The sequence below is a fragment of the Laceyella sediminis genome (assembly GCF_003003125.1).
Taxonomy (GTDB): domain Bacteria; phylum Bacillota; class Bacilli; order Thermoactinomycetales; family Thermoactinomycetaceae; genus Laceyella; species Laceyella tengchongensis.
In genome coordinates this window covers 1-57,452 of the sequence record NZ_PVTZ01000007.1, presented here as the reverse complement: position 1 = coordinate 57,452, position 57,452 = coordinate 1, and the positions used below count along the sequence as shown (strand labels likewise).

Genomic DNA, 57,452 nt, shown 5'->3' with positions numbered 1-57,452 from the left:
ATCATTAAGCTTTTAACCCAGCAACCAACCCCTCACCTTACACAACATTCCCATCTAACATCTTCTGACATGGCTTCACTACCTGATTTTATGCAAGTGGACACTGTGATCCTTATCTTATTTCTGGCTTAGAGAGGTTGGCCAAGGATTTGGCGGACTATTTCATTCACATCCAAGCAGATCGCTCGTCGAAGGAAGCGATTGGCAAGCTGACTTTAGGAACTTATAACATACATGACCATCATCAATCATGTTGATCCAACCGGCATCTCATTAGAGGTTCGGTTGGTTTGTTTATTGGGGATTGGTAACCAGGCCAAAGAAGATCAGAACCGATGCTTATTCTGCCTGATATAGGGTTATGAGCCTATTTATCTTCCTAACAGGAACGATGTGTTCCGTTTAGACATAAGATCAATCAGCAGAAGCACCATATAAAAGGAGGAGCCTTCTTGGCAACATTATTTTGGGGCACCAATTTGGGTAATGAAGGTGTTCTATATGGAGACTTTAACCGGTTGCAACAACAAAAACAAGAGATTTCAAGAGAATTGACGAGACGAGGATTTAATAATGTACGTGTGACCAATTGGGAAATTTCAGGTCATAAAGACGGATGTTATATTTCCATTGCTCATCTTTCCCATCCAACACCTAATAGATGGTGGGAAATAATCATGGTTAGTTGCGACGGCAATAATGTTCCATTGGTCCAGACCATACTTAATCAGGCCCGAAACGCGATTCGTTTTACGTGGTGACCATAAAAGCAAAATTAAGCCCACTACCCTAAGGTTGGTGGGCTGAAAGCCTCATACGTAAAGAAAGACCAAAATGAATGAGTGGTTAACATGGTTTACATAGGATTGTTGTCAACAAGGCCTCGTATCAAACAGATAAGCAAGCTTGGGCCACATCTGGATCAAGCGGGCTGTGCATATAGCTCGTTATTTTTTGATTCCGCAACATTTTTTTGTTATTTTCGTCGTATTCAATGGAGGTGGAAGGTAGTTAATGCGTAATTTGATCATCATTTTCTGTTCTATTTTCGTTTTGGCAGGGTGTACGATGCATGAAGAATCAAAGAAAATCAATATAGTAAAAGTCGATGATCGAGCCTTTTTCATTTCGGATCAGTAGTTTCCTGAAAGAGTTTCGTTCTTTCGAAAAGCTTTCAGAGTAACGAAAATCACTACTTGTACGTTGGATCGTAAAAATGAAGGAGCTAGAAACAAAGAAGCGTTAAAGAATCATCCACCAAAGGATGGATTTGATCGCGTGCAGTGGCCGCTTGCCATTTGCAAAGAAGGCGGGGCTGGTGCTTATGTTGAGTATATTGAGGGTGAAAAGAATGAACAGGCTGAGAAATGGTTACAAAAAGAGTTAAGTAAGTATCCTGATGGGACACCTCTTTTCTTTCATATAGGAGAACGTCCGAAGATGAATATCATTACAGATAAAAAGGAACGAAAATAAACAATCGTGGCTATTATATTTCGTTTGGCTTGAAAACTTTTGATTACCCAACCACACCATAGGCGCAACAAAGCCCCCCATGTGGAGGGGGCTGTTAGTTATTTGGCCGGCATCAAGCGTACGGTGATTGGCGCCTTTGTCTTGGTGGTGTCGACGGAGATGCGTTGCCCTAAGTATCCGTTGCACTGGAAGGTGAAATCGTAGGTACCGGGTGGCACCGGCCAAGTAAATTTGCCATTGGCGTCGGTATAACGCACGATGCGCGGCAAGGCGACAGGGTGCGATCCGGTGGGAATGGGGGTGACGATGACACCGGGGAGAGGGTTGCCCAACTGGTCCAAGACTTGCCCGGATACGTTAGTCAGTGTCTTCGGGTGTGAGGCTTGCTCTGGTATGGCAGATGGGTGCGGGTTTGTCGTTCCCGCCGTTCCCCCGCAAGCGCTGAGCAGGTAGCAGAGGAGCAGGATGAGCGGCGTGATTGTGCGCATCATTGTTTTTATCTCCTTTCAAGATGAAGTGGTTTGGAATCATGGATGGAAAAGGCCTAACGGAGAGGAGCAATATGTTCAACGTTATCTGAGTTTCCTTAAGATGTAAACACGATACATCCTACTTTTGCTCACGATAAAAGCAGTTCCCCGTTTTCTGGTTCTAGAAAACGGGGAATTTTTGCGGATCAATTCGGTTTGAGTTGCACCCGCAGGTGGGGCGCTTGTTTGCCAGGTATGGCTTGTACCCGCTCCTTGTGAAGGGCGTATCCTGGCTTGCGAAAGACAAAGTCATACGTGCCAGGAGGAACCGTCCAGGAGAAACGGCCTTCCGCGTCAGTGTAGACGGCGATTTCGGGAATGGGTCCGCTTTTGTCGTCGGCGGGTTCAGGCATGACAAGGACTTGGGCGATCGGATGTCCGTCTGTGTCCACGACAGTGCCCGTGACAGTGATGCGTTGTCCCGGCTGGGGATTGGGCGCGTCTCCGCTGAGATTGTTGCATCCAGCGCTGACCAGCATGCTGATTGAAAGCAGGGAGAGGAAGAAGCTGGAGAAGCGTGTAAGGTTCATGATCATGATCCTCCTTTAACAAAAAAAGATAGAGGGGAAACTCCCACCCTATCTTATAGACGTCATTGCGCTTTCCAGGTGTTCAAATTTTCGAAAACTTCTTTTGTGATTCTCGTGCCGCGGTTATAGCTGGAGCCGCCGTACACACCGTTGGTATGGATCGCGATGGAGCAGACGCCGCAATAGGCATAGCTGTTTTGGTAAACAGGAGAGCCGCTTTGGCCGCCATAGGTGTCGTTGGCGTATAACAGCTTGTGTTTGTGTGTTTCGCGAATACGATCGGCGTGTTGCCATTGGGTTCCGTATGGTTTGTCGCCGGGATAGCCGCTGATGTTTTCAGCCGTTCCGTTCATGGAGCTGGATTGGTATCGGTATCCGAACCAACCGGTGGAGTCGCCGATGCGTTTGTCCAGCTTGATCGCACCATAATCATAGTTGGTGTTGCCGTCATGTACCCAGCCGATCACGGAGAAGAATTCCACGCCATCGGCGGAGCCATAGGGAAGGTGGTCGCCGTCTCTTCCCGGATAGACGGTAGCAAAGGAGGCCCATTTGTCTTCGTTGGGATCATACAAGCAATGGCCAGCAGTGGCCACGGTGTCCGGACCGATCATCCAACCAGTACATCCACCGATGTCGCTGACGATATGTACAATGGCGCTATAGGGGTAGACGGCTGTGTTGGTGACTCGGGTGCGGTTGTCTGCGCCGATGATCGATTCTGTACCAGCGCCGCCGTCTGGTTTGGTTTCAGATGGGGAGGCTGTGAGATCGCGCCGTTCTTGGGTGCCCTTGTGCCCTTTGGTGTAAGCCCCGAAGCGTTGTTTGACTGTGTCTTTGCCGTATGGGACGGGCTGAATGGTGGCGCCTTTGTTGGAAACGGGGGTGTGGGGGGATGGGGCTTCTGTAACCGTCGCATAAACGGCAGAGCCGCTGGATGAAAAGACGATGGCGCAAACGAATGACAAGGAGGCAGCTAACGCAAACAGCTGTTTCTTGTGCAACATGAATGAATCACTCCTTTAAGGGAATTGGGTCATGGGGGCGGAGACGGTGAGTAGGGAATGAATTAACGATATGAATATTATAGGGAATATGGTAAATATATACAATCCGAATGTTCTGCTAATTGTTTACGTTTTTGTGACCTATGGAGTGAGAATGGAAACGGGTTTGTCAAAGCGGCAATCTAGGGTGTGTCTGGCAAATCAAGTGGGTGGGGAAGAAGCGGCGGAAAAACCTTTTTTCGAGGAGCGCCGATGCGCAAGTGAAGCGAATGAGAAAATGGTTTTGGAGCCGCTGGCCTATTCATCAGACACGCCCTAGTTTAGCTCCAACCAAAGTCAAAATCCCCGGCAAGAGCGGGGATTTTGGACGGATTGGATCAGATTGTGGCTTTGCTTGTTTTGGTGTCGAATTGGTGCGGCTTAAACATGACTAGGCGACCTGTGCGATGGAAGACGCGATGTGGTTTTGTCTCGTAACCTTTTTCTTGCAAGAGTCGGTGTGCTTCCTGTTTGGCAGCGGCATCTGTCGCGGCTTCCACGGCTTGGTCAATCAATACTTCCCCGTTTTCACTATACACGGTCATATGATACATAAACCCCTCTCCTTTCCGCAACACAATTGGTAATAGTCTTATTATAGCCAATATCCGCAGAAAAGAGGAGACGTTTGCCGATACATGCCTTTTGCGTGCGGCCTAGGTTGCGCTGACTTTAGCGAATTCACTTTGGTCCAGCGCCATCTTCAGTTCTTTGCGCATTTCCCGCTCCACGCGCGCCTGTTCTCCGTTTTCCGTGCGGGCGTAGACGCGAATCACGGTTTCGGTTGTGTTGATATTTTCCACTCCTAACACGGTGGGCCCCTCAACAATTGCCGGGATGTGGTGTTTCATTTTGCGGCACGTCTCTTCTAAGTATGCGATCATTTTTTCCACATCGATGTCAGCGGGCAAGGGGAGATCGACGGTGGCTTGCATCACGCCACGGGAGTGGTTGGTGAGCGATTTGATGTCGCGGTTGAGCAGGAAATGGAGGTCACCGTTGGCTGAACGAAGTTTGAGCGTCCGCAGGCCCACATGCTCCACGGTGCCGCTAAAACCGTTTACCGTAATTTCTTCCCCCACATGCACTTGGTCTTCCATCAACATGAAGAAACCGGTGACGATGTCGCTGACCAAGTCTTTGGCTCCGAACCCGATGGCCAGTCCCAAAACGCCAGCACTGGCGAGCAGAGCGGATATATTGATGCCGAATTCAGGCAAGATGGAAACCAAAGCGATGAAGAAAATCACATAGGAAGCGATGTTTACCAAGAGGCTTTGGATAGTTTGAATGCGTTGCTGGGTGCCTTTGTTCAAGCGTTTGCTAGACACGGTTGCGCGAATGATCACTTGTTTAAGGACGGCGTAGGCGATGCCGGCCAAGACCAGGATGATCATCGCTTTGATGATTGAACCAAAGACGCCGCTGAATAGGCCATTGGCTGAAAAAGTTGTAAACAATGGGGTTCCTCCTGTCTAATTTTATTTCGTATTGCTAATTTTCCTGTCAAGCACTATAATCCTTTGCGGAGATGATGAAAAGGTGGCTGATGTTGATATGAGTCAAACATGGTCAATGAAACGGTTTTACATATTGGTTTTTGTCGTATGTATTACCGGGTCGACACAAGGCTTGCTGATTCCTTTGCTGACGACGTTCTTGGAGGAGCGGGGCGTCAGCGCGGATGTTAACGGACTGAGCGCAGCCGCGCTGTACGTGGGCATCATGATTGCCTCACCGCTGTGCGCGTGGATGGTTGGGCGTTACGGCTACAAAAAGATGATCTTGTTGGGCCTTAGCATCACCACCGTGGCGGTTGGATTGATCCCCTTATTCACCAATATCTGGGTGTGGAGCGCTTTGCGGTTCACGGTGGGGATTGGAGACAGTTTTCTACATTATGCTACCCAATTGTGGATTACCTCAACCGCACTGCCGAATGAACGAGGAAAGCGTATTTCCCAATACGGGTTCTTCTACGGGTTGGGGTTTGGGATCGGCCCGTTGGGTCTGAATTTGCTGTCGCTAGGCGAAAATGTCCCTGTGTGGACGATGTTTGCGCTTTTGGTCGTTACGATTGGCTTGGCGATGCAATTGAAAGAAGACCAAGAGAAGGTCACCAGCGAAAAAAGGGAAGAGAAGGCGGCCAAACATCATGTCGCCGTGGTGTACCGGATCGGCTTGGTCGCTTTGTGTCCAGCAATGTTGTACGGTTTTTTGGAAGCGTCGCTGGCGGGCAACTTCCCAGTGATCGGACTGCGCGAGGGCATTTCCAAAGGATGGATTTCCGTGTTGATTTCCGCCTTTGTGTGGGGAAGTTTGGTCTTCCAGATTCCGCTTGGCATCTTGGGCGATAAAATCGGCCGCAAACGGTTGCTCATGGCCGTGTGTGCCTTGGGGGCCGTAGGCATGTTCCTCATCCCTCATCTGATGCCCAACGCCTGGGCTTTGTTTGTTGCTTTCTCCCTCATCGGTGGATTGATCGGTTCCATTTTTTCCTTGGGGCTGGCTTATGTGACAGATCTGTTGCCTTCCCGTTACCTCCCTACAGCGAATATGATCGCCTCCGTTCATTTCAGCTTAGGGAGCATGCTAGGGCCCTATACGGGTGGACTGCTCATCAAAGGGTGGGGAGGACATGCCCTGTTTTACCTGATTTCCGCTTCTCTGGCCGCCTTTGTGCTATTGGCACTCGTATACCGGCACGCGGAGGCCTCCGAATCCTCCTCCCTACCTGTACAGGAAAAGCAGATTGGCTAACTGGAGTGGCCCCTTCTTGCGGTCGCAGAAGGGGCTTTGTTTAATGTTCTCTTCGTTGCCATTCCATTCCTGTCATTTGCAAAGGGCGTATCTCGCCGTTTTCTAGCTTGACAGTGGGTTGGTCGACATACCACCCCCGCCCGTTGATCGAGACATCCGTCTGATAGCGGAAGCGGAGGTAGCGGGCGTTGGTAGGCAGGGGCAAGCTGACCCGCTTCCAGCCTGCACTCCTTCCAGTGACCGAATGCAAGGGTTGCCAAGTCTTACCGTCCGCAGATGTTTCGACAATGCCAAAATCGGCATTGGTTTCGAGATGATGCCAAGTGGCGAAGGATAATGTTTTTTTGGCGGCCGAGGCTGGCAGATGGGCTGTCAGCGTGCGGTTCAACCCATCGCCGTAGCCTGCGAACCAAGCCGGCCTCCGCATGGCGACTGGAATGGCGTCAGCGGCCAACCGAGCCGCTTCCCTCCGAACCGGGTTAAGTGAAGGCGTTTGTCGGGTGGGATGTACCCGATTGGTCAACAGAATGGCGATGGTGGCTTGCTCCCGGTTGACGACGAGGGAAGTACCAGTAAAACCAGTATGGCCAACGGTATGGGGACTAGCGAGGGCGTCCATGTACCATCCTTGATTCAGCTCCCAACCAAGGCCGTGGTCATCACCGGGAAAGTCGGTGTTGAAGTTGTGTTCCATTAAGGCCACGGTCTGTTCATCCAAGATGCGGGTGGTGCCGTATCGGCCGCGTAATAGGAAGAGATGGGCCAACTTGGCCAAGTCGGTGGCTGTAGAGAATACACCGGCATGGCCCGCCACGCCATCCAAGGAAGCGGCGTTTTCGTCATGTACTTGACCCCAAACCAGCCCGCGGTCGGGATTGGACTGGTATTCGGTAGCGGCGATGCGGTGCTTGAGAGATGCGGGTGGATTGTACATTGTATCAACCATTCCCAAGGGCCCTGTGATCGTTTCTTTCACATATTGATCCAGTCGCTTGCCAGTGAGGCGTTCTACCAGAGCGCCCAACGTGATCATGTTGAGGTCGCTGTATACATAGGTGCTTCCGGGAGCATGGTCGAGCGGGCAACGGAACACTTCTTGCAGGCGGTCATCCCGGTTGCGGCCCATCTGATATAAGGGAAGGCCGGGGCGGAATCCAGATGTGTGCGTCAGTAATTGCTTGATGGTGACGGTCGCTTTGCCGTTTGCCGCGAATTCGGGAATGTAGCGGCTTACGGGATCATCGAGTGCGAACTTGCCTTGTTCATAGAGTTTCATCACGGCGATGGCGGTGAAGATTTTACTGATGGAAGCCACGTCAAACAGGGTATGTTTGGTCATGGGAACGGGTTGGGCGAGAGGGGTTCGTGAGGAATCACGGTACTTGGCGGCATAGCCGTACGCTTGGTGCTTGACGATGACACCGCGGCGGGCGATCAACATCACCGCACCGGGCATATGGTTTTGTTCGATGGCCCGGTTCAGGGCGGTGTCCAACGCTCGTAGCGGTTCGTTTCGCACTCCTGCTGCTGATGGCGGGCCCGCACGTAAGATCGGGCTAGTGGGAAGGGGGAAATCCCAGCTCGCCGGGAGGGCGTCATTCACTCGCTTGGCGGACGGGAGTGGCTTGCTTTCTTTCTCTGATAAAGGAGCGTAAGCGGCGAGAACGGGAACCGGCATCAAGCAGGCCAGAAGCAGGCTAAACAAAGATACCCCGAAGGGATGGCGGCGCATGGGGCATTCTCCTCCTTTGTGTGATGGATGCCTTATTGATATATTTTACCAAAACGTTTGCGGTTAAGACAAAAGCCGCTCCTGTAAAAAAACAGGCGCCTCATCGATAGGCGCCTGTCTTCGCCGGGTATATAATGAATGGCCTGGCAACGAAACGCTCATAATTGATACCGGAACCCGTCATGCGCGATCTGTACGGCAGTGAAGACTGTTTGCGCTTCTTTCAACAATTGCGCATGATCCTCTTCCATGAATCGTGAACTGATGTGGGTTAGTATCAGCGCTTTGGCGTTGGCATTTTTGGCCACAGTGGCCGCTTGGACACATGTGGAGTGATGGTGGGCGGTGGCCAATTCTTCCTGACCGGCCCCGTAGGTGGACTCATGAACCAACACATCAGCGTGTTGCGCCAAGGCTTCCGCGGAAGGAGTTGGCCGGGTGTCTCCGAGGATGGCCAAGATGCGCCCCGGTTTGGGGGGGTGGATGTAATCTTGTCCATTGATGACGCGCCCGTCGGGGAGAGTCACCGTTTTACCCTGTTTAATCTCTTGATAGTGGGGGCCAGGCGGGATGCTTTCTGCTTTCAGTTTCTCAATATCCAAAGCACCGGGTTGCTCATCTTCTTGCAATCGGTAGCCGAAGCAGGGAATGCCGTGGTCCAATTTTCCCACCGTCACCATAAAGGGGCCTTCCTTAAATGTGTCCCCTGCTTCCACTTCATGAATGGTGAGGGGATAACGCAAGTAGGTGCAACTTGTTTGCATCGCCACTTCAATAAAGGAACGCAAACCTTTGGGGCCATAAACAGTCAATGGCATTTCGGCTCCTTGAAAGCTCCGGCTTCCCAATACGCCGGGAAGCCCATAGATATGATCCCCATGGAGGTGGGTGATAAAAATCCGGCTTACTTTTCCTAAGCGGACGGGATGTTCAAGTATTTGATGCTGGGTGGCTTCACCGCAATCAAACAGCCAGGTGTCTCCTTTGTACTCCGGCATGATGAGAGCGAGGGATGAAACATTTCGCTGTTTGGATGGGATGCCAGCGCCAGTGCCCAAAAACAGAAGTTCCATCGTACAATCCCTCCTTTCAACAGGAATGTTTAGACCGATGAGGCAAGAAGGGGGTCATTTCGCTGAGATTTGGTTGTTGTACGCCAATACCCAGCGGGCTGCTTCCGCTACAGAGGCTACGGTATGGGTTGCTTCCTGTTTCACTGCGGCATCGGCGACCGCCATCGCAAAGCTGTGCTTCGTCAGTCGGAGCATGGAGATGTCATTGTAGGAATCACCGATGCAGGCCACTTCTTCTTCTTTAATGCCTAAGTGATCGATCAGCCGTTTGAGACCAACCCCTTTGGAGACGCCAGGAGGCATGAAATCGATGCAATGCCGGTCGGAAATGAAGGAGTCAACCCTGTCGGCGAAATGTTCTTTCACTGTGGCTTCCAACTTTTTGATTTCGTCCATGTCGCCGATGTAGCATAGCTTGCTGGCGAAAATGGAGGTACCTAGGCAGTCGAGCACATCGGACCGTTCTTCGATCGGCATGCGCATCTGTGTTTCGATCTGTTGAACCAACTCACTTTTGCGCGGTACAAACATGCCATCTTCCTGGCTAATGAAGCCAACAAGCTGATATGGTTCGGCGATGCGGAACAACTCGCGGGCCGTGTCCCCGTCGAAGTGGGCGGAATACAGGCGTTGATTATTCGTGTCATAGATGAACGCGCCATTTTGGCTGATGCGGTGGAACTCTCCTTGCAGTTCGTTCATCACGCTAACCAATTCTTTATCCATGCGCCCAGAGGCGAGGCAGACTTGCACCCCAGCGTCGACAAGTGCCATTAAGGCTTCTTTGTCCTCCGGATTCACAGTTTTTTTGTCATTGAATAAGGTGTTGTCTAAGTCACTCACAAATAAACGGATCATAATGGATGACACTCTTTCTGTTGTGATAATAGATGCATCTCTGTTTAGGTTAACATAAATAAGTGGATAAACACATCATCCAAGAGACTTGCCTTATTTATATGAATGTTTCATTTTATATGCATAATGGGTTAATCGAAATGGGTTATGGTAAAAAAAAATATAAAAAGCAGGGGATGGGAACATGAGCCTTTTTCTGTGGTTTATGCTCATAGCGGCATTGGTTGCGGTGCTGTCGGTTCGCCGGGCCAAGCGGCAGACGCGGTTGGTGAAGCCAGACCGGTCGCTCAAGCCGGCCGAGTGGTCTGCGGAAGAAGTGACGGTTGGTTGGATTGGGCACTCGACCGTACTGATGAATATATACGGGGTGAAAGTGATCACAGATCCGGTGCTAGGAAGACGTGTTGGGCAGCAGCTGGGGATCGGCGATTGGCAGATCGGTCCTCGCCGTCATGTTGAACCAGCGGTCACTTACGATGACTTGGGACGAGTAGATGTGATCCTGTTATCCCACGCCCATTTTGACCATTTTGATATCCCCACGTTAAAGCAGCTGGCACACCCTGATGTGCTGATGGTCGTGCCCAAAAACACGTCCAAGCTGTTAAAAGGTTTGCCATGCCGGCGAATTGTGGAATTGAGTGGGGAAGAGGAAGTTAAGCTCAGCGAATGCAGCCTGACCATTAAAGCGGTGCCGGTGAAGCATTGGGGAAATCGTTATCCATGGAATGTGGATTATGGGTATACCGGGTATTTAATTGAAAAGCGGGACACGCGGATCTTCTTTCCGGGAGACACCGCCTACACCCCGGATTTTTACCGTCTACGCGAACGGGGGGAGATCGATCTGTGTTTCATGCCTATCGGTGCATACAGTCCGGACAAATACCAATGGGCACATTGCACCCCCGAACAGGCGTGGCAGATGTTTCTCGATACGGGAGCCAATGTGTTGGTGCCGATTCATTGGGATACGATCAAGTTGTCGCAGGAGCCTTTGCACGAGCCATTGGAGAGGTTGCTCGCTGCCAGCGGAGAGCAACGGAATCGGATCGTCATCACGAAACATGGGGAGGTTTATGTGCTGGTCAAGGATAAAGTCAGCATGTCATAACGCTTGCTTTGGTGTATTTAAGGCGTGTTCCGTGGAAGCGGTGGAAATACCGTTTCCCTGGAACACGCCTTCGTGTTGGGTGCAATGGGACGGATCACTGCGTTTGCAGTTCGGCCAGCTCTTTTTTTAAGATGGCTGCTTTGATAGCCATGTAGTCTACCTCGTCTGGCAACGCGTCTTTGAGCGGACGGAGTTTGTGTGCACCTAACTCGTCGATTTTGCGCATGATCAGTGCTTCCCAGCGGGCAGGGATGAAGGCGTCCCAATCCAGCGGATGGCCGTCTAGGCCGGCGCGGATGAGATGGTCTTCAATCGTTCCCCGCGTCAATTGCCGCAGTTTGGCGATCTCATCGATCGTTTTCCCTTCTTGGAATAAACGGTAGGTGAGCAGGTGGCTCTGTTCTTTTTCTGACTGTTCGGGAGCAGAAGCTGTTCGTCTGCGCCCATGCTTGTCCACGTATTTTTGAATCAAGGCCAGAAAAGCATGGCCGTGTTTGGCGTATTTCAGCTCGCCCACACCGGGGATGGCTCGCATCTCCTGTTCGGTGATCGGCAAGCGGCGGCACATCTCTTTGAGCGTGCTGTCTTGGAAAATGATGTATGGCGGCAATTGTTCCCGCTCGGAAATCGATTTCCTGAGTGCTTTCAGTTCTTCGAACAGCAGGGAACCTCGGCTGGGCTCAACCGTCGGTGTGCGTGTTTCTTCACGGTGGAGCAATACGCGCCGGGAACCTTTTAAGACGTCGATCGCCAGTGGTGTCAGCTTGGCAACGGGCACGCTGGGATGCGACAGATCCAGGGTGAGGTAATGGTTGCTCACCAGCTGGTGGCAAAGCTGGATGATTTCTTTTTCGGTTTGGTCTTTCATGATGCCGTAGGTGGAGAGGCGATCCAACCCCCAGCTGAGAATGCGCTTGTTTTTGGACCCGCGTAACACCTTGGACACCACGGTGAAGCCGAAGTGTTCATTCATGCGTTTGATGCAGGAGAAGATTTTTTGCGCATCAATGGTGCGGTCTTCCGCTTCGCCCAGCTTTTTGCGGCAATTGCCACAGGTGCCGCAAGTGTAGGGATGATCACTGCCAAAATACCGGATAAATGCTTGCTGGTAACACTCATCGGTAAAGCAATAATCCACCATACACCGTAATTTGCTAAGTTCCAGCGTTTTGCGCTCTGGAGTCATCTCGGAATGGTCGATCAGGTATTTTTGCGTTTGGATGTCCGTCGGCGAGAACAGCAGGATGCACTCGCTCCGGTCGCCATCCCTGCCAGCCCGTCCCGCTTCCTGATAGTAACATTCCAGGTTGCGGGGCAGATTATAATGGATCACGAAGCGGACATTGGATTTGTCGATCCCCATGCCAAACGCGTTGGTAGCGATGATGGTTTGAATCCGGTCATAGGAAAACGCTTCTTGGGCCCGATTGCGCTCCAGATCGCTCATGCCTGCATGATATTTGGCGACAGGAAAGCCTTCCTCTTTCAAATAGCGATGCAACTGATCTACTTCTTTGCGGGTGGAGCAATATAGGATGCCAGTCTGCCCTGGGTGATCGCGTAAATATTGCGTGATGAATTCACGTTTTTGCCCGTCGCGGTGGACATAAAACGAAAGATTGTCCCGTTCCAGCTTAGTCGAGAAAATATGCTTTGGCGAGATTTGCAACAAATTGGCGATATCGTCGCGCACATCTACCGTGGCCGTCGCGGTTAAGGCGGCGATCAACGGCCTGCGCGGCAATGTCAGCAAGCGTTCAGCCATGGAGCGATAGCTAGGGCGAAAGTCATGTCCCCACGTCGAGATACAGTGCGCTTCGTCGATGGTAACCAAATAGATCGGCAATGTCTCGAAAATGGTTTGGAAGCGCTCTGATTCTAAGCGCTCAGGAGCGATGTAGAGCAATTTGACTTCGCCGGATCGGAGCGCTTCAATGCGCTGGTCGATCTCATGGGGTTGTAGCGTGCTGTTGATGTATGTGGCGGAAATGCCTAGTTGCTTTAAGCCGTCCACTTGATCCTTCATCAAGGAAATCAAAGGGGAAATTACGATGGTAATCCCAGGAAACATCAGCGCCGGAATTTGGTAGCAGATGGATTTGCCGCCGCCAGTCGGCATGATGCCCATCGTGTTATGCCCAGCCAAGATGCTCTGGATGATTTTGCGTTGTCCCGGACGGAATGTAGCATAACCATAAAATTTTTGCAGGAGTAGTTCCGCTTGTTCGATTGACACTCGATTCACCCACTTACAAAGCATAGCTCGACATGATATGCAATCATTTTACATGATTTTTCTGGTGTTGGCATGAAGGAATTCCCTAGGAAGCACGCTATCATCCCGGCTCCCTTGTAAGCGGAGGGCGTCCAGGGTTATCCTATACAATGAACGCAACAAGAGTGGAGGAACGAAATATGTTATTCATCGACAATCGGAACATCACCGATCCGCGGATCAACTTGGCGATAGAAGAGTATGCACTCAAGCATTTAGATATTGAGGAGACGTATCTCCTGTTTTATATCAATGAACCTTCCATCATTATCGGCAAACATCAAAACACAGTGGAAGAAATCAATGTCGATTATGTACGGGAGAAAGGCATTCACGTGGTGCGCCGGCTGTCCGGAGGCGGGGCGGTGTACCATGATCTGGGCAATCTCAACTTCAGCTTCATCACCAAAGACGATGGCAAGAGCTTCGCCAATTTCCGCAAGTTTACAGAGCCGGTCATCTCCGCACTGGAGAGTTTGAACATCAAAGCCGAATTGAGCGGGCGGAATGATATTTTGGTCGATGGGAAGAAAGTGTCCGGCAACGCCCAATTTTCAACGAGGGGACGTATGTTCAGCCATGGCACGCTGATGTTTAACGTCAATATCGAAGAAGTGGTTAAAGCACTGCAAGTGAAGAAGGAAAAAATCGAATCCAAAGGGATCAAATCGGTGCGGAGCCGGGTTGCTAATCTGGTGGATTACTTGGCGGAACCGATGTCCATCCAGGACTTTCGGCAGGTGCTATTGACGCACATCTTCGCTGGAAAGCAACCGGTCCCGCAGGTTGAACTAACCGCCGCAGATTGGGCCGAGATTGAAAAAATAGCCGACCAGCGTTACCGGAATTGGGATTGGAATTTCGGCGAGTCGCCAGAATTCAACGTCCAACACAGCAAGCGGTTCCCGATCGGATCGATTGACATCCGCCTCGATGTCGGGGAAAAAGGCGTCATCCGCCAGTGCAAAATCTATGGGGACTTCTTTGGTGTGGGTGATGTGGCCGATATTGAACAGCGCTTGGCAGGGGTTCGGTATGACCGGGATGCCATCGAGAAAGCGTTGGCAGATGTGGATGTGAAGCATTATTTTGGTGACATCACCAAAGAGGAATTCATCGACTTGGTGTATTGATGACCAAACACGCCGTCCTTGGCACCACACCCGGAAAGAAGATAGTTGCTATTGACACTGGAAAAAGCGATGTCGTCAGCGGGACATCGCTTTTATTTATACAATGTGTTTCAATTCCCCTTCTGCTAATCGTTTGTTGAACGCCGTCAAAAATGCTTCCTGCTTATGAAAGAGCACATGTTCTAAAACGAATTCCTGATAGCCTTGTTCAAGGAGGAAATATAATACGCTGCGGAATAGTTTGGGGCCATGGGGGTTGGTGGGGTCGATGAGTTGGAAGCTGGAATTGTAATCTTTGATCGTTTCCAGTAGAAAGAGGGTGCTCAAGCGCCCATTGGGCAAGGTGAACGCATATTCTTCCAGCACATAGCGATTGCGGTTGCCGCTGAATTGTACGCGTTCTTTGGGGATCAATGGCGGATGTTGTTGTTGTAAGACATGGGGCGCGATCGTCAAATCGAGCCGGTCGTGTTGGGTTGAGATGAAGCGGCGAACCGCTTTGTAGTTGTTGAGGGCGGGAACAAGGGAAACGCGGCCGAGGAATGTTTGGATGATCAATTTATGATCGATGATTTTATAACCAAACAAAATGTCTTGGTCGATGAAGCCCCAGCCTTTTGGTGACAAGGTAATGCGGCCCAAATGCAGGAGCTGTTGTAATCTGATTCGCAGCAGGGAGAGACTTGGGCAAGGACTGATCCGCTCTGTCCAACGTTCATACGCGTGGCTGTCCATGTGAACGATCAATTCCATGGATGCGGTGGAAATGCGTGTGCGCGGCGTGTGGCGGCGTTGCTGTTTCACCACGCGCATCAGTTCATGTTTGCTGAGATAATGGTCGTGATGAAGAAAGCATGTCCAATCGGCAAGTTTAATTTTTTTATTAATAAACGTCTTACTATTTAAGACCTGATAACTTAAAGGATTTCGCTTTAACTCATTAAGCCAATTTTTGGAAGGGAGTGGTGTGTCAAATGGCCTGTGGCTATGCATGAAAGCCACTCCTTTCTGTATTTGGTCAAGTTGGAAGCCTGCCAATCTTGTTTGCATCCGTGTCGATAGGTGAAAAACCGATCTTGGGAGGGCGGTGAGCCCAGGTGCAAAGGGGTTACTCGTTGCACCCCACCATCCATATCTCTCCATCCAAAAGATGGGTTAAATCGTTGAAAAAAATGGGGTTGTATATTCATATTACCATAAATAACCCAATTTATGCGAATATTTTTATACATTAATAAGAGTAGTTTTTCACGTCATTCCGTTGTGGGGTGCACCCTTTTTGATTGAAATTCGGCCTAGAGAGTTGGTTAGAATAGATGGGAAAATCATTCATTAAAACGCATGTAAGTCACAACTTGTCTAGGCCGATGGTATCGGTTAAGCCTGCGGTGGATGGAAGGGATCGGCTGGCGTATGTTAATGCTGTAATAGATTAATACCCGTTTTGTAGGGAAGTTATGATCAAATTCTCATAAAACCTTGACAAAACTCTGAATATTCTATTACGATAAAAACAAACAAGCGCTTGTTTTAAAGAAAGGATTTAGCTATGCCAAAAAAAGGGAGAAGAGAAGAAATCCTAGCCATCGCTTGTCGCTTGTTCAGCCAAAAAGGATACCATGGCACCACGATTCGTGATATTTCCGAAGCTTGTGGAATTTTGGCGGGCAGCTTGTATGCTCATATCAATACCAAGGAAGATTTGTTGTTTGAGATCACCAATCGGGGGGCGGATGCTTTCTTGCAATCGTTGGCCCCGATCGTGGAGAGCCGGGTCACGGCCAAGCAGAAGCTGAAGCAAGCCGTTCGCGCGCACATCCAAGTGGTGGAAGCCAATCTTGAAGCGGCCACGGTGTTTTTCCATGAATGGAAGGCATTGACGGGTGAGCGGTTTGAGCAGATTCAGGAAAAGCGGGACCAATATGAAGGCATGTGGTCGGCCATTTTGGCGGAGGGTGTGCAAGAAGGGATCTTCCAATTGCAAGATGAGAAATTCGCCCGTCTGTTGATTTTATCGGTGGGCAACTGGATTTACCAATGGTACCGCCCAGATGGCGGGTTGAGTGCCGAAGAAATCGCAGATCGGTTTGTAGCGTTGATGCTGCACGGATTTGTGAGATAGGGATGGGAGGGAGAGGCTTGCAAGAACAAGATTACTGTTCGTTCATGGAGCGAATCGAACGCGGAGAGAAGATCGAGGCGACTGAATGGATGCCGGATGAATACCGCAAACTTCTAGTCAAATTGATCCACATGCATGCAGTAAGTGAGATCATGGGTGCATATCCGGAGAAAGAGTGGGTTCCCAAGGCTCCCAGCTTGCGGCGCAAACTGGCGATCATGGCCAAGGTGCAAGATGAGATGGGCCATGGGCAGTTGCTGTTGCGCGTCGCCGAGGATTTGTGCGCCCCGTGGGGCAAAACGCGTGAAGAGCTTATTTCCGACATTTACAGGCAACGGGTGAAATTTCACAATGTCTTTCACATGGAAGCTCGTACTTGGGCAGATGCGGGTGTGATCGGTTGGTTGGTCGACGGGGCAGCCATCATTAACCAAGCAGCGCTCCTAGAAACCTCCTACGCTCCTTACGCCCGGGTGTTGAAGCGGATCTGTGCCGAAGAGAGCTTTCACATGCAACATGGAGAGAACATCATTTTGGCGCTGGCCATGGGAACAGAAGCGCAACGGGAGATGTTGCAAGAGGCCGTTAATTACTGGTGGGAATCGTTGCTGTTCTTTTTCGGCCCCAAAGAGGTCACCCCGGCGGCTGAGCGTATGCTTCATTACCGCATACGCATTAAGACGAATGAGGAGTTGCGGCAAAAGTTTTTGGACAAGTATGTCCCGCGCATCTGGTCGCTGGGCTTGACGGTGCCCGATCCGCAGTTGCGTTATGACGAGACAGAGAAGTGCTGGCGCTATTCGGAGCCCGATTGGGAGAAATTTGGCCGGATTGTGCGCGACTGTATGGGTCCCAAATCGCAGGAGCGGATGGCGTTGCGCCGTCGCGCCCACGAAGGTCAACTCTGGGTGCGTGAAGCGATGATTCGCTCCCGGGCTTTGATGCATGCGGTGTGAGGTGGGATCAAATGACTGAAAAAATGGAATATGGCGTCTTCGAGGTATTTGTGCAGCGGACGCATCTAGATCATCATGTCCATGTGGGCAACTTGCTGGCCCCTTCCGCCGATGTGGCAGCGCAGATGGCGCGGGAAAACTTCTTGCGGCGGGAGAAAGTGGTCAGCCTGTGGGTGGTTCCCCGGGACCAGATCACCGCTGTTTCTGAACATGGAGAGTGGTTGGGACGCGAATTGGATCGGAGTTATCGTGAAGTGTCCGGGTACACCGAAAACGGACGGCTGTGGCGCATGTTTAAAGAGAAAGCGCTAACATTGGAGGAAATCGTGGCTTATGTGGAGCGGCGGAGCGAAGGAGGGAGAAGGAATGGACATCAAAGACGCCCATCAGGCTCGTGAGCATCCAACTTATCACCAGGCATTGGTCCGGTGGATCACTCAGTTGGCCGACGATGAATTGACATTGGGCCATCGGGACTCGGAGTGGCTGGGACTGTGCCCTGACATTGAAGGAGATGTCGCATTTAGTTCGATTGCGCAAGATGAAGTGGGACATGCCGCCTTCTACTTTGAGCTCTTGCATGAATTGGGTGAACCTGATCCCGATAGGCTGGCCTTTGCCCGAAAGAGCCACGAACGGCGCAACGCCAAGCTGGTGGAACAGGAAAATGGCGATTGGGCATACTCCATTCTCCGCCACACCCTCTACGACATTTTTGATGGGATCCGACTGGAAGCGATGCGCCAATCCAGTTACCTGCCGCTCAGGCACGGGGTGGCGAAGATCCAGCGGGAAGAGGCGTATCATTTGTTGCATATGAAGACATGGGTGGTCCGCATGGGCAAAGCGGGCGGTGAAGCGAGACAATACCTAGAGGAAGCGGCAGTGCGCCTATGGCCGCAATTGGATGACCTCTTTTCCTTTGGGGATGCGGATGAGGAAACGCTGTTGCGGTTTGGGATCATCGCATTTGGCTCCGCCGAATGCCAGAAGCGCTGGGAAGAACAGGTGAAAGTCGTTTTTGGCCAAGCGGGCCTTCTCTGGCCGGGGGAGATTCCACTTAGCGGGCGCGATGGCCGGCTGGGGCAGCATGACCCCGCATTGGCCCAGTTGCTGAAGACGATGACGGAAGTGTACCGCCTTGACCCTGTAGCGAGGTGGTGAAGGAAATGGTGACGGAAGCGGAATGTTGGAAGCGGTTGCAAGAAGTGAAAGACCCGGAGATTCCCACAGTGAGTGTGGTAGAGATGGGGATGGTCAAGCGGGTGAAGGTGATGCCGGGGCGGGTGCATGTCGAGATGATGCCAACCTTTGTGGGATGCCCAGCGCTGGACTTGATCCGCAAGCAAGTGGTTCGCCAATTGTCTGAGCCGGACGCTTCCGTTGAAGTAGAAGTTGACTTTGTCTTCGACCCCCCATGGACGAGTGAACGCATCACTGCGGAGGGCGCGCGGAAGCTGAAGGAGTTTGGGATCGCACCACCTGGTTCGCAGCTGGATGAGCTGCCATCTTGCCCATATTGTGGGGAGGAAAAGGGGCAGGTGGAGAATTTGTTCGGTCCGACGGCCTGCCGCGCAATCTATTATTGCACGCGTTGTCGGCAACCGTTTGAAGGCATGAAAAAAGTGTGATCAAAGGAGTTGGCGCCATGTACCAACCCGCAGTGGAGGCGATGGAGAGGCGAGAGTTGGCTCAGTTGCAGGAACGGCGCTTGTTGGAAACGGTGCGTCGCGTGTATGCACATGTGCCATTTTATCGGTCGAAGCTGCAACAAGCCGGCATTGACCCCGAGTCATTTCGCGGTTTGGCCGAGCTCACGCGGTTGCCGTTTACCCGCAAATCGGATTTGCGTGACCAATATCCGTTTGGATTGTTCGCCACGCCGCTCGCCGACGTGCGCCGCCTTCACGCTTCATCGGGAACGAAAGGGAAGCCGACGGTAGTCGGTTATACTGAACGCGATTTGCGCTTGTGGAGTGAAGTGTGTGCGCGGGCGCTGGTGACGGCTGGAGGCCAGCCAGGAGATGTATTTCACAATGCTTATGGGTATGGCTTGTTTACGGGAGGATTAGGGATGCATGCCGGCGCCGAACGGTTAGGCATGGTCACGGTGCCGGTTTCTGGCGGCGGGCGCATGCGACAGTGGACGTTGATTGAAGATTTTAGCCCCCGCGTGATCGCGGGAACGCCCTCATTTATTTTGAGCCTGGGCGAAGCGATGATACAAGCGGGCAAACATCCCCGCAACAGCTCAGTCAAAGTGGGGATTTTCGGTGCCGAACCGTGGTCGGAAGAGATGCGGCAGGAATTGGAGGCGTTGTGGGGCATTCATGCGGTGGACATTTATGGCTTGTCAGAAGTGGTCGGACCGGGAGTGGCCATTGAGTGCTGGCAGGCAAAAGAGGGCTTGCACATCGCCGAAGACCATTTCTTGGTGGAAGTGATTGATCCGCACACCGAAGAAGTTCTGCCGGAGGGCGAGGTGGGTGAGCTGGTGTTCACCACATTGACCAAAGAAGCGCTTCCTGTCCTCCGTTACCGGACGGGGGATTTGGCTAGTGTCACGAGCGAACCCTGCCGTTGCGGGCGGACACACCGCCGGATGTCCCGCGTCAAAGGGCGGATCGACGACATGTTGATCATCCGGGGAGTAAATGTGTTTCCGATGGAGATTGAGCCCATCGTGATGGCCCAGCCCGAATTAAGCCCTCATTATCAGCTTGTTGTAGAAAAAGAAGGATCGATGGATCGGTTGACGGTTGAAGTGGAAGTGTTGGAATCTTCTTTTAATCTCGTCGATTTTTCAGCGTTGACCAAACGGTTGGAGGGGGCGCTGAAAGAAAATTTAGGTGTCTCTGTCCGTGTGCGCGTGACGATGCCAGGATCATTGCCACGTAGTGAAGGAAAGGCCGTCCGCATTCTGGATCGGAGGTAAAGGTTCGTACGGCGAGTTTATTAAACTATCCAGTTTGGGAGGATGATCAGCATGGTAAAATTGGTCGCTCTGTACAAACAACCGGAAGACAAGCAGGCGTTTGATAAGCATTATTTTGAGGTTCACCTGCCATTGACCGAAAAAATGCCAGGATTGATCAAAACAAAAGTAACTAAGTTTTCAAGCACCCCGATGGGAACCGAGTCGCCGTTTTATTTGCAGGCCGACATGTACTTTGAGTCGGAGGAGGCTCTCCAGGCGGCAATGAAATCCCCTGAGGGTAAGGCGGCTGCCAAAGATGTGATGTCCTTTGCCGGAAAGCTGATCACCATGATCATCGGGGAAGAGGCGGAAGCTGAGTGAGCGGGTCGTGGCTGACAACGCCAGCAGTGGTTGGCGCCGGTACGATGGGGATGGGGATTGCGGAGGTGCTGGCGACGGCCGGTTATCCGGTGTTGATATGGGACATGTTGCCTGCGGTGATGGATCGTGCCCGCAAACAATTGAAGGAGCGTTTGGCGGCGCGGGTAGCCAAAGGACGCTTGTCCGCCGAAGAAGCGGAGGGAATGCTTGAGCGCATCCAACCGGTGGAGAGCCTTGATGAGCTGGCGAAATGCGAGCTGGTGATTGAAGCGATCGTGGAGCGCTTGGAAGCCAAGCAATCCCTGTTCGCGCAGTTGGATGAGCTTGTGTCCCCCACAGCAGTCCTTGCTTCCAACACCTCTTCGCTGTCGATCACTGCGATCGCTGGCGCCACCAAGCGACCTGATCGGGTGTTGGGCATGCATTTTTTCAATCCAGCGCCTCGCATGCCCTTGGTCGAGGTCGTACATGGTGCGCAGACGGCGCCCCACGTGCTTAAACAAGTCTATGGGTGGTTGTCCGGCCTGGGCAAAGTGCCGGTGCGGGTGGCAGACGCTCCCGGCTTTCTGGTGAACCGGGTAGCCCGTTCGTACCATACCGAGGCGGTCAAGCTGGTTGCCCAGCAGTCAGCTCGCAAAGAGCAGGTGGATCGCATTTTGGAGGGGGCTGGCTTTCCGATGGGGCCCTTTGCCTTGCAAGACCTGATCGGGATTGATGTTAATTTGGCGGCGTCTGTTTCCGTATATGAAGCGACTTTTCATGAAGCGCGGTTCCGTCCGCATTATCACCAACAGCGAATGGTGGAACAAAAGGCGCTAGGACGCAAGACGGGAAAGGGGCATTACGAGTATGGCGGATAAGGTGGTGATTTTGGGGGATGGCCCTTTCCGGGAGCCGCTGGCAACATTTCTCGCGTCACAGCGAGTAGCTTGCATTTCGCCGGAGCAGGCGGACGGCCGTGACGTGTTGGCAGTGATTGATGTGCAAACCGGGTGTGATGGGGGCAAACGCGATTGGCTGGTCTCTGCGGAGCGCGTGGTCTCCGAGCGGACGCCCATTTTCACCTCTGTCTTGCACCGGACGGCGACCGAGATCGCCTCTTGGTTGGCCCATCCCGAGCGCGTGGTGGGGTTTTCACCCGTGCATTTCGCGGACATGCCATTGGTGGAAGTGTGCCGCCCCCTACAAGCGGAAGAGGATGCCAGCTGGACAGAACATTTGCAAGTGCTTGCTGGCTTGGGGAAAGAGGTAGAAGAAGTGGGAGACGAGCCGGGGTTGGTGTTTCCGCGTACCTTGGCGCTATTGGTGAATGAGGCGGCTTTTGCACTGGCGGAAAAAATCGCTGACAAAGAAGACATCGACTTGGCGATGCGTAAAGGAACCAATTGGCCGTACGGTCCGCTGGAATGGGCAGACCGCATCGGCATCGACCAGATTGTCGCCATATTGACCGGATTGGAGAGGGAGCTGGGAGAAGAGCGTTACCGCCCGGCGCCGCTGTTGCGCAAGATGGTTTACGCCGGGTATCTGGGCCGGGCGAGCGGCCGCGGCTTCTACTGTTATGATGAGCAGTCGGTGCGGAAGGGAGCAGAGGGATGAGGCGTCGCGAAGTGGTGATAGTGGATGCCGTGCGCACCCCGATCGGCCGATATCGGGGGGGCTTGAGTCGGGTGCGCCCCGATGATCTGGCGGCTCATGTCATCCGGGCTTTGGTTGAGCGCAATTCGCAACTGGATGAAGTAGAGATCGAAGATGTCGTGTTTGGATGCGCCAACCAAGCGGGGGAAGACAACCGCAATGTGGCTCGGATGGCGCTATTGTTGGCCGGATTGTCAGAAGAAATCGGTGGAGTCACGGTAAACCGCTTGTGCGGTTCGGGATTAGAAGCGATCAATCAAGCTGCGGCGGCAATCCAGATCGGTAGCGGCGATGTGATGATTGCTGGGGGAGTGGAGAGTATGACCAGGGCGCCGCTGGTCATGTTGAAGCCGGAGCAAGGATGGGCCCGTGGTGATCAGGCGTTGGTGGATACCACCTTGGGTTGGCGGTTCATTAATCCCCGGTTGGCTGTGCGCTATGAACCGATCAGCATGGGAGAAACCGCGGAAAATGTGGCTGAAAAATGTGGCATCACCCGCGAGGAGCAAGATGCATTTGCCTATCAAAGCCAACAACGGGCCGAACAAGCTCGCGTGCGAGGCGCGTTTCGGGCAGAGCTGGTGCCTGTGCCGGTGGCTGAGGAAAAGGGGGAAACCGTTTGGGTGTCTGCGGATGAACATCCCCGGCCTCAGACGACTCTTGCCAAGCTGAGCCATCTTCCACCAGTGTTTCGGCCAAACGGCACGGTGACAGCTGGCAATTCGGCGGGTATCAATGACGGAGCGTCGGCACTATTGTTGATGGAACGTGAAACGGCCATTCGCTTAGGTTGCCGTCCGTTGGCCCGCGTGGTGGCATTTGCCGTGGCTGGAACCAACCCGCTGACCATGGGTCTGGGACCGGTGCCCGCCGTGCGCAAAGTGTTAGCGCGGGCGGGGCTTACGGTGGACGATCTGGATTTGATCGAACTGAATGAAGCATTTGCCGCTCAAGCCCTCGCTTGCATGCAAGCATTGGCGTTGGACCCGGACAAAGTGAATGTCAATGGCGGCGCGATTGCGCTCGGACATCCACTTGGGGCCAGCGGAGCACGAATCATGACGACATTGGTGCACGAGTTGGTACGCCGAGAAGGGCGATACGGTTTAGCGACCATGTGTATTGGTGTGGGCCAGGGGATCGCTACGGTGATTGAACGCATTTGAAGCATCTTATCAACCAAAGGAGCGTGTGACATGCATATGGAGAAAGTGGCTTTTTTAAAAGAAAAATACGATTTGCTGATCAATGGGGAAGCTGTGCCAGGTAGCTCCGGAGAGACGTTCACCGTCTACAATCCGGCCACTGGAGAAGCGATTACGGAAGTGGCGAAAGCGACCCGTGCGGATGTGGACCATGCCGTGGAAGCGGCTCGTGCGGCTTTGACGCAAGGGAAATGGGCGCGCTGGCCCGCTTCGCGCAGAGGGCAAATCTTGAACAAGATTGCTTTCATCATGCGGAGCCGTTTTAAAGAGTTGGTGGAGTTAGAAGTGTTGAATACGGGGAAAGCGCTTTCCGCGGCCAAAGGGCAAGTGATGCAGGCGATTGAAGACTTTGAGCTTTACGCGGGGGCAGTCTCCACCATCCAAGGTCACACCAAGCCGGTGCCAAACGGGTTTTTCCATTATTCGGTCAAAGAGCCGGTCGGCGTGTGCGCGCAAATTATCCCTTGGAACTATCCATTGATGATGGCAGCATGGAAAGTGGCTCCCGCTCTGGCCGCAGGATGCACGATCGTCTTAAAGCCGGCGAGTTTGACGCCTTTGACCGCGCTCGCTTTGGCCGACATTTGCCATGAAGCAGGGGTGCCCAATGGGGTGATCAACGTCATCACGGGCAGCGGCTCGGACGTGGGATCGTACCTGGTGGAACATCCTGGGGTGGACAAAGTGGCGTTTACCGGGGAGACGACGACTGGTAAAGACATCATGGCTAAAGCATCCGAAACATTGAAGCGGGTCACGCTGGAGTTGGGAGGAAAATCACCGAACATCATCTTTGCTGACGCTGATTTGGAAGCGGCGGTCAACGGCGCTGTCTTCGGAATCTATTACAACACCGGGCAATCCTGTGAGGCGCGGTCCCGCCTGTTGATCCACGAGGATATTTATGACGCGTTTATCGAACGGTTCATTGAGAAAACAAAACAATTGCGACTAGGTGATCCGTTCAGCGAAGAGACCCATGTGGGAGCGGTGATTTCGCAAGCGCAATGGGATACTATTCATAGCTATGTGCAAGCGGCGGAAGCGGAAGGAGCGCGGGTTCTTTGCGGCGGTAAGCGGCCCGAAGGGAAAGAGTTTGAGCGGGGGCATTGGTATCTGCCTACTTTGATTGGCGATGTGACCAATGACATGCGGGTTGCGCAAGAAGAAATCTTTGGGCCGGTGGTCGTGGCAATCAAATTCAAGGATGAGCAAGAAGCGATTCGTTTGGCCAACGACACCGTGTACGGATTGGCGGCGGCCGTTTGGACGCGCGACCACGCGTTGGCCCACCGGGTGACCGGACAATTGAAGGCGGGTGTCATCATGGTGAACAATCCATTTTCCACTTTCCCAGGCTTGCCGTTTGGCGGTTATAAGCAATCCGGGTTTGGCCGGGAGCTAGCGCTGGAATCGCTGGACTTGTACATGGAAACCAAAAGCGTGCTTTCTTATGTCGGGCCAAAACCGCTCAACCCCTTTGGCCTATAGGAGGAAGAGCATGAAGCAGGGACTGGAACCAGGACATCAAGAAACCATCTCCATTGTCGTAACCGAGGAGATGGCCGCCTCTTTCGCAGGTCAAATGGTGCATCCGGTCTTGTCCACGGTGCATATGGTGTACTACATGGAGTGGGCTGGACGCAAAGTGATTCTGCCGTTTTTGGAAGAAGGAGAGGAAGGGGTCGGGGCTACCATTCACATCCGTCACATCGCCCCCGCCCCCATCGGCAAGCGGGTGGATTTCACCGCGACGGTCATTGAGCGGACCGACAACAAAGTGGTGTGCCAAGTCAAAGCCGAACACGACCGGGCCGTGGTGGGAGAAGGAGAATTTGTGCAGGTCATTCTGCCACTAGCCAAAATCGAGGCCAACATCAATCGGATGAAATAAGAGCTAACCGCCGCATCACGTTGCGGCGGTTGCTGATTTTATGGAAAAAATAATGTGGGCAAAAAAAATTGAAAGTACCTGTTGACATTATCTTAGACACATGATAAATTTATAAATGTCGCTACGACATAATGAAATTTCATAAACGAGCCGAAGTGGCGGAATTGGCAGACGCGCACGACTCAAAATCGTGTTCCCGCAAGGAGTGTGGGTTCGAGTCCCACCTTCGGCACCACATTTTAAACTAGAGAAGATTCTCTGGTTTTTTTACTTTTTGCTAGATTTGCTTGATTGCGCGCCAAGTGAAAGAGCAATGAAAAAAATGCATGTTAGGTTGTTGACTTTATCTATGATGCGTGTTAAATTATATCTTGTCGCTTAAACCATGACTGTGAATAAGTTTGTCGGGATGTGGCTCAGCTTGGTAGAGCACCTGGTTTGGGACCAGGGGGTCGCAGGTTCGAATCCTGTCATCCCGACCATTTTCTCTTTGTTTAACGCCGTAGCGCGATGAAACATATATTTATCGGGATGTGGCTCAGCTTGGTAGAGCACCTGGTTTGGGACCAGGGGGTCGCAGGTTCGAATCCTGTCATCCCGACCACACAAAAAAGGAGGCCATCTAGGGGTCTCCTTTTTATTTTGCCGTTTTTTCAGATGTGGTTGGCAATAAGTGGTGTTCGATGAGATGGGAGACGGCATGTTCATCATGGCGCGCCACGATCACATCTGCCTGCTTTAAGACTTCGGGATGTGCATTGCCGACTGCGGCCCCCAGACCGGCCAACTTCAACATGTCCAAGTCGTTGCAATGGTCGCCGATTGCTGCCAGTTGTTTCGGCTCCATCCCTAGTCGCTTCATAAGCTTAGCGGCGGCCGATCCCTTGGACATGCCGCGCGGCAATATTTCAAAATAATTATCGTAAGACAGAGTGGCGTCGATTGGGAAGGCGGTCAGCGTGTCCGACCATGTGATCACTTGGTGCATTTCCTGCGGATCAGCGATGACCACCAGTTTGAGATACGGGACATCTGGGAGATCATTAAACGAAGGCAGAGATACCACTTTCAGGTCTTCCGTTTTTTCAGCGGCTAAGGCGGCTTCCGTAGAGGGGCGTAGCTGGGTGATGTAGATGGCGTCGATGCCATAGATGATCAAGTCCATCGGACAGGATAAGCGTTCTAAGGCGTTGGCCGCCAACTGCCGGATCATGTCGGCTGGCAATGTGGCCACAGGCGACAAGTGTCCGCTTGCCGGATCAAACAGCAGCGCTCCGTTGCAGAGAATGACCGGAACATCTAGGCTTAATTCGTCAATGAAGCGTTTTGCTTCCATATAGGTGCGACCGGTGGCCAGAGTGAAGATGCCTCCGTGCTCCTGAAACCGTGCGATGCTGCGTTTGTTTTCCGATGAAATCCGGTTGCCGGCGCCGAGCAAAGTGCCGTCGACATCAGATACCAACAAGGGGTAAGGCAACATGCTCATCACAATCCACTCCTTTATCTCTTTCAGTGTACGGGTGCAAGGTCAAGCGGAGATTGAGAAATGATTCATTTTTGATGAAGCTCGCCAACCAAGTATACCATGCCGAACGCTCTCATCGCCTCCCTTTCCATCGGCGGCCGCACATCGTACAATGAAAAGGTCTTGACATCACCTTCCGCCGCCAGTGAATAAACATGGGACAAATAGAGAGGAGATAGAGAGGATGCAGATGGGATTGGATGAATTATTTCATCGGGTGCAGCATTGCACGATGTGCAGATTGCATGAGCGGCGCACACAAGTGGTTCTAGGAGAAGGCAATCCCCATTCCCCGTTGATGTTTGTGGGCGAAGGGCCGGGAGCGGACGAGGATATCCAAGGGCGCCCCTTCGTAGGGAAAGCCGGGCAGTTGTTGAACAAAATGTTAGCGGCGGCGGAAATACCGCGGGAACAGATTTACATAACCAATATTGTGAAATGCCGTCCGCCAGGCAACCGGACTCCGACCGATGATGAAATGAACACATGCATCGCCATTTTGCGGCGGCAGTTTCTCGTGATCCGTCCCAAAATCATTGTGACATTGGGCTCGGCTCCCACCCGGGCATTGATCGATCCGCAGGCGAGAATCACCCGTGTCCGCGGTCAATGGGTGGAGAAGAAAGGTGTGCGGTTTATGCCGACGTTTCATCCGGCCTACCTGTTGCGTAATCCGGAAGCCAAACGGGAGGCCTGGGCGGATTTTCAGCAGATTCGTGACGCATACAAAGAAGTGTTGGCCGGTATGAACAGTTGATTAAGACGTGTCTGGTGCATAGGTGATCAGGATCACACGTGACGGAGGCGCTCAATGAGAAAAGGTTATTCCACTGCACCACTTGGACTTGGTTTGCCAGACATGCCCTAGACGCAGAATAAAGGAAGCAGGTGATCAGACGATGGAACGATTGCGGAGCATCCTGACCCGCATCGATGGGAAAGGATACAAAGCGTATAAAGATTTGACAGGAGAATATCGGTTTCCCCACTTCCAATTGTTTGTTGACTATGTGCAAGGTGATCCTTTTGCCTCGCCGTCCCGCATACGCGTACGCATTCCCAGTGCGCGCATCTCTTGGAAGCCGGAATGGATGGCTAGCACTTTCCGCAGGACGGCCCTAGAAGACTGGTTTGTCCGCAAATGGGTGCGACAGCTTGACCGATCGGCACCCCGTGTCTCAGGCACAGGCAAAAGCGGCCTGATCGCTATCGATCGTCCTGGGCAAGCGATTTTACAGCGTACGGCAGTCGTCGTTACACCGGAGTGGTTGGAAGCGCGCCTCCACATCGGGTTGCCGGCGCGGGGGCGGACGGTGATGGGCAAAGCCGCTGCTGAGATGTTGTGCACCGTGTTGCCTCAGTGTGTCCAGCAAGTGGCGACCCTGAGTGAAGCGGATCTGCGGGCCATCGAGCAGCGGATGTGCTTGGTGGACAATCAGCAAGCGATTCGCCAAGCGATGCGCGAGCGGGGATGGGTGGCGTTTGTGGCAGATGGGGCAATCTTGCCACGCGAAAGCGGCATCAGTGACCGGCCCTTGCGTGGTGAGCAGGTCATTCCGTTTGCCGCTCCCCCGTCCCTGCGACAAACGGTGCCGGTTCCACATGGGGAATCCATCAGCGGGATGGCGATTCCCCGCGGAATCACATTGATCGTCGGCGGGGGGTATCACGGCAAAAGCACCTTGTTGCAAGCGATGGAACGGGGTGTTTACAACCATATTGAAGGAGATGGGCGGGAATATGTGCTGACTGATCCCGACACGGTCAAAGTGCGGGCAGAGGACGGGCGCCGAGTAGAGCGGGTAAATATCTCTCCTTTCATCAATCAATTGCCTTTGATGCGAGATACTGCACGTTTTTCAACAGAGGATGCGAGTGGAAGCACCTCGCAGGCTGCCAACATCATGGAGAGTTTGGAAATGGGTTGTCGTTGCCTGCTGATAGACGAGGACACCAGCGCCACCAACTTTATGATCCGCGACGCCCGAATGCAGGCCTTGGTAGCTAAAGGCAAGGAACCAATCACTCCATTCATCGACAAAGTGCGTCAGCTGTATGAAGAAAAAGGTGTGTCCAGCGTGCTAGTCATTGGTGGATCAGGAGATTATTTTGATGTGGCTGATCTTGTTATCATGATGGATCAATACCTACCTCATGATGTGACTGCTAAGGCGAAAGAGATCGCCGGCAACCAGCAGAGCGGACGTGTGCGGGAAGGCGGTGCGACTTTCGGGGAGATTACCGCCCGTTCGCCGCTGGCCAAAGGGCTGGAAGCGGACCGCAAAGGGCGGGAAAAAGCGGAAGCGAAAGGCCGACATGCCATTCTTTACGGTACGCAAGCGATTGACTTGTCTGCTAGTGAGCAATTGGTTGACACCAGCCAGACCAGAGCGATTGCGCTGATGATGCGTTGGATCGGCGAACGTGCAGATGGACGAGCTAGTTTGCGGCAACTGATTGAAGCTGGCTTGAAGGAGGTGGAAGCACACGGATTGGATGTGCTTTCGCCATTCCGAGGGAAGCATCCGGGTGATCTGGCCCTGCCGCGTAAGTATGAGATCGCCCAGGCAATCAATCGCTTGCGCTCTCTGCACGTGAAAGGAGGGGACAAAGGATGAAGGAAGTGATCATCTATACCGACGGCGCCTGCTCACACAATCCGGGGCCGGGCGGATGGGCGGCGGTGCTCTTGTATGGGCAGCACCGCCGGGAGATTTCCGGAGGGGAACGGGAGACGACGAACAACCGGATGGAGTTGATGGCCGTCATTGAATCCCTCAAGCTGCTGAAGGAACCATGCCGGGTCAAATTGCATTCAGACAGTGCTTATATCGTGAATTGTTTTCAGCAAAAATGGTATGTCAAATGGATCAAGAACGGTTGGATGACCGCAGGCAAAAAGCCAGTTGAAAACAAGGATCTGTGGCAGGAGTTGTTGGCCTTGTGCGAGGAGCATGAAGTGGAGTTTATCAAAGTGAAAGGCCATAGCGATGTCGAATTGAACAACCGCTGTGATGAATTGGCCCGCGCGGCCGTGCCAAGATAGGGGAGAAACTGGTAGGAGCCTAGGGAGATCGCCGTGGTATAATAACATCTCTATTTGTCGACGGAAGGGACAGGTGCCGCCAAGCGGAACAACATTTAAGAAAAAGGAGGGGAACCGGGTGAACAGTGCAGAATTGAAACAGAAGCTTATCACCAAAGCAAAAGAAATCGGCATCGACAAAATCGGATTCACCACCGCCGACCCATTTATCGCGTTGCGGGAGCGGCTGAAAGAGAGTCAGGAGAAGGGATACGCATCGGGATTTGAAGAGCCGGACATCGAGAAACGGGTTAGACCTGAGCTGTCGTTGCCCGAGGCTAAATCGATCATCGCCATCGCACTGGCCTACCCCTCCAAGCTGAAGAATCCACCCCGCTCGGAGGCGGGTGCGTATCGAGGCATCTTTTGCCGCGCCTCGTGGGGGGAGGATTACCATCATGTTCTGCGGGAGAAGCTGACCTTGCTGTCCGCTTATCTCCAAGAGTTGGTGCCTGATGCGCGAACCCAAGTGATGGTGGATACGGGAGCCTTGTCAGATCGCGCGGTCGCTGAGCGGGCTGGCATTGGATGGAGCGGAAAGAATACATCCATCATCACGAAGGAGTTCGGTTCATGGGTGTATCTGGGGGAAATGATTACGGATGTGTACTTTCCACCTGACACACCGGCCACGGATGAATGTGGGGATTGCACAATCTGCATCGATGCCTGTCCCACTGGGGCAATTGTGCAGGCGGGGCAGTTGAACGCGCAAGCCTGCATCGCCTATTTGACCCAAACCAAGGGTTTTCTGGCGGAGGAATATCGGAGTAAGCTAGGCAATCGTTTGTACGGGTGTGACACCTGCCAAACGGTATGCCCGAAGAATCGTAAGCGCTACTTTGACCATCACACTGCGTTTCAGCCGGACCCCGAAAAGGTGAAGCCGCTGTTAAAGCCGTTGCTCCAGATGAGCAATCGGGAGTTTAAAGAGAGATTTGGACGGATGTCAGGGGCATGGCGTGGCAAAAAACCGATTCAACGCAATGCTATCATCGCGTTGGCCCATTTCAAGGATCAAACGGCGATACCCGATCTGGTGCGGCTATTGGCAGAAGACCCTCGCCCAGTGATTCGGGGTACTGCCGCATGGGCTTTGGGGAAAATCGGGGGAAAAGAAGTGCTGGAAGCATTGCAAAAAGCCCAGGAAAAAGAAGGGGACCAGGAGGTCCTGCATGAGATCGGCAAGGCATTGGACATGGCGCAAAACGCATAAAGGAACTCAACCCCCCGCGGGACGTCAATGTGACCGCGGGGGGTTGTTGTGTAGATAGCATTTGTCGCCGGTTCATCTGGCAGACGGATGCTTCTTCACCACGTCCGCCAATAGATTTTTTCCACTTGATGGTTGGCACCTTTTTTTATGATGAGTTTGGCCCGATGACGCTGGGGATAGATGTAGGTTTGCAAGTTGGGCAGATTAATCTCCTGCCAAGCTTGCTCGGCAATAGACAGGGCTTCTTCATCAGGCAACTGGGCCAAATCGTAATAATATGATTGCGGCGCATTGCGCGCCAGATTCCGAAACTCTTGAAATCGTTTCATAAACCAGTGAAACAAGTGCTCCGGCTCAGCGTCGAGATAGATGAGCAAATCAAACAAACTTTGGATCGGCGTAGCGGACAAGGTTGTTTGTGGATGAAGCAAGTTGACGCCTTCAATCAGCAAAATGTCTGGTGCAGCAATGGACTGCGCCTGATCGGGAACAAGATCATACAAAAGGTGCGAATAGACGGGAATTTCCACTTCATCTGCGCCGGTCTTCATATCTAACATGAATTGGAGGAACCGCTTCCAGTCGTAACTTTCAGGAAATCCTTTCTTCTCCAAGATGCCCCGCTCATGCAATATGCGGTTGGGCAATAAAAAGCTGTCCGTCGAAACAATCTCCACACGGGGTTGTTCAGGAAAACGGTGGAACAACTCTTTCAACACTTGGGCGAAGGAGCTTTTGCCCGAAGCACTGCTGCCCGTGATGCCGATCAGATAAGGAATGTTGGGCCAAGGGTGCTGGAAGAAGTTCTCCCACATATGTTGCGATGATCTCGTTTGAGAGAGTTGTAGATACAACAATTGGGAGAGAGGAAGATACACCTCGGCCATTTCTTCATCAGAAACCAGCAACGAGAGCGGAGCGGATGGCAAATGGGAGGATGCCGTATATACGGGCAACCACTGTTGAAAGCTTTGCCGGTCAAATGTGAAAAAGGCCTTATTTGACATGCGATCACCTTTTTTCCAGTAATGGTCTCATCATCCGTGTGAGAGAAGGTTTCCTGTGTGGCGGGATGCGGTTCTCTTGATGTAAGGGAAACATTTTCTTTCATTATAGTGGATTTGTGGGTGAACACGCACAGCACAACAAGGCTGATTGAAAGAGCAAGGAGTTGATAAACGGCAAAAAATTCAGATAACCATAGAAAATGGGCTCCTTGCGACGGAGTGAACATTTGATGCGTCAGCATCTGAAATGACAAGTTGCCTCATTAGTGCTTACGTACCCGCAGTATGGATGAGAATTTCTTCCGTTAAGGAATTCATGTGCCAATCCGGGGTGAAAAGAGGTAAGATAGATGGGAGGAGAGAGAAGGAGCTTGACTGTTCATGTTTTGAAAAAAATGAAACTTCCTATGCATTGGTAACGTCTAATTTAATTGGAATCAGTAGATTGCGGTGGGATTTTGTCTCGCTAAAGCCATAATTTCATTGTAAAATAACAAAGACTTGCAAATAGGGAGGGTTCCTTTGATGACCCCTGGGTCACAGAGCATAGTCTGGAGTCAAATTGACAGTCCGATCGGGCCGCTAACCTTGGTAGCCAGTCACCACGGTTTGTGTCATATCATGTTCAGCCGCAAAAACTCGCCAACAAGAGGCTTGCAGATGTGGTTGAACAATTGGTTTCCTAATCCGAGATTGGAACGGAACGATCACGAGTTGCAACCTTACATCATCCAGTTGGAGGAATATTTCAGACGGGAACGGCGCGAGTTCGACCTGCCGATTGATTTATATGGAACGCCATTTCAAAAGTTGGTCTGGCGTTATTTGCGCACCATTCCTTACGGGGAAGTTCGCAGTTATAAAGAGGTGGCCCAGGGCATTGGCGCTCCCAAGGCGGTGCGCGCGGTGGGTGGGGCTAACAATAAAAATCCCGTTTCCATCGTGATACCTTGCCATCGGGTGATCGGTTCTAATGGGTCACTGGTAGGGTATGGTGGTGGACTCCATATCAAGGAATATTTGCTTACTTTAGAAGGCTGGCTTAAGCCGAACGAAAGGGACTGAAGTGGAGCAGCGTAGGCTGCTTTTTCTTTTTGTAATAGATGTGCACTCCTTCTCATAAGGGTTTAGTAAAGATGGGAGGAGTGGGAACATGGCTTATGATCGGGCACGCGCGGTGAAGTATGCAGAAACGTTTTGGAGTCGGCCCAACCCTTACTACAGGGCGTTTGCGGACGATTGCACCAATTTCGTGTCTCAATGCCTGCGAGCTGGAGGGTTACCCATGGCCCGCGGTTGGTGGTATCGGCGGGGGCGGAACGGACAGGCGAGTTGGAGTCACTCGTGGGCGGTGGCCCATTCGTTGTGCCTCTTCTTGAAACGTGGCGGACCGACCGGAATGACGCGGGAGGTAGGGGATGTCGGCCAGTTGCAATTGGGGGACGTGATCTGTTACGACTGGGAAGGAGATGGCCGGTGGAATCACAACACCATCATCACCGCGTTTGCCGAAGACGGTAGTCCGTTGGTTAATGCCCGCACCATTAGCAGGCAACATTTCCCATGGGATTATAAGGCGTCTCATGCGTGGACTCCGAAGACGCGCTACGCTTTTTTACATATTGAATAGGTTGCGGTAAAATAAGAACGTGATCGAGTCATAGATAGATGGAAGGGATGTCGCTGTGCCGTTTCATATTGTGCTGGTAGAACCGGAAATTCCACAAAACACAGGAAATATCGCCCGGACCTGTTCCGTGACGGGGGTGCAACTGCATTTGGTGCACCCATTGGGATTTAAGATTGATGATGCCAAACTGAAGCGGGCCGGGTTGGATTATTGGCATGACTTAAATATTCAACATCATGATTCATTTGCCCAACTGAAAGAAAAATACCCGGACGGGCGTTTTTTTTGCGCAACGACCAAGGCGAAAAAAACGTATACCGAACATCAGTACCAACCAGGGGACTTCTTTGTGTTTGGCAAAGAGACGAAAGGATTGGCCCCGGACATCTTGTCTGCCCATGCGGAGACGTTGATTCGGATTCCGATGAAGCCGCAGACCCGTTCACTGAACTTGTCGAACTCCGCCGCCATTGTCGTGTATGAAGCAATGCGCCAAATCGGCTTCCCGGGTCTTGAATAAGAGCGTCGCCGCCCCTTCTGGGGAGGGGTGCCGCTTTAATTGACCGATCAGTATAAATGTAGAGAGAAGGGGAACAGGCATGATTAAAGCGTGCTTATTCGATCTGGATGGAACACTGCTTCCCATGGATACGGAAGCGTTTGTGAAAGTGTATTTGGGTGCCTTGGCCCCACAAGTAGCCCATGTCATTCCACCGGACAAGTTGGTGAAAATGATTTGGCACGCCACAGAAGAAATGATTAAAAACATTGATGAACAACTGACCAATGAGCAAGTATTCGAGCGGGCTTTTCTGGAAGTGTCCGGGGTGAGCAAAGAAGAGATTTGGCCTGTGTTTGACCGGTTTTATCGTGAAGAATTCCCAAAACTACAATCCCATGTCGGCCAGGAACCGCTCATGCGCGAAGTGGTGCAGGCCGCATTGGGACGGGGATACAAAGTGGCTGTGGCTACTAATCCGGTTTTCCCCAAAGAAGCAATTTGGGAACGGATGCGCTGGGCTGGGGTAGACGATTTGCCGTTTTCGCTTGTGACGGTGTATGAAGAGATGCACTTTTGCAAACCACAACCCTACTATTATCTGGAAGTGGCTAATTGTTTGGGTGTAGAACCGGAAGAATGCGTCATGATCGGCAATGATATGCAAGAGGATATGGTCGCTTCCACGGTGGGGATGAAAACCTTTTATCTACGACAACACCGCATCGACCGTGGCCAGCCCGTTTACCCTTTTGATATGGAAGGAACCGCCGCCGAGCTGTTGTCGGCGATTCGCGAGGGCAAAGGGTTGTTTGCCGCGGAGGCAATGAAGGTGAGATAACCATTAGTGAGTGTAGAAAAACCTTGGTTTTTGCACCAAGGTTTTTCTATCTTTTTCCTTTATTTTTTGATAAAATAGAAGTAACAACTTTCTATCTGTAGCATATATATGCTATAAATCTACTCGTTCACTCTCTATCATTCATTCTCTATCAAAATGAAAATCTTTTGAGCATTTTTATTCAGAAAAATCAAACACCTTGTTTGGTCGCTTGACCGAAGGAGAGGAGGCTTTCCATGGACATTCTTAAGCGCATTGCCGAGTATCGAAACCGTGAGAAAGAACTTCAATGGGAAGGAACCTTCGCCGAGTACCTGGATATCATAAAGAAAAATCCCCGAGTAGCTCAAACCGCGCATTCCCGCGTTTATAACATGATCGCCAAAGCCGGTATTGAAACCGACTCGCAAGGGAATAAAAAATACCTTTTCTTCAGCAAGGAATTATTCGGACTGGAGCGTGCCATTGAGCGCCTCGTCGAAGAATATTTCCACTCGGCCGCGCGCCGCTTAGACGTGCGCAAACGGATTCTGCTGTTGATGGGGCCTGTCAGCGGCGGAAAGTCTACCATTGTCACTTTGCTCAAAAAGGGGTTGGAAGAATACTCGCGCACCGATGAGGGCGCCCTTTACGGCATTAAGGGATGCCCGATGCATGAAGAACCGCTCAACCTGATACCGCGTGAACTTCGTCCGGAATTTGAACAAGAGTTTGGCGTCCGCATTGAAGGCAATCTGTGCCCTTCTTGCCGCTTCCGGTTGCAAGAGGAATATGGAGGCCGCATCGAAGATGTGATCATTGAGCGGGTACTCTTGTCTGAAGATGAGCGCGTCGGCATCGGCACATTTAGTCCCTCCGACCCAAAATCGCAAGACATCGCCGACTTGACCGGTAGCATCGATTTCTCCACCATCACCGAGTATGGTTCCGAATCCGACCCGCGCGCCTACCGGTTTGATGGAGAGCTGAACAAAGCCAACCGCGGACTGATGGAGTTCCAGGAGATGTTGAAGTGCGATGAGAAGTTTTTGTGGAATTTGCTTTCACTGACCCAAGAAGGGAACTTCAAAGCAGGCCGCTTCGCCTTGATCTCCGCCGATGAAGTGATTGTGGCCCATACCAATGAGACGGAGTACAAAGCCTTCATCGCCAACAAAAAGAACGAAGCGCTCCAATCACGGATCATTGTGATGCCGGTGCCATATAACTTAAGTGTCACTCAAGAAGAGAACATCTACAAAAAACTGATCCAGCAAAGCGATCTGGCCCACATCCACATCGCCCCACATTCGCTTAGAGCTGCGGCTATCTTCTCCGTCCTGACCCGCCTGAAAGAATCCAAGAAGCAAGGCGTCGACCTGCTCAAAAAGATGCGCCTCTATGATGGCGAATCGGTCGAAGGCATGGCCGATATCGATATCGAGGAACTGCGCAATGAGCATCTCGACGAAGGCATGGACGGAATCGACCCTCGCTATGTGATCAACCGTATCTCCAGCGCATTGATCAAGACAGAAGCCAACTTTGTCGGAGCATTAGATATTTTGCGCTCCCTCAAGGAAGGGCTAGATCAACACCCGTCCATCACCCCCGAACAACGCGAAAAATTCCTCAACTTCATTTCCATCGCCCGCAAAGAATATGATGAAATCGCCAAAAAAGAAGTGCAAAAAGCCTTTGTCTACTCCTATGAAGAATCGGCTAAAACCTTGATGGACAATTATCTCGACAATGTCGAAGCATATTGCAACTGGCAAAAGATCCGCGATCCGATCACTGGAGAGGAGCTGGAGCCAGATGAAAAGCTGATGCGCTCGATCGAAGAGCAAATCGGCATTTCTGAAAACGCCAAAAAAGCATTCCGCGAAGAGATTCTCATCCGCATTTCCGCTTATGCCCGCAAAGGCAAGCGTTTTGACTACAATACCCACCCTCGCCTGCGGGAAGCGATCCAGAAAAAGCTGTTTGCCGACTTGAAAGACGTAGTAAAAATCACTACCACCACCAAGACGCCAGATGAAAACCAATTGAAAAAAATCAATGAGGTGATCAATCGCCTGGTAGAGGATTACGGGTATACCCCGGCCAGCGCCAATGAGCTGCTTCGCTATGTAGGCAGCCTATTGAATCGCTAAGCTGGTGTTGCAAATGGCTCCCTTGTTGTCACCCAGACTCCATCCGGGAGGTGAAAGATATGTCACACCCCCATTTCAGCGTGTCAGAGGAAGACTGGTCGCTTCACCGCAAGGGTTATGAAGACCAACGACGCCACCAAGAGAAGGTGAAAGAAGCCATCCGTAAAAATCTGCCTGACCTGGTCAGCGAAGAAAGCATTATCATGTCCGACGGGCAACAAATTATCAAAATCCCCATCCGCTCCATGGAAGAATATCGCTTTCGCTACAACTACAACAAAGGTAAACACGTCGGCCAAGGCAATGGCGACAGCAAAGTTGGTGATGTATTGGGCAAAGATTCGCCGTCGGGCCAAGCCGGGCCAGGCAAAGGTCAAGGCGCTGGTGACCAAGCGGGCATGGATTATTATGAAGCAGAAATTTCCATCGCTGAGCTGGAAGGGATGCTCTTCGCCGAAATGGAGCTGCCCCACCTCGAGCGCAAAGAACAGCTAGAAATCACCACCGACGACATCCGGTTCAACGACGTCCGCAAAAAAGGCCTGATGGGCAACATCGACAAGCGCCGCACCTTACTCTCCGCCATCAAGCGAAATGCTATAACGGGTCGCAAAAAAATCCGCATCCATGACGACGACCTGCGGTTCAAAACGTGGGATGACGTCGTCGTACCCCACTCCAATGCTGTCGTCATCGCCATGATGGACACATCCGGCTCCATGGGCGTCTTTGAAAAATACATTGCCCGCAGCTTCTTTTTCTGGATGGTTCGTTTCCTCCGCACCAAATACGAAAACGTCGAGATCGTCTTCATCGCACACCACACCGAAGCCAAAATCGTGAGCGAAGAATCCTTTTTTACCAAAGGGGAAAGCGGGGGAACCATCTGTTCCTCCGCTTACCGCAAAGCCCTCGAAGTCATCGACAGCCACTATCCCCCAGACCGCTACAACATCTATCCCTTTCACTTCTCCGACGGGGATAACCTCAGCTCCGACAACGAACGGTGTGTCGGACTAGTCAAGGAAATCCTTAAACGATCCAATCTCTTTGGCTACGGAGAAGTAAACCAGTACAACCGCAACAGCACCTTGATGAGCGCTTACCGGCATGTAAAAGAAGATCGGTTCTCTTATTTTGTGATTAGAGAAAAAGCGCAAGTGTATGAGGCATTGAAGCATTTCTTTGGGAAGAAACAAGAGGGTTAAATTCGAGGAAACAGTTCAACTTTAGACTCATCAGCTTTTTTTCTAAGATAGGTCGCTTTCTCAAGTACAGACTTGAGGAGGCGATTTTTTTTAATGTCATCTGTTTCATGATAAGCAGATAACACATTTTTGATATTAGGGACGTATTCATTTCTTTCTTTTTGTATTTGCTTCTTCTGTGTGGATCTCATTTTGTAACTTTTCAATACGTTCTTGAGCATCTTGTATTTTTTGGCTGATAATTTGTTCTTGTTTTTAAATACTTCAACTGTATAGAATCTCTTATATTAAATAATGGGGTATCAATACCTTGGTTAGGAATTGGTCTATGGAAAGTTTATGAGGAAGAGGAAGTGGTGAATACAATAAAATCAGCAGTTCAATTTGGTTACCGTAGTATCGATACAGCAGCGAATTATAAAAATGAAGAAAGCGTGGGCAAAGCAATTAAAAAAGTAGATGTCTCACGCAATGAATTATTTATTACTACTAAAGTATGGAATACTCATCAAGGATACGAATCAACTCTAAATGCTTTTGAAGAGAGTCGCAAGAAATTGGATTTAGAATATATAGATTTATTTTTAATTCATTGGCCAGTTAAAGGAAAATATAAAGAAACGTGGAAAGCACTTGAAAAGCTATATAAAGAAGGTTTTGTGAGAGCAATTGGTGTGAGCAACTTTCAAGAACATCATTTGCAAGATTTATTGAAGGATTGTCAAGTGAAACCCATGGTTAATCAAGTAGAGTTTCACCCATATTTGACACAAAAAAAGTTTACATACTTTTTGCAGAGAGCATAATATTCAATTGGAAGCATGGAGTCCACTTATGAAGGGTAAAGTAGTAAATATTCCTCAAATTAAAACGCTAGCGAAGAAGTATAACAAAACTTGTGCGCAAATTGTATTACGCTGGAATATTCAACTTGGGGTTGTTACAATCCCAAAGTCAGTAAATAAAGATCAAATTAAAGAGAATGCTGATTTATTTGACTTTAATCTCGACCAAAACGATATTGATCTTTTAAATAACCTTAATAGAGATTATCGTATTGGTCCTGATCCTGATAACTTTGATTTATAACAATACTCAATACTTCGGAATAAAGAGAGTCTCTGCCTAGGAAAGATTAGTTGGGATTTATAAAACCCCATATTTTCTAATGGGAAAGATAGGTATAAAGCTTGGCTAATATTTTTGACCAATGCTTGATTTTCCATAAAAACAAATCACCTGTAATAAACACCCCTGGTGTTGGATGCATGTAAAAATTATGACAAGAGAGGTGAAGAAGATGGAACTGCTTGGATTGATTTACAGACGGGAGAAACTATTTTTCTTACATGGTCGAAAATGAATTATATTAGTCTTAGTCAAGATGAATCTAGTATTATTGTTGCGCAAATGGAGCTTTCTCCTGACCAAAAGCAGTTGGCGGTGTATGTATGGTATGATTGTAGTGCTTCTGCGATGTACCTCTTTCCAAATTTGCAATATAAACATCAACCTGTAGAAGAAAGGCCATTAAGTTATTATATTGGTGACAACATTTCCGATTTTTGTTATCATGCCGATTCCACCCGCATGGTCTGCTTTAAGACAATGAAACCGGGAGATTGGAAGTTGGATGAATATCGTGAGCACTTCACCCCCGGATGGCTAGGAGAGTTGATCGCCCAATCAACCACACATCAGGAAGAGTTGTGGCGGGTAACGATCGATGCTAGCTTGACCGGCTGGGAACGGGGAATTGTAGAGGGGAATTATGAACCGGATGGATATGGAGGAAAAGTGTTGGTTGGAGAAACGGAAGTAGTCTGCACGGCTCCGGGTGGTCAGTTACTATTTTTTGATATGGAAAGCGGCTCATTCAAGCGGAAGGTGAAAGTGAGCGGAGACTACATTTACGCCATTGGTTGGCACCGTGATGGGGATAAAATCCGGGTGGCGACAGATCAGGAACTGCAAGTGATTGAGTGGAAGTAATGTATACTTTGATGAAATAGAACAATCAATAGAGAAATCTTTGTGTTATATTTACATCGCATTGGCGTAAAAAAGCAACAATTCTCTACAAGAATTGTTGCTTTTCTTTATAATTTTGAAAAGTGGTTGTTACATGTAATTAAGATCATACAGTTAGCTGCTTTCAACAACATTTCGTTGCTTGAAAGGTGGAATTCAATTCACCGAGATCATGATCAACTTTCAGGTTCTACTGAATCGTAGTATGGCCAGTTTTCATTTTTAACAAAGATATCACCGGTGACAATATCAATACAAAGATCCCAAGTATAAGGAACCCTCAGTCGCAGATGAACTCGACTCCAAAAGTCCATTATTTTCAATTCATGTTCTTTGAATTGAGATAAGCATGTTTGAATCGATTCGGGATCCAGTTTTAGTTGGATGTCCGACAATCGAAGGATGGCAATATGTTCAGCATGTAGTTCGCGAAATTCATTCACTTCATCTACTGTGGCTTTAGCGATGACAGTACCATCTTGGGGATGGTTGTCATAAATGTTTCTTCCAACGATCATTATTTGTGATTCTCCTTGTGTTCATCTTGTTTTTAAACATTATATTATATAAAAGCGTGATGAAATATATTCTTTATGGTTATGGATTATTGGTAGTTGATTTTCGTTTAAAGTTGTTTTGCATTTAACCACTTTCAAAAGAAAGAGGATGGTGGTGGAGCTGTCACTCTGGGTAAAATCGCTTATGTAAATAAAAATAAAATAAAACACCGTCTTTTGTATTCTCCGCTCCGTATGGTACATTGTGAAGTTCAAGAATTTTTTTAGATATGGCCAGTCCGAGCCCCGTCCCCCCTTGAGCACGTTGGCGAGACGTATCACCTCGGTAGAAGCGGTCCCAAACTTTTTCCAACTGGGTCTCCGAGATTTGAACTCCTTTATTCTCAACACTCACTTTTACCAATTCGCCCTCTTCAACGGTTGCAATATAAATGCGCTCGCGCTCCGGTGTATATCGAATAGCATTTGTCATGAAATTGGTTATAACCTGCTCGATGCGGAGTTGGTTGGCGATGACCTCGACGGAGGCTAGCTGCAGGTGAACGTGGAGTTTCTTTTGCTTAATTTCAAGCGATAACTGCTCACAAACTTGTTCCAGCACTTTATCGATCTCAAAAACATCCATCCGCATCGAATACGTGCCTGATTCAAACTTGGCTAGCTCTAACATATCGACGATTAGCAGATCCATCTTGTCGATTTCCTTTTCCATCGCCTCGAAGTAATACTTTCTTTTATGATAGGCAACACCGTCCTTCAAGATAGAAATGCAACCCTTCATAACGCTGAGCGGTGTTTTCAGTTCATGCGAGACGCTTGAAATGAATTCCTTCCTCGTTTTCTCAAGCTGTTTCTCTTTTTCTATGTCCTGCTGCAACTTCTCAATATAGGAGTGCAATGTTCTCGATAGCCGGTTGATGTTTTGTGACAAGTCGCCGATTTCGTCAGCTGAGGTAATGGGCACCAATTCGGAAAAATCGAGTTTTGCGATTTTCTCAGTGGTTCCATTGATTTGTAGGAGTGGTTGGGCTATTTTCTTTGAATAATAAAACGAAACAAGTAAGATAAGCAGCATCGTAAGTCCAACCAGGTAACCATAATAATCCTTCAACATCTGTACCGCTTCATCAACAGGTTGCAACGAGGCCATCGAGAACACATACACGGTCGAACCGCGTCTATCTTGAATCGGATTAATGAACAGCCTATACTTCACATTATTTTGTGTCAAATCAATTGTACGCTTGAATGCCATGTGCGGTTTTTTCTCATCAAGTAGAAGTCTTGCCTGAAATTCCTTGATCTTCTCCATAAACAACGGGTTGGTGCTTGCGAGACTCGACGCATCGTTCCGATCAGGCAACTGGATTTTAGAGACCGTTCCGCTTAGTAGCGCAATCGAACCGTTCATATATTTATATTTGAGAGTGATATCGTCTATTTGTTTCAAAATCAGCTCGTTGCCCCAATAGATGCCACTGTTTTCGTCTTGAACTTTTATCGGAATGTATGCCGCTTTCTTTTTGATTGCCATAATTGCCACGCGCTTTCCTGCTTGGATAGGAGAAGTCTCATCAGCAGCCACTTTGGTATCAACAAGGTTATACAGCGAACTCCTGATGACCGTATTCGAGAGTTCTTGATTGTTTGGGGAACCTTCCAACTTAACTTCTATGAAAAAGTCAGTAGGGCTCTTCAAGTTTCCGTTGCTGTCGAGTGTGGTGATCCAGGTATTGTTCACCCGATAGAAATCTTGCTCCAGTTTTTGAAGGGCGGATGGATTGCCTTGGCTGTTCAAGTAAATCTTTTCAAATGATTTGATGCTGGCTTGAATATCATTCAGCTTGCGATTTGCATAGTATTGCTCGAAAAAAAAACGTTTGTCCCACATAAATGATTGCCAGGATCAGCATGCATAAGGCAGTTGTCAAAAGGAATAACTTCCATACGACGCCGATTCTCATACGTTACCCTCGAATTTATAGCCAATCCGAACAACGGTCGTAATTAGCTTCCCTTTGTCACCCAACTTATGCCGAACGTTCCGAATATGAGTGTTCACCGTACGATCGTCTCCCGCGTATTCGTAGCCCCAAATTTTCGTGATTAACTGTTCCCTTGTAATGACAATGCCTTGGTTAAGCATTAGATAGGTTAAGATTTCGTATTCAGTATACGTTAAGTTTATATTTACTCCGTCTACCGTGACTGTGCGTGAAGGAAAGTGAACATTTATGCCACAGCAGGACAGCGTGTCTTCGGACGATACGGCTTGACGCGTGCGACTGTTGAGCAAACGTTTTGCCCTGGCAAGTAACACAGGGGGGCTGTACGGCTTTGTCACATAATCGTCTGCACCGAGCTCGAAGCCAAGCAGTGTATCATCTTCGTCCACCCGAGCGGTCAGCATAATAATCGGGACATCGGATGTCTTCCGAATACGTCGGCAAACAGACCAACCATCAACTTCCGGTAGCATAATATCAAGAATAATCAAATGGATTTCGTGTTTTTGAAACAAATGCAATGCTTCTTTCCCGTTTTTAGCTTCTAGTACGAAATATCCCTCTTCCAAAAGGTAATCTTTTACAATTTCTCGTAAAATTTCTTCATCTTCTACGATTAAAATTCGTTTTAGCATTTTCTTTCTCCCATAAAATATTTGTGTATGATTTGCCAAGTTTATCGTAGACCATGATTCGCAATAAATATAGAGATAATTAGAGGCTATTTCAAAACGGTTTTTTGAATGTGAAAGTGGCGATGGTGAAGTGTAAATGCTTCTCATTCGCTTTTATGCTCCATAACAACTATATAAGCAAAACAAGGCACATTCTTCATAATCAAGAAAAGTGCCTTGTTTTGAGTCCGGCTTTTACTGAATTTTTCTATGACGACACTGGTACTATCTCTGTGGTCTCCCTTGCTTTATTCCCAAGCGCCTCTATGCTCAACAACTTGTTTTACTTTAAGTTCAATGCCACGAATTAGTTCATCGATCGGTGTGGGCGGTACTTTGCCATCCTTTTCTGCTTGCTGTTGTACTTTAACTTGGGCTTGTACAATGACATCAATTACTTGTTTCTCCGAAACATTTTTGGATGCTGCGACATCCAAGACAGATTTGCCCGAATCTAAAGCTTGTTTCAATGTAGCAGCATCCATTTGCAAAAGGGAAAACAATTGTGGATTATTTAAAAAGGCTGCACCCGGTCCATCAAAGATGAGATCTTGCGGCCCATCGTAGATGTCATTTGGTTGAGATGCTTTTTTATTCACATCGCCGGAATGTATGTCTTTTGCGATATGAACTGCTTTTTTAGCATGCACAGCTTGAACCGGTTGTTCGGAAAAAGCAAAGACACTTCCTGCTCCTGCAAGTAGTAATGTTGCTGAGAGGCCCATTACCGCCCAACGTTTTGTTTTCATTTGCATGGAAGATCACCAATCCTTTAACAGAGAATTGTTTGTTGCATATTGAATATAGGCCACACCAATCAAGATAAAATCAAAAGCGTATAAAGATAAAATAAAGAATGTAAGCTGGACTAAATCCTTAAAGAGTGCACCAGATAGGTTAAAGGATGGTTTGGTAAAAAGGGAAGGGGGATTGGAGCGATTGGATTTATCGGGGATTAACTCTCCTGGTTGTCGGTTGTCCATGCAACTTAGTCATCTCGACTCCTGTTTCGATTGTGACAGCAATCGGGAATGCAGCCCGCCATGGGGTATTAATCAAAGGTGGAATCCATCTTGAAGAAGCAGGTGTGTTGTCAACGATTGCCTTTGATAAAACGGGACGAAGATTGTAATAATAAAGATTTTTTTGAAATCTATTTTTGGTATACTGAATAAGATAAATCCAGATTTATTCTGGGTCGTAGGTGATTTAGATATTCGAGAAATCCATAGAGATAACAAGGCTTATCAAATGAGAGTGCATTTTGAATATAGTAATCATAGAGCTATTTTAAAAAGGAGTGACATTTTAGAAGTACTAAATGATACACAAACGATATATTGCGGAGCATTTTGAAATCGTTTTAAAGGATGTTTTGTTGTTAAAGGAATTAGCAAACTGTGGGCGTGTTGGCATTATTATTAGTGGTGGAAATGTTGATCCTTCTCTAGTAGCTAGTAGGATCTAAGTTAGCCAATAAATTTTTAGATTTTCCCAGAGTTGGGAAAGCTCCAACCGACTGTCGACGGTAGGGAGGGAATGTACATCTACTAAGATGAAGGTGGTGAAGCGGTGTTAGTTACCCGATTTCCCATATCCAATCTAATTATTGTTGATATGAAGGCAAGGCGTTGGGATGATTTTAAAAAGTATCATATCCACGATGACAGCAGTTATGGTGAAGGTGGAGGGATTTTATATGAACACAGTGCAAGTTGAAGAGGTAGATGATATATTAATGGATGTTGGATCAGAAGATGACGTACCACCATTATATTTATTAAGTAAAGAGAAAAACGGAGAGAAAATTTACCAAATATGTCCTGCTGATCATGAGAAAAGACCAATAGAAGTAGTTAAGAATGTGCTTACAAACTTCCTTATCCAAAAAAATAAATTTCCTATATATTTGTATCTTGAAGTTTATCCTGATTTGATGGATGAATTTAAACAAGAAAATATTAATTTTGAAGTAGTACACTTGGAGGACTTTAAAAAACGCGATTATGAAGGAGAACGATTTGTTGGTTTTTATCAGGTTTTGCGAATAAAAATTGATAATGAGTCTGTCCTTCGACATGTTATTAATAGAACTTACAATTTGGCTACTATTAATTTCCTTTACCAATTATCATATGATAAGCATTTAGATTTTAAAGTGTATAAATCTCCTGTTGATGCGGTTGTGCCGATTTATCATATGCTAGAATCCAGTTCATATATTATCGCTGGTTACGATGGTCTATATTTAGAGTTAATTACCAATGAGCCGGAGTTTATGGGATTGAATCAATTAGCTAAGTTTTTATCTACGATTGTGAATGTAAGATAATAACATCGCTGATGTGGATGAAGACCTGAACCCGCCTCTCTAAGCAGAGAAGCTTAGGGAGGCGGGTTTTTGTTATGTAACAATCCCTGGCGTCTCCTTTCTTTTTGGCGGTAAGGTGATTGTTACATGGGTTCCACGATTCACTTGGTTGCTAATCTCGATTTTCCCCCCATGTAATTCAATCAATTGTTTGGCGATGGCCATGCCCAGTCCGGTTCCCCTCTTGGAGCGCTTCGTGCGTGTTCCTTGATAATAGCGTTGAAATAATCTTGAAACGGTTTGTTCGTCCATGCCGCACCCTTGGTCGATCAACTCGATTTTTAAGGCAGATGTAGTGTTTGGTGTGGGTGATGTCGTTTCTTGAAGCTTGACGGTGATGGGAGTATTTTTTGGAGACGGCGGAAAAATAGATTTTAAAATATTTATGTATTTATAAATTGATATTCTTGTTGAAAGTGGTTATGCAACTGCTTTTATCGGGAATATGGCAAACAAAGTGGAATCATCGAGGTGGTAAACCAGGATTGCAAACAACAGGGAAAAGCATGTTGTAAATGCCGAAAACCTTCAATCATGCAACAAGAATGCCTAACGAGGAGAGGGTTAAGTGAGTAACGATCAATTTAAGCGATTGGACCCCAAAATGGTGGCGGCTAAAAAGCAAGAAGGAGTCGTCTCTTTGTTTGTATATGGATTGATTTGCCTTGCATTGCTTTATTGCACGTTCCAGTGGAATTGGCCGATGTGGATCTTCGTTGTTGCAACATGTTTGTCCATCGTTTCTGCACCGTTTGATATTTATTTTGTGCCGAGGTGGACATATCAGCGTTGGAGGTACTGTATCAGCGAAACAAGTATCCAAATCGAAAAAGGAATCTTTATTAAACGGAAAATATTAATTCCCATGGGGAAAATTCAACATGTCGATGCAAAACAAGGGCCTATTTTAAAAAAGTATGGCTTGTCCACCGTGATCTTATCGACAGCCGCAGGCAGTCATGAAATTCCGGGACTAGCGGAAGAAACCGCCGATTCTATCCGTAAAGAGATCGAAAAGCATGCGAGGTTAGACGATGAACAAGTGTGAAAAGTTAGCGAAGCACCGTCTCCATCCTGTTTCTATGCTCTATTTTATGGTTACTGTTGTGAAGGAGTCTTTCTCATTTATTTGGGTGTTTCCGCTAATCGTTCTATATGTGCAGCAACACATCAATGAACAAATTTCCCCATTAACCATCGGGATTGTTTCCGTTACGGTTCTGCTGATGTTGTTTTTAATTGTTGTTGTTTTAAGATGGCGGTCATTTACTTACGAAATTCATGAACAGGCGATATATATTGAATCGGGATTGTTTGTAACGAAGAAAAGATGGGTGACACCAGATCGCATTCAATCCATCGATTCTACCGTTCGCGTGTATGACCATTTCTTTTCCACGCGAACGTTAACCATTGAACTCGCCGGAGGAGAGGAGTCCAGCATCACTCTCAGTTGCATCTCCAGAGAAGAAGAAAAGCGCATCCGTGGGGTTTTGGGAGCGCAAGCCGGAGACAAGCCCGCTGATCCGTTTGGAGAGTCCGTGATTCGGCTGTCTAAGAATGACCTGATTTTGCACAGCCTTCTCTCCCCTCGATTCGGGGCTGTGTTTACACTCCTATCCGTCGGGTTTTTCAAGTATTTGGATGTGACGGAAGAAGCGGATCGCAACCTTTTGATTCATTATTTATCTAGTTGGTTTGGTGAAAACTGGATCATCCTGACGCTTGTCATTTTGTTGTTTTTATCATTCGCCATTTCTTTGCTGACGACTTTTACAAGTGATTATGATTTCACGTTGCATAAGAATGACAAAGGCGAGCTTGAAATCACGCAAGGGCTGTTTGAAAAGAAAAAGCGGACGATTGCCCAAGACCGTATTCAGGCCCTGTGGATCATTGAGCGGCCATTGCCTCGCCTCTTGGGGTATGTGTCAATCGAAGCGGTTGTTATTCGCAATGGACATGATAAAGAAACGCAAAAAAATATCACCCTCCTTCCCTTTGTTCAAAAGGATACGGCTCTGTCTATGCTAGAACCTTTAACGGGATATCAGATGGATAGTCACTTGCACCGTCTTACAAAGAAAGCGAAGTTTGCTTACATGGGGATTCCATTTATCCTGGGATGCCTTCTTTCCATTCCTGTCTGGTTGTTTGTACCAGGCCTGTATCATTATGCGGCTCCGCTAATCCCGCTGGGATTGTTCTTTCTTGGATGGATGGAATACCGTAAGATCGGTTGGAATCAAAGTGAGAACTTTTTAACCTTGCAATATGGAAAGGTGACCCGCAAAACGGCGTTGATTAAACGTGGGCGCGTACAATGGGCATCCCTGCGCCAAACAGCGCTACAAGCAAAAAAACACTTGGCATCTGTGCGGGTCGCGGTGGCCTCTGGGAAAATGAAGGTGAGCATGGGATTGCGTCACATCCCCCTGGCAGAAGCGGAAAGGATTTATCGATATACGCTCAAACCAAAGAGAGAAACCAACATAACCAGTGTGGATCAGAGTGCGTCACGCGAGGCAAACAGATGATAGCATTTCGCTTCTAAAAGGGATTGTTACTAAAGGGCAATTCGGGTATGTCACAGCATATGGCGATTTGATTAGGAAAGTCTACTGCTTTGTAGGCTTTCTATTTTTGTGTCTGCTGGATTATTGAGATTAACAGCATCAAATGACGATGGTTTTCCCCGGTTGTTGGGCTGTCATGCTTCGGTTTGTTGGCTTCTTTCGAAAAACGCAAATGACCTGAATGCCGTGAAGGGAAAATTGTATGATTCATTGCTTTTTTGCCCAATATAATAATGAATCTGAGGATAAAAGAGGATGGCTGGATGAGAGAGCGAGTTTTTTATATTTTGATGATGATCTCCGTAGTGGGGGTGTGGATTTGGTCTGCGATTCAGCCGGCTGATCGCAAGCTATGGTTTTATGAAATGATTCCGGCTGTGTTGTTGCTGTTGGCACTCATTTTTACTTATCGATCATTCCCCTTTACTCCATTAACTTATTTTTTCGCTTGGGTCGGCATGATCGTGATGCTGATCGGGGCGCATTATACATATGGTGGCATGCCTTTGTTTGACATGTTGAAAGATGCCTGTGGTTTTTCGAGGAATCATTTTGATCGGGTGGGGCATTTCTTGCAAGGGGTGTTGCCCTCCCTTTTCTTCAGGGAAATCCTGATTAGAAGAAACCTGGTTCACAGGAGTTGGGTCTGGTTTTTTGTAATCAGCATCAGTACGTTTTTTAGTGCAGGATACGAGATATTCGAATTTCTCTATGGACGGTTGATGGGCGAAAACATGGAAGACTTTTTGGGAACGCAAGGGGACCAGTGGGATTCGCATTGGGACATCATCTCTGCCATGTTGGGCTCTACATTTGTTTTAGTATTATTGAGCGGGTGGCAGGATCGTCTCATTCAAAAAGAAAAACAGATGAAAAAGCATACACACCAGATAACACCAAACCGATAATGAAGTATTGTGCAATAGGAGTAGCGATGTCAACGCGCGCCTCTAGATGAAAATAAATGAAGGGTTCGCCCTCTCCAAAAACGCAGATTCAAAAATCGGCTTCGACCATTTTGTCAACCAGCGCAAGCGCCTTCTTAAACATAAGAAGGCGCTTTTTTGAGGTTATTCACCTATTTGGATGATTGCATACATCCAAAACAGCATTTTTTACCCATTTTTGGTGGAGAAATTAAAAGGCATGCTGGATAAGTGGTATATGCTTTGATGTTACATAACACTTTCTAAACCATTTGATTTTCTTTATCATTGAGTATGATGTCCTGATATGGCGTTGCCTTGATCATGATGAATCAATTTGTATAAGGAGTCGTGTTCATGAAGCGCAAACTGTTTATAGCCATCTTGTGTTTCATTGCAGTGATGTGGGTACTTCATACTCTGTCCAAAAATTTTATGGTTGACCCGTCGTTTCATTCTTTCTTAGCTAAAAAAGATGTCGCTTTGACCAATCAAGAAATCTGGATCTTGATGATCCGGGCTCATATCCTGCTCGCTCTGGTAGCCTTGATTACGGGGCCGGTCGGGTTGAGCAAACGGATTCGTGTCAAGTTTGCGCCCGTTCACACGTGGAGCGGGAGAATCTATGTCTTATCCATTCTGTTGAATTTCTTTCCAAGCATATATGTGTCTTTCTTTGCTTCGGGTGGCATGCCCAGCACGATCGGCTTTCTATTGCTAAACACTCTTTGGATAGTAAGCACCGTGCTTGGATACACATCGATCAGAAAGAAGAACATGGTTCAACATACCAAGTGGATCATTCGCAGCTTATTTCTTTCCTTCGCCAATATGACCATTTATATGATTGTGGCTATCACGCATCATGGTTTTAAGCTTGAATATGGGTTGGCTTATTCGATTGCCGTTTGGCTGAGTTGGATGGTCAATTTGCTCATTGCTGAATGGACAATCAGGAGAAAATTGATTTATTAATATGTGCAGATGCAAAGAAACCGACTCCTGTCTTACAGGTTAGTCGGTTTCCTTGCGTTATGGCTCCAATGGATATTGGGTTACTCCTGCTTCCTAAAAGGCGCCTGACTTCATTGTCGGGCGCCTTTTTTTGCTTTCTTTCCATGACCTTCATCTTCATAAGAATCTCATATTTTTGTTTTAAGATGTTTTCATGAATATATACAGTGGTGATAATGATGCCAAAGGGGGAACTGTCAGATGAAACGACTCACTCTCATGTCTGTTCAATTGCTGATGGGTATGGCTGTCGTTTTGACGGCTTGCAATAATGGAAACCATACTGACAACATGCAAGGAATGGATCACAGCAAGATGGGACATGGAAGTAGCGGAGCGACGGAGCAAGTAACGCAAAATCTCCTTACGCTAAACACGAAAAATGTAACACGGGTCAACCATGACGATCCTGTCAAAGTGGCTGTAACAACCTCGCAAACCGTATGGCCGGCGACCATGGATCAGAATCGGCCAAGTACCGTGATTTTGGGATTGAAAGGGGACTGGAATGTTAATTTGCCTTCTGTCACCTTAATCCATCATCCTAACAACGGTCCGTTGCTCTATGCTGAGAAAGACCGCATCCCGGCCGATACGATGAAAGAGATTCAAAGATTAAAGCCATTGGGAAGCCCAGCAAATGGCGGCGTTCAGGTGATATTGATTGGTGATTTCGCTGCCAATGTAAAGCAGGAGTTGGTGGAAAAAGGGTTTAAGGTGGATAGCATTGCCGGGAATGAGCCGGCGCAAATGGCGAACAAACTAGATGCATATTACGCCAAAGCAAGTGGCGGCAAGCTCCCTGAAGGTGTGATTGTCGGATCATTGGACGCACCGCAATACACCTTGCCCGCGGCCAACTGGATCGCACACATGCCGGAACCCCTCCTTTATGTGAAGAAAGACAGCATTCCCAATCCGACGGTCGATGCATTGAAGAAAAGAGCGGGGAAAGCTAACATTTACATATTGGGGCCAGAACAAGTCATATCCAAAGCGGTGGAAGAGCAATTAAAAGAATACGGAAAAGTGATTCGTATCAGCGGGGCTAACCCTGAAGAGAATGCGATTGCGTTTGCCCAATATAAAGACCAGGACACGGGCTTTGGTTGGGGTGTGACGGAGCCTGGTCATGGATTCACATTTAATCGAGCTAACCGTGTGGATGCGGCCATTCCCACAGCTGCTTTTGCCCATCTGGGGAAACATGCTCCGATGCTGATATTGGATGGAGAAGGTCTTTCAAATAAACTACACGAATATCTCATGCAGCTGCAACCCAAATTTAAGGATGATCCCACCGTGGGTCCGTACAACCATGGCTACGTGATTGGTACGGGCAAAACGATTTCTTTTGTCACACAAGGAATGATTGATCAAATGCTTGAAATTACATCTGAGGACGAAGGCGGCCATGGCGGCCATCACTGAAGCGATTAGTGGATGAAGTGAAGAAGAGTTTATTTAAAACAGTGGCCCGGAGCTGATGGTAGAATCCCTTTCGCTCCAGGGCCGTTTTTGCGAGAAGCCGATCCGCTACCGAATGCAAAAAAAGAGATGGGGAATCAGGAAATGAGAAAAATTTTGATTGTGGATGATGAGGAAAAGATACGCGAAGTGTTGGTTTCCTACCTTGAAAAGGAAGGTTACGCGACGCTGGAGGCGGCAAACGGGACCGAGGCGCTAAAGTTGTTTAATGAAGAAGCGCCAGATTTGGTGATTCTGGACCTGATGTTGCCGGATGTTTCAGGGGAAGCGGTCTGCCAGCGCATCCGCGGGCAATCGCCTGTTCCGATCTTGATGTTGACGGCGAAAATCTCGGAAGGGAGCAGGATTGAGGGTTTTGCTTTAGGTGCTGATGATTACGTGATTAAGCCGTTTAGTCCCCGGGAAGTAGTGGCCCGCCTAAAAGCCATCTTGCGCCGTTCGCATCAGGATTTGTTGGCTTCGCGCATCTCTTACCGGGACGGGGAGTTGATGATAGACACGGATAGGAAAGAAGTATTTATAAGAGGAGAGGCGGTTTCTTTAACACCAGCTGAGTTTAAGTTGTTGTTGATCCTTGCCCGTCATCCCGACCGCTCCTTTTCCCGTGAGGAGTTGATTGAAAAAGCGTTTGGCATGAGTTATATGGGCGATGACCGCATCATTGATCAGCATGTCAAAAACCTGAGACAAAAAATTGAGCCCAACCCTAAAAAGCCACAGTATATTATGACCGTGTATGGATTTGGTTACCGGTTTGCGTCGAAGGGGTGAGTAAATGTGAAAAAGCGCTTAGCGTGGGCCTTTGTTTGGGTGGCGTCTGGAATGATCTGTTTGTCTGCTGCCATATTCATCATGGGTATGCATTATCATTTGTCCATGTTTTTAAAAGAGATTCCGTTGCCCAACCCGCAAGTGATCAATTTAAGCCATCATTTCGAACAGGCCTTGATTCAATCGATTGTGTGGACGTCGGTGGGCACGATCATCTTGGCTGTAGTGATCAGTTTTTATGTCGCCCAAAAGATTGCTTCCCCCTTGATTGAAATGAGAAAGGCGGCGGAGAAAATCACTCAGGGAGATTTGGAGATGCGGGTCCATTTGGAAGGCAAAGACGAATTGTCAGAGTTGGGACAAGCATTGAATCATTTGACGGAGGAACTGAAAAAACAAGAAGCATTAAGGCGCATGCTGACCTCGGACATCGCGCATGAGCTACGCACGCCACTTGCGACTCTGAAGAGCCACATGGAAGCATTTGAGGATGGCATCTGGGAACCGACGCCGGAACGAATTCGGTCTTGCCACGAAGAATTGGAGCGATTGATTCATCTGGTTGGGGATTTGGAGCAATTAACCAATGTGGAATCACCCGGATTCACATTGCGCAAAAAAAGAGAGTGCTTGGGAGAGATTGTCGAGCAAAGTATGAAAGCGATGGAAACCGCATTTCGGACAAAGAACATTCAATTGAAGAAGGTAATTTCGACTGAGATCCCCGTATGTGTCGATCGGAACCGGATCATGCAAATATTGATCAACTTGTTGTCCAATGCTTTGAAATTCACACCACCAGGCGGAACGGTTTCCATCGAGGTGAAAGAAGAGGACGGCAAAGCATACATCATTGTGAAAGACACAGGTGTGGGAATTCCCGCTTCAGAGACGGCAAAAGTGTTTGAGCGGTTTTATCGCGTGGACAAGTCGCGTAGCCGAAAGTCGGGTGGTAGCGGGCTTGGCCTTACGATCGTGAAAAAGCTGGTCGAAGCGCATGAAGGGACGGTAGAAATCCAAAGTAACCTAAATGAAGGAACGCGTGTGGTAATCATGTTGAACAAGGAGAAGCCTGCTGATTGTAAACAGGAAGGGCATGGACAACATACGAATTGAACAACACGCCTTTACATACCTTATGGGGGTATAGTATATTGAAGGTGAGCAGAGAACACGCAATGAATCGTACCCGATTTGACCTAGTGAAATCTAGTTGCAAGAAACAGTGTGGGGAGCATTCTGCTTGAATTCATGTGTAAAGTTGCGTAGTAGACCGGTAGGATGGAGACACTAACGTTATCGATGAGATAAAAGGAGAGAAGCAAAATGAAAAAAGTTGAATTGCGGGTAGAAGGCATGTCTTGCGGCCATTGCGTCAATGCGATTGAAGGCGCATTGAAGAAACTGCATGCGCATGCCGTGGTTGATCTGGCCAGCAAGACCGTCACTGTGGAATTTGATGAGAATGACCTAAGCGTGGATCGGATTAAAGAGGCGATTGAGGAGCAAGGATACGATGTGATGTAACGCCTCTTATTGGAGGGCTCATTTTTTTAGGCTCCAATATACCCCATAGCGGTATGTTGGAGCCGCGAAAGGGGATTGGAGCATGTCCACTAGACAAGCGAACATACGGATATCTGGCATGACGTGCGCTGCTTGCGCCAATCGGATCGAAAAAGTCCTGAAACGAATGGATGGGGTGACTGAAGCCAATGTGAATTTCACTTTGGAGAAGGCCACTGTTTCTTATGATCCGGAGCTTGTCAGCCTCTTGGCATTGGAAGAAAAGATTGCGTCCCTGGGTTTTGAGACAGTGAAGGAAACGGTTGAACTTGAGTTAAGCGGCATGACGTGCGCCGCTTGTGCGAATCGGATCGAAAAGGGATTAAACAAAGTGCCTGGCGTAACCAAAGCAACGGTAAATTTCGCTTTGGAAACGGCCAAAATCGAGTATCAACCCGATGAGGCAAATGTGCAAGACTTCATCGATAAAGTAGAACAATTGGGTTACCGAGCGAAGGTCAAAGATGAAGGCAATCAAGAGGATCAACGGCAAAAAGAAATCCAAAAACAGCAACGAAAGTTTTTATTCTCAGTCATTCTTTCTTTTCCGTTATTGTGGGCGATGGTGAGCCACTTTACGTTCACTTCTTGGATTTGGTTGCCCGATCTGTTTATGAATCCATGGTTTCAGCTTGCTCTAGCCACACCGGTACAATTCATTATCGGCGGACATTTCTATGTTGGTGCGTATAAAGCGTTGCGAAACAAAAGCGCCAACATGGACGTGTTGGTGGCACTCGGCACGTCGGTTGCTTATTTTTACAGCATCTATCTAACGGTTCAATCGATAGGGCACAGCACTCATCAGATGGAATTGTACTATGAAACTAGCGCAATCCTTATCACGCTGATCATCCTTGGTAAACTGTTTGAAGCACGAGCCAAAGGTCGCTCTTCCGAAGCGATCAAGAAGCTCATGGGATTGCAAGCGAAGACGGCGTTGGTGATCCGTGACGGCAAAGAGGAAAGCGTTTCGATAGAACAAGTGAGAGTCGGGGATCTGCTGATTGTCAAGCCGGGAGAGAAAATTCCGGTTGATGGGGAAGTAGTTGATGGCTTATCAGCCGTTGACGAATCTATGTTGACAGGGGAAAGCATCCCCGTAGAAAAACGAATCGGAGATTCCGTGATCGGTGCCACGATCAACAAGCATGGGCGCTTGGTCGTGAAGGCGACCCGGGTGGGGAAGGACACGTCATTAGCGCAAATCATCAGAGTGGTAGAAGAAGCACAAGGATCAAAAGCGCCGATCCAAAGGGTGGCGGACCGGATTTCGGGGGTGTTTGTGCCGATTGTGGTTGCGATAGCTACCGTTGCGTTTCTGGTGTGGTTTTTGCTTGTCGATCCGGGGCAATTCGCAAATGCTCTTGAAAAAGCGATTGCTGTGCTGGTGATCGCTTGCCCCTGCGCCTTGGGCTTAGCCACGCCTACCTCGATCATGGCAGGTTCCGGACGGGCAGCAGAACTGGGTGTTTTGTTCAAAGGCGGGGAACATCTCGAAATGACCCAGCAAATCGATACGGTTGTTCTTGATAAAACAGGGACGATCACGATGGGCAAGCCGCAACTGACAGATGTGATTCTGGCTGAAGGAATGGACGAAACGGAATTTCTAGCCTTGGTTGGGGCCACAGAGAAACATTCTGAGCATCCACTGGCGGAGGCGATTGTGGAAGGGATTCAAGAGAAGGGAATCTCTATTGCACGTGCGGAAGCATTTGAAGCGCTCCCCGGCTTTGGGGTACGTGCAACAGTTCAAGGCAAGGAAGTTTTGATCGGAACAAGGAAGTTGATGGCAAAACATCAAGTAGATGTAGAAGAGATTTCACCCCGGATGTCTCAGCTTGAAACCGCCGGAAAAACAGCCATGCTGGTCGCTGTTGACAAGCGGTATGCCGGTTTGCTGGCTGTCGCTGACACGGTGAAAGCGACCTCCAAAGAAGCTATTCGCCGTTTAAAAGACTTGGGAGCCGAAGTGATCATGATCACTGGGGATAATCAGCGGACGGCGCAAGCCATTGGTGAGGAAGTAGGAGTTGACCGGGTCTTGGCTGAGGTATTGCCTGAGGGGAAAGCTGAAGAAGTGAAAAAGCTACAACAAAGCGGAAGAAAAGTGGCCATGGTCGGAGATGGGATTAATGATGCACCAGCTCTTGCCGTGGCAGATATCGGCATGGCGATGGGGACAGGTACGGATGTGGCCATGGAAGCAGCTGACATCACGCTGATCCGCGGCGATTTAAACAGTGTCGCCGACGCCATGTTAATGAGCAGGAAAACGATGAGAAACATTAAACAAAACCTATTCTGGGCCTTTGCTTACAATGTGATCGGCATCCCTGTGGCCGCGCTCGGGTTCCTCGCACCTTGGGTTGCCGGTGCTGCCATGGCGCTTAGTTCTGTCTCGGTTGTGTTAAATGCATTGCGGTTGCAAAGAGTGAAGTTATAAAGCATAAAAAAACCAACAAGCGTCTAGCTTGTTGGTGAGGCTGCTGACAAACTGCCTTGAAAGGCAGGGTCAGCAGCCTTTTTTGTCGAATCAATAAAAAACACTCTATAAGGAGTTTTTTCTATGTTTAGAACAAACCCGAGTAAAGAACATCAACCAGAACTAGTTAACATAGAAGAATTAGTTCCACGAGATCACTTGTTACGGAAAATTAATGAAACGATCGACTTCTCCTTCATTGCTGAGAAATGTAAAGAATTATACTGCCAAGATAAT

General features: G+C 49.0%; 56 protein-coding genes, 3 tRNA genes and 3 pseudogenes. 45 read left to right on the top strand and 17 right to left on the bottom strand.

Features of this window, described 5'->3' with window-relative positions; translation table 11 throughout:
- Positions 1–452 precede the first annotated feature (452 nt).
- Together CLV36_RS09715 and CLV36_RS09710 are read left to right on the top strand one after the other, a co-directional pair.
- Positions 453–761, top strand: a complete 309-nt coding sequence (locus CLV36_RS09715; RefSeq protein ID WP_106342551.1) for a hypothetical protein — start codon at positions 453–455, stop codon at positions 759–761.
- Between the two features lie 442 nt (positions 762–1,203).
- On the top strand, positions 1,204–1,476 hold the full coding sequence (locus CLV36_RS09710; protein ID WP_123827402.1) for a hypothetical protein: 273 nt from the start codon (positions 1,204–1,206) through the stop codon (positions 1,474–1,476).
- A 98-nt stretch (positions 1,477–1,574) separates the two neighbouring features.
- Here CLV36_RS09710 and CLV36_RS09705 read toward each other — a convergent pair whose 3' ends face one another.
- The 3 genes from CLV36_RS09705 to CLV36_RS09695 all read right to left on the bottom strand — a co-directional run bounded on the left by CLV36_RS09705 (position 1,575) and on the right by CLV36_RS09695 (position 3,543).
- On the bottom strand, positions 1,575–1,967 hold the full coding sequence (locus tag CLV36_RS09705; RefSeq protein WP_106342550.1) for a carboxypeptidase-like regulatory domain-containing protein: 393 nt from the start codon (positions 1,965–1,967) through the stop codon (positions 1,575–1,577).
- 185 nt (positions 1,968–2,152) lie between these two features.
- On the bottom strand, positions 2,153–2,536 hold the full coding sequence (locus CLV36_RS09700; protein ID WP_181352962.1) for a carboxypeptidase-like regulatory domain-containing protein: 384 nt from the start codon (positions 2,534–2,536) through the stop codon (positions 2,153–2,155).
- A gap of 62 nt (positions 2,537–2,598) precedes the next feature.
- Entirely contained in the window at positions 2,599–3,543 is a 945-nt protein-coding gene (locus CLV36_RS09695; protein WP_106342548.1) for a trypsin-like serine peptidase, read from the bottom strand.
- A gap of 154 nt (positions 3,544–3,697) precedes the next feature.
- Between CLV36_RS09695 and CLV36_RS17300 the strand changes: the two genes are divergently transcribed.
- The gene (locus tag CLV36_RS17300) at positions 3,698–3,862 is read left to right on the top strand and encodes a hypothetical protein (RefSeq protein WP_154986540.1); all 165 of its coding nucleotides are present in this window, start codon (positions 3,698–3,700) and stop codon (positions 3,860–3,862) included.
- 58 nt (positions 3,863–3,920) lie between these two features.
- On the opposite strand, the gene CLV36_RS09690 is transcribed toward CLV36_RS17300, so the two are convergent.
- Positions 3,921–4,136: a YhzD family protein gene (locus CLV36_RS09690; protein WP_102991616.1), complete on the bottom strand. Its 216-nt coding sequence runs from the start codon at positions 4,134–4,136 to the stop codon at positions 3,921–3,923.
- A 102-nt stretch (positions 4,137–4,238) separates the two neighbouring features.
- Positions 4,239–5,042, bottom strand: coding sequence for a mechanosensitive ion channel family protein (locus CLV36_RS09685; RefSeq protein ID WP_223248023.1), 804 nt, complete (start codon positions 5,040–5,042; stop codon positions 4,239–4,241).
- Positions 5,043–5,139: 97 nt separating this feature from the next.
- Here CLV36_RS09685 and CLV36_RS09680 point away from each other — a divergent pair, with 97 nt between their 5' ends.
- A complete protein-coding gene (locus tag CLV36_RS09680) occupies positions 5,140–6,342 on the top strand; it encodes an MFS transporter (protein ID WP_102991617.1) in 1,203 nt (400 codons plus the stop codon).
- A 40-nt stretch (positions 6,343–6,382) separates the two neighbouring features.
- On the opposite strand, the gene CLV36_RS09675 is transcribed toward CLV36_RS09680, so the two are convergent.
- The 3 genes from CLV36_RS09675 to CLV36_RS09665 all read right to left on the bottom strand — a co-directional run bounded on the left by CLV36_RS09675 (position 6,383) and on the right by CLV36_RS09665 (position 10,005).
- Positions 6,383–8,074, bottom strand: coding sequence for a serine hydrolase domain-containing protein (locus tag CLV36_RS09675; RefSeq protein WP_106342547.1), 1,692 nt, complete (start codon positions 8,072–8,074; stop codon positions 6,383–6,385).
- Between the two features lie 158 nt (positions 8,075–8,232).
- A complete protein-coding gene (rnz, locus tag CLV36_RS09670) occupies positions 8,233–9,147 on the bottom strand; it encodes a ribonuclease Z (RefSeq protein ID WP_106342546.1) in 915 nt (304 codons plus the stop codon).
- A gap of 54 nt (positions 9,148–9,201) precedes the next feature.
- Positions 9,202–10,005 carry an HAD family hydrolase gene (locus tag CLV36_RS09665; RefSeq protein WP_106342545.1) on the bottom strand — a complete coding sequence of 268 codons (804 nt, stop codon included), beginning with the start codon at positions 10,003–10,005 and terminating at the stop codon, positions 9,202–9,204.
- Positions 10,006–10,189: 184 nt separating this feature from the next.
- Between CLV36_RS09665 and CLV36_RS09660 the strand changes: the two genes are divergently transcribed.
- Entirely contained in the window at positions 10,190–11,119 is a 930-nt protein-coding gene (locus tag CLV36_RS09660; protein WP_106342544.1) for an MBL fold metallo-hydrolase, read from the top strand.
- Positions 11,120–11,213: 94 nt separating this feature from the next.
- Here the strand turns inward: CLV36_RS09660 and recQ are convergent, their stop codons facing one another.
- Positions 11,214–13,355 (bottom strand): DNA helicase RecQ, encoded by a 2,142-nt coding sequence (recQ, locus tag CLV36_RS09655; RefSeq protein WP_245888337.1) that lies wholly within the window; start codon positions 13,353–13,355, stop codon positions 11,214–11,216.
- A gap of 179 nt (positions 13,356–13,534) precedes the next feature.
- Here recQ and lplA point away from each other — a divergent pair, with 179 nt between their 5' ends.
- Entirely contained in the window at positions 13,535–14,527 is a 993-nt protein-coding gene (lplA, locus tag CLV36_RS09650) for a lipoate--protein ligase (protein WP_106342542.1), read from the top strand.
- Positions 14,528–14,623: 96 nt separating this feature from the next.
- Here the strand turns inward: lplA and CLV36_RS09645 are convergent, their stop codons facing one another.
- Entirely contained in the window at positions 14,624–15,520 is an 897-nt protein-coding gene (locus CLV36_RS09645; RefSeq protein ID WP_106342541.1) for a hypothetical protein, read from the bottom strand.
- A 556-nt stretch (positions 15,521–16,076) separates the two neighbouring features.
- Between CLV36_RS09645 and CLV36_RS09640 the strand changes: the two genes are divergently transcribed.
- The 15 genes from CLV36_RS09640 (at position 16,077) to CLV36_RS09570 (ending at position 26,244) form a co-directional block, all read left to right on the top strand.
- Complete coding sequence (locus CLV36_RS09640) at positions 16,077–16,649, top strand: TetR/AcrR family transcriptional regulator (protein ID WP_102991625.1); 573 nt, start codon at positions 16,077–16,079, stop codon at positions 16,647–16,649.
- A gap of 2 nt (positions 16,650–16,651) precedes the next feature.
- Positions 16,652–17,605: a 1,2-phenylacetyl-CoA epoxidase subunit PaaA gene (gene paaA, locus CLV36_RS09635; RefSeq protein ID WP_106342540.1), complete on the top strand. Its 954-nt coding sequence runs from the start codon at positions 16,652–16,654 to the stop codon at positions 17,603–17,605.
- Between the two features lie 11 nt (positions 17,606–17,616).
- Positions 17,617–18,003: a phenylacetic acid degradation protein gene (locus CLV36_RS09630; protein WP_022737868.1), complete on the top strand. Its 387-nt coding sequence runs from the start codon at positions 17,617–17,619 to the stop codon at positions 18,001–18,003.
- On the top strand, positions 17,972–18,769 hold the full coding sequence (gene paaC, locus CLV36_RS09625; protein ID WP_106342539.1) for a 1,2-phenylacetyl-CoA epoxidase subunit PaaC: 798 nt from the start codon (positions 17,972–17,974) through the stop codon (positions 18,767–18,769). Before CLV36_RS09630 ends, paaC begins: the two co-directional genes overlap by 32 nt.
- A gap of 5 nt (positions 18,770–18,774) precedes the next feature.
- Positions 18,775–19,236 carry a 1,2-phenylacetyl-CoA epoxidase subunit PaaD gene (gene paaD, locus CLV36_RS09620; RefSeq protein WP_106342538.1) on the top strand — a complete coding sequence of 154 codons (462 nt, stop codon included), beginning with the start codon at positions 18,775–18,777 and terminating at the stop codon, positions 19,234–19,236.
- A gap of 17 nt (positions 19,237–19,253) precedes the next feature.
- Positions 19,254–20,540, top strand: coding sequence for a phenylacetate--CoA ligase family protein (locus tag CLV36_RS09615; protein ID WP_102991629.1), 1,287 nt, complete (start codon positions 19,254–19,256; stop codon positions 20,538–20,540).
- Positions 20,541–20,591: 51 nt separating this feature from the next.
- The gene (locus CLV36_RS09610) at positions 20,592–20,903 is read left to right on the top strand and encodes an EthD family reductase (RefSeq protein ID WP_022737872.1); all 312 of its coding nucleotides are present in this window, start codon (positions 20,592–20,594) and stop codon (positions 20,901–20,903) included.
- On the top strand, positions 20,900–21,763 hold the full coding sequence (locus CLV36_RS09605) for a 3-hydroxyacyl-CoA dehydrogenase family protein (RefSeq protein WP_245888336.1): 864 nt from the start codon (positions 20,900–20,902) through the stop codon (positions 21,761–21,763). Before CLV36_RS09610 ends, CLV36_RS09605 begins: the two co-directional genes overlap by 4 nt.
- The gene (locus CLV36_RS09600) at positions 21,753–22,502 is read left to right on the top strand and encodes a 3-hydroxyacyl-CoA dehydrogenase family protein (protein WP_106342537.1); all 750 of its coding nucleotides are present in this window, start codon (positions 21,753–21,755) and stop codon (positions 22,500–22,502) included. The genes CLV36_RS09605 and CLV36_RS09600 overlap by 11 nt, the downstream gene beginning before the upstream one ends.
- The gene (locus tag CLV36_RS09595; RefSeq protein WP_106342536.1) at positions 22,499–23,707 is read left to right on the top strand and encodes a thiolase family protein; all 1,209 of its coding nucleotides are present in this window, start codon (positions 22,499–22,501) and stop codon (positions 23,705–23,707) included. Before CLV36_RS09600 ends, CLV36_RS09595 begins: the two co-directional genes overlap by 4 nt.
- Positions 23,708–23,743: 36 nt before the next feature.
- Positions 23,744–25,237, top strand: a complete 1,494-nt coding sequence (locus CLV36_RS09590; RefSeq protein WP_425436577.1) for an aldehyde dehydrogenase family protein — start codon at positions 23,744–23,746, stop codon at positions 25,235–25,237.
- Between the two features lie 10 nt (positions 25,238–25,247).
- Positions 25,248–25,640: a thioesterase family protein gene (locus CLV36_RS09585; RefSeq protein WP_106342534.1), complete on the top strand. Its 393-nt coding sequence runs from the start codon at positions 25,248–25,250 to the stop codon at positions 25,638–25,640.
- Positions 25,641–25,789: 149 nt separating this feature from the next.
- Positions 25,790–25,875: transfer RNA gene (locus tag CLV36_RS09580), tRNA-Leu, on the top strand.
- Between the two features lie 170 nt (positions 25,876–26,045).
- Positions 26,046–26,122, top strand: a tRNA-Pro gene (locus CLV36_RS09575).
- A gap of 45 nt (positions 26,123–26,167) precedes the next feature.
- Positions 26,168–26,244, top strand: a tRNA-Pro gene (locus CLV36_RS09570).
- A 33-nt stretch (positions 26,245–26,277) separates the two neighbouring features.
- Here the strand turns inward: CLV36_RS09570 and CLV36_RS09565 are convergent.
- Positions 26,278–27,126: an HAD family hydrolase gene (locus CLV36_RS09565; protein WP_106342533.1), complete on the bottom strand. Its 849-nt coding sequence runs from the start codon at positions 27,124–27,126 to the stop codon at positions 26,278–26,280.
- A 223-nt stretch (positions 27,127–27,349) separates the two neighbouring features.
- Here CLV36_RS09565 and CLV36_RS09560 point away from each other — a divergent pair, with 223 nt between their 5' ends.
- From CLV36_RS09560 to queG, 4 genes are all read left to right on the top strand, one after another.
- A complete protein-coding gene (locus tag CLV36_RS09560; protein WP_106342532.1) occupies positions 27,350–27,922 on the top strand; it encodes a uracil-DNA glycosylase in 573 nt (190 codons plus the stop codon).
- 142 nt (positions 27,923–28,064) lie between these two features.
- Positions 28,065–29,783 (top strand): ABC-ATPase domain-containing protein, encoded by a 1,719-nt coding sequence (locus CLV36_RS09555; protein WP_106342531.1) that lies wholly within the window; start codon positions 28,065–28,067, stop codon positions 29,781–29,783.
- Positions 29,780–30,211, top strand: coding sequence for a ribonuclease HI (gene rnhA / locus CLV36_RS09550; RefSeq protein ID WP_022737879.1), 432 nt, complete (start codon positions 29,780–29,782; stop codon positions 30,209–30,211). Before CLV36_RS09555 ends, rnhA begins: the two co-directional genes overlap by 4 nt.
- Positions 30,212–30,329: 118 nt before the next feature.
- Positions 30,330–31,466: a tRNA epoxyqueuosine(34) reductase QueG gene (queG, locus tag CLV36_RS09545; protein WP_106342530.1), complete on the top strand. Its 1,137-nt coding sequence runs from the start codon at positions 30,330–30,332 to the stop codon at positions 31,464–31,466.
- A 95-nt stretch (positions 31,467–31,561) separates the two neighbouring features.
- Here queG and coaA read toward each other — a convergent pair whose 3' ends face one another.
- Positions 31,562–32,473 carry a type I pantothenate kinase gene (gene coaA / locus CLV36_RS09540; RefSeq protein ID WP_106342529.1) on the bottom strand — a complete coding sequence of 304 codons (912 nt, stop codon included), beginning with the start codon at positions 32,471–32,473 and terminating at the stop codon, positions 31,562–31,564.
- Positions 32,474–32,998: 525 nt separating this feature from the next.
- On the opposite strand from coaA, the gene CLV36_RS09535 reads away from it, so the two are divergent.
- From CLV36_RS09535 to CLV36_RS16985, 8 genes and pseudogenes are all read left to right on the top strand, one after another.
- On the top strand, positions 32,999–33,538 hold the full coding sequence (locus tag CLV36_RS09535) for a methylated-DNA--[protein]-cysteine S-methyltransferase (RefSeq protein ID WP_102991639.1): 540 nt from the start codon (positions 32,999–33,001) through the stop codon (positions 33,536–33,538).
- 88 nt (positions 33,539–33,626) lie between these two features.
- Positions 33,627–34,103 (top strand): amidase domain-containing protein, encoded by a 477-nt coding sequence (locus CLV36_RS09530; RefSeq protein WP_106342528.1) that lies wholly within the window; start codon positions 33,627–33,629, stop codon positions 34,101–34,103.
- A 55-nt stretch (positions 34,104–34,158) separates the two neighbouring features.
- Entirely contained in the window at positions 34,159–34,623 is a 465-nt protein-coding gene (locus tag CLV36_RS09525; protein ID WP_022737884.1) for a tRNA (cytidine(34)-2'-O)-methyltransferase, read from the top strand.
- A gap of 79 nt (positions 34,624–34,702) precedes the next feature.
- A complete protein-coding gene (locus CLV36_RS09520; protein WP_106342527.1) occupies positions 34,703–35,443 on the top strand; it encodes an HAD family hydrolase in 741 nt (246 codons plus the stop codon).
- Positions 35,444–35,679: 236 nt separating this feature from the next.
- Positions 35,680–37,578, top strand: a complete 1,899-nt coding sequence (locus CLV36_RS09515; RefSeq protein ID WP_106342526.1) for a PrkA family serine protein kinase — start codon at positions 35,680–35,682, stop codon at positions 37,576–37,578.
- Positions 37,579–37,637: 59 nt separating this feature from the next.
- Entirely contained in the window at positions 37,638–38,786 is a 1,149-nt protein-coding gene (gene yhbH / locus CLV36_RS09510) for a sporulation protein YhbH (protein ID WP_106342525.1), read from the top strand.
- Between the two features lie 272 nt (positions 38,787–39,058).
- Positions 39,059–39,875 (top strand): annotated as a pseudogene (locus tag CLV36_RS09500) (aldo/keto reductase).
- A 540-nt stretch (positions 39,876–40,415) separates the two neighbouring features.
- Positions 40,416–40,778, top strand: coding sequence for a hypothetical protein (locus tag CLV36_RS16985; RefSeq protein ID WP_146130621.1), 363 nt, complete (start codon positions 40,416–40,418; stop codon positions 40,776–40,778).
- A gap of 215 nt (positions 40,779–40,993) precedes the next feature.
- Here the strand turns inward: CLV36_RS16985 and CLV36_RS09490 are convergent, their stop codons facing one another.
- From CLV36_RS09490 to CLV36_RS09475, 4 genes and pseudogenes are all read right to left on the bottom strand, one after another.
- A complete protein-coding gene (locus tag CLV36_RS09490) occupies positions 40,994–41,335 on the bottom strand; it encodes a hypothetical protein (protein WP_106342523.1) in 342 nt (113 codons plus the stop codon).
- A gap of 163 nt (positions 41,336–41,498) precedes the next feature.
- Positions 41,499–43,299: pseudogene (locus tag CLV36_RS09485) on the bottom strand (sensor histidine kinase).
- Entirely contained in the window at positions 43,296–43,976 is a 681-nt protein-coding gene (locus tag CLV36_RS09480) for a response regulator transcription factor (RefSeq protein WP_106342522.1), read from the bottom strand. The pseudogene CLV36_RS09485 and the gene CLV36_RS09480 overlap by 4 nt, the downstream one beginning before the upstream one ends.
- Positions 43,977–44,263: 287 nt before the next feature.
- A complete protein-coding gene (locus CLV36_RS09475) occupies positions 44,264–44,770 on the bottom strand; it encodes a hypothetical protein (RefSeq protein ID WP_106342521.1) in 507 nt (168 codons plus the stop codon).
- A 170-nt stretch (positions 44,771–44,940) separates the two neighbouring features.
- Here CLV36_RS09475 and CLV36_RS09470 point away from each other — a divergent pair.
- Positions 44,941–45,135: pseudogene (locus tag CLV36_RS09470) on the top strand (hypothetical protein); the annotation flags it as partial.
- Positions 45,136–45,714: 579 nt separating this feature from the next.
- Positions 45,715–46,347, top strand: coding sequence for a hypothetical protein (locus tag CLV36_RS09465; RefSeq protein ID WP_106342520.1), 633 nt, complete (start codon positions 45,715–45,717; stop codon positions 46,345–46,347).
- A 72-nt stretch (positions 46,348–46,419) separates the two neighbouring features.
- On the opposite strand, the gene CLV36_RS09460 is transcribed toward CLV36_RS09465, so the two are convergent.
- Entirely contained in the window at positions 46,420–46,755 is a 336-nt protein-coding gene (locus CLV36_RS09460) for a sensor histidine kinase (RefSeq protein ID WP_281257252.1), read from the bottom strand.
- 199 nt (positions 46,756–46,954) lie between these two features.
- Between CLV36_RS09460 and CLV36_RS09455 the strand changes: the two genes are divergently transcribed.
- From CLV36_RS09455 to CLV36_RS17660, 10 genes are all read left to right on the top strand, one after another.
- Positions 46,955–47,434, top strand: coding sequence for a PH domain-containing protein (locus CLV36_RS09455; RefSeq protein ID WP_106342518.1), 480 nt, complete (start codon positions 46,955–46,957; stop codon positions 47,432–47,434).
- Positions 47,421–48,923, top strand: coding sequence for a PH domain-containing protein (locus CLV36_RS09450; protein ID WP_106342517.1), 1,503 nt, complete (start codon positions 47,421–47,423; stop codon positions 48,921–48,923). The genes CLV36_RS09455 and CLV36_RS09450 overlap by 14 nt, the downstream gene beginning before the upstream one ends.
- Positions 48,924–49,225: 302 nt before the next feature.
- The gene (locus CLV36_RS09445) at positions 49,226–49,870 is read left to right on the top strand and encodes a DUF2238 domain-containing protein (RefSeq protein ID WP_181352961.1); all 645 of its coding nucleotides are present in this window, start codon (positions 49,226–49,228) and stop codon (positions 49,868–49,870) included.
- A 375-nt stretch (positions 49,871–50,245) separates the two neighbouring features.
- Positions 50,246–50,863: a DUF2306 domain-containing protein gene (locus tag CLV36_RS09440; RefSeq protein WP_106342515.1), complete on the top strand. Its 618-nt coding sequence runs from the start codon at positions 50,246–50,248 to the stop codon at positions 50,861–50,863.
- Between the two features lie 240 nt (positions 50,864–51,103).
- On the top strand, positions 51,104–52,333 hold the full coding sequence (locus CLV36_RS09435) for a cell wall-binding repeat-containing protein (protein WP_106342514.1): 1,230 nt from the start codon (positions 51,104–51,106) through the stop codon (positions 52,331–52,333).
- 141 nt (positions 52,334–52,474) lie between these two features.
- A complete protein-coding gene (locus CLV36_RS09430; RefSeq protein ID WP_106342513.1) occupies positions 52,475–53,161 on the top strand; it encodes a response regulator transcription factor in 687 nt (228 codons plus the stop codon).
- A gap of 6 nt (positions 53,162–53,167) precedes the next feature.
- Positions 53,168–54,277 (top strand): sensor histidine kinase, encoded by a 1,110-nt coding sequence (locus tag CLV36_RS09425; RefSeq protein WP_245888335.1) that lies wholly within the window; start codon positions 53,168–53,170, stop codon positions 54,275–54,277.
- Between the two features lie 210 nt (positions 54,278–54,487).
- On the top strand, positions 54,488–54,688 hold the full coding sequence (locus CLV36_RS09420) for a copper ion binding protein (RefSeq protein ID WP_106342512.1): 201 nt from the start codon (positions 54,488–54,490) through the stop codon (positions 54,686–54,688).
- A gap of 82 nt (positions 54,689–54,770) precedes the next feature.
- The gene (locus CLV36_RS09415; protein WP_106342511.1) at positions 54,771–57,176 is read left to right on the top strand and encodes a heavy metal translocating P-type ATPase; all 2,406 of its coding nucleotides are present in this window, start codon (positions 54,771–54,773) and stop codon (positions 57,174–57,176) included.
- A gap of 123 nt (positions 57,177–57,299) precedes the next feature.
- On the top strand, positions 57,300–57,452 hold a 153-nt coding region (locus tag CLV36_RS17660), incomplete at its 3' end, for a transposase (RefSeq protein ID WP_483868525.1).

Excerpts from the sequence above, each read along its gene's own strand:
- CLV36_RS09555 (WP_106342531.1), top strand. The coding sequence starts at position 28,065 with ATGGAACGATTGCGGAGCATCCTGACCCGCATCGATGGGAAAGGATAC.
- CLV36_RS09440 (WP_106342515.1), top strand. The coding sequence starts at position 50,246 with ATGAAGCGCAAACTGTTTATAGCCATCTTGTGTTTCATTGCAGTGATG.
- lplA (WP_106342542.1), top strand. The coding sequence starts at position 13,535 with ATGTTATTCATCGACAATCGGAACATCACCGATCCGCGGATCAACTTG.
- CLV36_RS09475 (WP_106342521.1), bottom strand. The coding sequence starts at position 44,770 with ATGCAAATGAAAACAAAACGTTGGGCGGTAATGGGCCTCTCAGCAACA.
- CLV36_RS09690 (WP_102991616.1), bottom strand. The coding sequence starts at position 4,136 with ATGTATCATATGACCGTGTATAGTGAAAACGGGGAAGTATTGATTGAC.
- CLV36_RS09595 (WP_106342536.1), top strand. The coding sequence starts at position 22,499 with ATGAGGCGTCGCGAAGTGGTGATAGTGGATGCCGTGCGCACCCCGATC.
- CLV36_RS09420 (WP_106342512.1), top strand. The coding sequence starts at position 54,488 with ATGAAAAAAGTTGAATTGCGGGTAGAAGGCATGTCTTGCGGCCATTGC.
- CLV36_RS09530 (WP_106342528.1), top strand. The coding sequence starts at position 33,627 with ATGGCTTATGATCGGGCACGCGCGGTGAAGTATGCAGAAACGTTTTGG.
- CLV36_RS09565 (WP_106342533.1), bottom strand. The coding sequence starts at position 27,126 with ATGAGCATGTTGCCTTACCCCTTGTTGGTATCTGATGTCGACGGCACT.
- CLV36_RS09615 (WP_102991629.1), top strand. The coding sequence starts at position 19,254 with ATGTACCAACCCGCAGTGGAGGCGATGGAGAGGCGAGAGTTGGCTCAG.
- CLV36_RS09515 (WP_106342526.1), top strand. The coding sequence starts at position 35,680 with ATGGACATTCTTAAGCGCATTGCCGAGTATCGAAACCGTGAGAAAGAA.
- CLV36_RS09695 (WP_106342548.1), bottom strand. The coding sequence starts at position 3,543 with ATGTTGCACAAGAAACAGCTGTTTGCGTTAGCTGCCTCCTTGTCATTC.
- CLV36_RS09415 (WP_106342511.1), top strand. The coding sequence starts at position 54,771 with ATGTCCACTAGACAAGCGAACATACGGATATCTGGCATGACGTGCGCT.
- CLV36_RS09435 (WP_106342514.1), top strand. The coding sequence starts at position 51,104 with ATGAAACGACTCACTCTCATGTCTGTTCAATTGCTGATGGGTATGGCT.
- CLV36_RS09430 (WP_106342513.1), top strand. The coding sequence starts at position 52,475 with ATGAGAAAAATTTTGATTGTGGATGATGAGGAAAAGATACGCGAAGTG.
- rnz (WP_106342546.1), bottom strand. The coding sequence starts at position 9,147 with ATGGAACTTCTGTTTTTGGGCACTGGCGCTGGCATCCCATCCAAACAG.
- paaC (WP_106342539.1), top strand. The coding sequence starts at position 17,972 with ATGGACATCAAAGACGCCCATCAGGCTCGTGAGCATCCAACTTATCAC.
- CLV36_RS09590 (WP_425436577.1), top strand. The coding sequence starts at position 23,744 with ATGGAGAAAGTGGCTTTTTTAAAAGAAAAATACGATTTGCTGATCAAT.
- CLV36_RS17300 (WP_154986540.1), top strand. The coding sequence starts at position 3,698 with ATGGAAACGGGTTTGTCAAAGCGGCAATCTAGGGTGTGTCTGGCAAAT.
- yhbH (WP_106342525.1), top strand. The coding sequence starts at position 37,638 with ATGTCACACCCCCATTTCAGCGTGTCAGAGGAAGACTGGTCGCTTCAC.
- CLV36_RS09465 (WP_106342520.1), top strand. The coding sequence starts at position 45,715 with ATGAACACAGTGCAAGTTGAAGAGGTAGATGATATATTAATGGATGTT.
- CLV36_RS09705 (WP_106342550.1), bottom strand. The coding sequence starts at position 1,967 with ATGATGCGCACAATCACGCCGCTCATCCTGCTCCTCTGCTACCTGCTC.
- CLV36_RS09450 (WP_106342517.1), top strand. The coding sequence starts at position 47,421 with ATGAACAAGTGTGAAAAGTTAGCGAAGCACCGTCTCCATCCTGTTTCT.
- CLV36_RS09645 (WP_106342541.1), bottom strand. The coding sequence starts at position 15,520 with ATGCATAGCCACAGGCCATTTGACACACCACTCCCTTCCAAAAATTGG.
- CLV36_RS09630 (WP_022737868.1), top strand. The coding sequence starts at position 17,617 with ATGACTGAAAAAATGGAATATGGCGTCTTCGAGGTATTTGTGCAGCGG.
- CLV36_RS09560 (WP_106342532.1), top strand. The coding sequence starts at position 27,350 with ATGCAGATGGGATTGGATGAATTATTTCATCGGGTGCAGCATTGCACG.
- CLV36_RS09445 (WP_181352961.1), top strand. The coding sequence starts at position 49,226 with ATGAGAGAGCGAGTTTTTTATATTTTGATGATGATCTCCGTAGTGGGG.
- paaA (WP_106342540.1), top strand. The coding sequence starts at position 16,652 with ATGGGAGGGAGAGGCTTGCAAGAACAAGATTACTGTTCGTTCATGGAG.
- CLV36_RS09700 (WP_181352962.1), bottom strand. The coding sequence starts at position 2,536 with ATGAACCTTACACGCTTCTCCAGCTTCTTCCTCTCCCTGCTTTCAATC.
- CLV36_RS09585 (WP_106342534.1), top strand. The coding sequence starts at position 25,248 with ATGAAGCAGGGACTGGAACCAGGACATCAAGAAACCATCTCCATTGTC.
- CLV36_RS09535 (WP_102991639.1), top strand. The coding sequence starts at position 32,999 with ATGACCCCTGGGTCACAGAGCATAGTCTGGAGTCAAATTGACAGTCCG.
- CLV36_RS09640 (WP_102991625.1), top strand. The coding sequence starts at position 16,077 with ATGCCAAAAAAAGGGAGAAGAGAAGAAATCCTAGCCATCGCTTGTCGC.
- paaD (WP_106342538.1), top strand. The coding sequence starts at position 18,775 with ATGGTGACGGAAGCGGAATGTTGGAAGCGGTTGCAAGAAGTGAAAGAC.
- coaA (WP_106342529.1), bottom strand. The coding sequence starts at position 32,473 with ATGTCAAATAAGGCCTTTTTCACATTTGACCGGCAAAGCTTTCAACAG.
- CLV36_RS09490 (WP_106342523.1), bottom strand. The coding sequence starts at position 41,335 with ATGATCGTTGGAAGAAACATTTATGACAACCATCCCCAAGATGGTACT.
- CLV36_RS09600 (WP_106342537.1), top strand. The coding sequence starts at position 21,753 with ATGGCGGATAAGGTGGTGATTTTGGGGGATGGCCCTTTCCGGGAGCCG.
- CLV36_RS09480 (WP_106342522.1), bottom strand. The coding sequence starts at position 43,976 with ATGCTAAAACGAATTTTAATCGTAGAAGATGAAGAAATTTTACGAGAA.
- CLV36_RS09520 (WP_106342527.1), top strand. The coding sequence starts at position 34,703 with ATGATTAAAGCGTGCTTATTCGATCTGGATGGAACACTGCTTCCCATG.
- rnhA (WP_022737879.1), top strand. The coding sequence starts at position 29,780 with ATGAAGGAAGTGATCATCTATACCGACGGCGCCTGCTCACACAATCCG.
- CLV36_RS09680 (WP_102991617.1), top strand. The coding sequence starts at position 5,140 with ATGAGTCAAACATGGTCAATGAAACGGTTTTACATATTGGTTTTTGTC.
- CLV36_RS09660 (WP_106342544.1), top strand. The coding sequence starts at position 10,190 with ATGAGCCTTTTTCTGTGGTTTATGCTCATAGCGGCATTGGTTGCGGTG.
- CLV36_RS09610 (WP_022737872.1), top strand. The coding sequence starts at position 20,592 with ATGGTAAAATTGGTCGCTCTGTACAAACAACCGGAAGACAAGCAGGCG.
- CLV36_RS09665 (WP_106342545.1), bottom strand. The coding sequence starts at position 10,005 with ATGATCCGTTTATTTGTGAGTGACTTAGACAACACCTTATTCAATGAC.
- CLV36_RS09675 (WP_106342547.1), bottom strand. The coding sequence starts at position 8,074 with ATGCGCCGCCATCCCTTCGGGGTATCTTTGTTTAGCCTGCTTCTGGCC.